The sequence below is a fragment of the Pseudomonas sp. SZ57 genome (genome assembly GCF_009495975.1).
Lineage (GTDB): Bacteria > Pseudomonadota > Gammaproteobacteria > Pseudomonadales > Pseudomonadaceae > Aquipseudomonas > Aquipseudomonas syringae.
Genome location: NZ_WIBD01000002.1, coordinates 459,676 through 517,346, shown reverse-complemented (window position 1 = coordinate 517,346; position 57,671 = coordinate 459,676). Strand labels below are relative to the sequence as shown.

At 58.9% G+C, this 57,671-nt stretch carries 51 protein-coding genes and 1 pseudogene (2 of these 52 only partly in view); 19 read left to right on the top strand and 33 right to left on the bottom strand.

The window, feature by feature from the left end:
* Both GE543_RS02385 and mexE read right to left on the bottom strand, forming a co-directional pair.
* A protein-coding gene (locus tag GE543_RS02385) for an efflux RND transporter permease subunit (protein WP_024665043.1) crosses the window boundary here: on the bottom strand, window positions 1-2,079 show its 5' portion. The gene continues 1,113 nt to the left of window position 1, outside the view; the window shows 2,079 of its 3,192 coding nt (coding positions 1-2,079); its start codon is at window positions 2,077-2,079; the stop codon falls past the left edge of the window.
* A 12-nt stretch (window positions 2,080-2,091) separates the two neighbouring features.
* Complete coding sequence (gene mexE / locus GE543_RS02380) at window positions 2,092-3,333, bottom strand: multidrug efflux RND transporter periplasmic adaptor subunit MexE (RefSeq protein WP_003411228.1); 1,242 nt, start codon at window positions 3,331-3,333, stop codon at window positions 2,092-2,094.
* Window positions 3,334-3,541: 208 nt separating this feature from the next.
* On the opposite strand from mexE, the pseudogene GE543_RS27730 reads away from it, so the two are divergent.
* Together GE543_RS27730 and GE543_RS27725 are read left to right on the top strand one after the other, a co-directional pair.
* A pseudogene (locus tag GE543_RS27730) lies at window positions 3,542-4,672 on the top strand (methyl-accepting chemotaxis protein); the annotation flags it as partial.
* A 33-nt stretch (window positions 4,673-4,705) separates the two neighbouring features.
* Entirely contained in the window at window positions 4,706-5,578 is an 873-nt protein-coding gene (locus GE543_RS27725) for a methyl-accepting chemotaxis protein (RefSeq protein ID WP_371927084.1), read from the top strand.
* 67 nt (window positions 5,579-5,645) lie between these two features.
* Here GE543_RS27725 and GE543_RS02370 read toward each other — a convergent pair whose 3' ends face one another.
* The 14 genes from GE543_RS02370 to GE543_RS02305 form a co-directional block, all read right to left on the bottom strand.
* On the bottom strand, window positions 5,646-6,443 hold the full coding sequence (locus GE543_RS02370) for an amino acid ABC transporter ATP-binding protein (RefSeq protein WP_153220504.1): 798 nt from the start codon (window positions 6,441-6,443) through the stop codon (window positions 5,646-5,648).
* Complete coding sequence (gene ehuD, locus GE543_RS02365) at window positions 6,436-7,086, bottom strand: ectoine/hydroxyectoine ABC transporter permease subunit EhuD (RefSeq protein WP_103688633.1); 651 nt, start codon at window positions 7,084-7,086, stop codon at window positions 6,436-6,438. Before ehuD ends, GE543_RS02370 begins: the two co-directional genes overlap by 8 nt.
* A gap of 3 nt (window positions 7,087-7,089) precedes the next feature.
* Window positions 7,090-7,767: an ectoine/hydroxyectoine ABC transporter permease subunit EhuC gene (gene ehuC / locus GE543_RS02360; RefSeq protein WP_003417258.1), complete on the bottom strand. Its 678-nt coding sequence runs from the start codon at window positions 7,765-7,767 to the stop codon at window positions 7,090-7,092.
* A gap of 57 nt (window positions 7,768-7,824) precedes the next feature.
* The gene (ehuB, locus tag GE543_RS02355; RefSeq protein ID WP_103688632.1) at window positions 7,825-8,697 is read right to left on the bottom strand and encodes an ectoine/hydroxyectoine ABC transporter substrate-binding protein EhuB; all 873 of its coding nucleotides are present in this window, start codon (window positions 8,695-8,697) and stop codon (window positions 7,825-7,827) included.
* 242 nt (window positions 8,698-8,939) lie between these two features.
* Complete coding sequence (locus tag GE543_RS02350; protein WP_153220502.1) at window positions 8,940-10,583, bottom strand: ABC transporter ATP-binding protein; 1,644 nt, start codon at window positions 10,581-10,583, stop codon at window positions 8,940-8,942.
* Window positions 10,580-11,512, bottom strand: coding sequence for an ABC transporter permease (locus GE543_RS02345; RefSeq protein ID WP_153220500.1), 933 nt, complete (start codon window positions 11,510-11,512; stop codon window positions 10,580-10,582). The genes GE543_RS02350 and GE543_RS02345 overlap by 4 nt, the downstream gene beginning before the upstream one ends.
* Before the next feature lie 4 nt (window positions 11,513-11,516).
* Entirely contained in the window at window positions 11,517-12,467 is a 951-nt protein-coding gene (locus tag GE543_RS02340; RefSeq protein WP_153220498.1) for an ABC transporter permease, read from the bottom strand.
* Window positions 12,464-14,095, bottom strand: coding sequence for an ABC transporter substrate-binding protein (locus GE543_RS02335; RefSeq protein WP_153220762.1), 1,632 nt, complete (start codon window positions 14,093-14,095; stop codon window positions 12,464-12,466). Before GE543_RS02335 ends, GE543_RS02340 begins: the two co-directional genes overlap by 4 nt.
* Window positions 14,096-14,468: 373 nt before the next feature.
* Complete coding sequence (gfa, locus tag GE543_RS02330; protein WP_003400750.1) at window positions 14,469-15,047, bottom strand: S-(hydroxymethyl)glutathione synthase; 579 nt, start codon at window positions 15,045-15,047, stop codon at window positions 14,469-14,471.
* Window positions 15,048-15,117: 70 nt separating this feature from the next.
* On the bottom strand, window positions 15,118-16,227 hold the full coding sequence (locus tag GE543_RS02325; RefSeq protein ID WP_153220496.1) for an S-(hydroxymethyl)glutathione dehydrogenase/class III alcohol dehydrogenase: 1,110 nt from the start codon (window positions 16,225-16,227) through the stop codon (window positions 15,118-15,120).
* Between the two features lie 71 nt (window positions 16,228-16,298).
* Window positions 16,299-16,700, bottom strand: a complete 402-nt coding sequence (locus tag GE543_RS02320) for a DoxX family protein (protein ID WP_046235266.1) — start codon at window positions 16,698-16,700, stop codon at window positions 16,299-16,301.
* 33 nt (window positions 16,701-16,733) lie between these two features.
* Complete coding sequence (locus GE543_RS02315) at window positions 16,734-17,405, bottom strand: alpha/beta hydrolase (protein WP_153220494.1); 672 nt, start codon at window positions 17,403-17,405, stop codon at window positions 16,734-16,736.
* A 4-nt stretch (window positions 17,406-17,409) separates the two neighbouring features.
* Window positions 17,410-18,243: a class III extradiol ring-cleavage dioxygenase gene (locus tag GE543_RS02310; protein WP_046235264.1), complete on the bottom strand. Its 834-nt coding sequence runs from the start codon at window positions 18,241-18,243 to the stop codon at window positions 17,410-17,412.
* A 30-nt stretch (window positions 18,244-18,273) separates the two neighbouring features.
* Window positions 18,274-18,903 (bottom strand): NADPH-dependent F420 reductase, encoded by a 630-nt coding sequence (locus GE543_RS02305; protein WP_046235263.1) that lies wholly within the window; start codon window positions 18,901-18,903, stop codon window positions 18,274-18,276.
* A 110-nt stretch (window positions 18,904-19,013) separates the two neighbouring features.
* On the opposite strand from GE543_RS02305, the gene GE543_RS02300 reads away from it, so the two are divergent.
* Window positions 19,014-19,913: a LysR family transcriptional regulator gene (locus GE543_RS02300; protein ID WP_003400765.1), complete on the top strand. Its 900-nt coding sequence runs from the start codon at window positions 19,014-19,016 to the stop codon at window positions 19,911-19,913.
* A gap of 125 nt (window positions 19,914-20,038) precedes the next feature.
* On the opposite strand, the gene GE543_RS02295 is transcribed toward GE543_RS02300, so the two are convergent.
* The 5 genes from GE543_RS02295 to GE543_RS02275 form a co-directional block, all read right to left on the bottom strand.
* A complete protein-coding gene (locus GE543_RS02295; RefSeq protein ID WP_046235262.1) occupies window positions 20,039-20,986 on the bottom strand; it encodes an alpha/beta fold hydrolase in 948 nt (315 codons plus the stop codon).
* A gap of 198 nt (window positions 20,987-21,184) precedes the next feature.
* Window positions 21,185-21,769 (bottom strand): carboxymuconolactone decarboxylase family protein, encoded by a 585-nt coding sequence (locus tag GE543_RS02290; RefSeq protein WP_153220492.1) that lies wholly within the window; start codon window positions 21,767-21,769, stop codon window positions 21,185-21,187.
* A gap of 85 nt (window positions 21,770-21,854) precedes the next feature.
* Complete coding sequence (locus GE543_RS02285) at window positions 21,855-22,469, bottom strand: nitroreductase family protein (RefSeq protein WP_024639536.1); 615 nt, start codon at window positions 22,467-22,469, stop codon at window positions 21,855-21,857.
* A gap of 76 nt (window positions 22,470-22,545) precedes the next feature.
* Complete coding sequence (locus tag GE543_RS02280; RefSeq protein WP_003400769.1) at window positions 22,546-22,899, bottom strand: putative quinol monooxygenase; 354 nt, start codon at window positions 22,897-22,899, stop codon at window positions 22,546-22,548.
* An 86-nt stretch (window positions 22,900-22,985) separates the two neighbouring features.
* On the bottom strand, window positions 22,986-23,183 hold the full coding sequence (locus GE543_RS02275) for a 4-oxalocrotonate tautomerase family protein (RefSeq protein ID WP_003400770.1): 198 nt from the start codon (window positions 23,181-23,183) through the stop codon (window positions 22,986-22,988).
* A gap of 142 nt (window positions 23,184-23,325) precedes the next feature.
* Between GE543_RS02275 and GE543_RS02270 the strand changes: the two genes are divergently transcribed.
* The 7 genes from GE543_RS02270 to GE543_RS02240 all read left to right on the top strand — a co-directional run bounded on the left by GE543_RS02270 (window position 23,326) and on the right by GE543_RS02240 (window position 33,001).
* Window positions 23,326-24,228, top strand: coding sequence for a LysR family transcriptional regulator (locus GE543_RS02270; RefSeq protein WP_046235260.1), 903 nt, complete (start codon window positions 23,326-23,328; stop codon window positions 24,226-24,228).
* Between the two features lie 307 nt (window positions 24,229-24,535).
* Window positions 24,536-25,201 (top strand): amino acid ABC transporter permease, encoded by a 666-nt coding sequence (locus tag GE543_RS02265; RefSeq protein WP_046235259.1) that lies wholly within the window; start codon window positions 24,536-24,538, stop codon window positions 25,199-25,201.
* Window positions 25,182-25,841, top strand: a complete 660-nt coding sequence (locus GE543_RS02260) for an amino acid ABC transporter permease (RefSeq protein ID WP_011268106.1) — start codon at window positions 25,182-25,184, stop codon at window positions 25,839-25,841. Before GE543_RS02265 ends, GE543_RS02260 begins: the two co-directional genes overlap by 20 nt.
* Complete coding sequence (locus GE543_RS02255; protein WP_046235258.1) at window positions 25,838-26,599, top strand: amino acid ABC transporter ATP-binding protein; 762 nt, start codon at window positions 25,838-25,840, stop codon at window positions 26,597-26,599. Before GE543_RS02260 ends, GE543_RS02255 begins: the two co-directional genes overlap by 4 nt.
* Complete coding sequence (locus GE543_RS02250; RefSeq protein ID WP_046269682.1) at window positions 26,596-27,468, top strand: transporter substrate-binding domain-containing protein; 873 nt, start codon at window positions 26,596-26,598, stop codon at window positions 27,466-27,468. The genes GE543_RS02255 and GE543_RS02250 overlap by 4 nt, the downstream gene beginning before the upstream one ends.
* A 496-nt stretch (window positions 27,469-27,964) precedes the next feature.
* The gene (locus tag GE543_RS02245) at window positions 27,965-32,026 is read left to right on the top strand and encodes a CHASE domain-containing protein (protein ID WP_153220490.1); all 4,062 of its coding nucleotides are present in this window, start codon (window positions 27,965-27,967) and stop codon (window positions 32,024-32,026) included.
* An 18-nt stretch (window positions 32,027-32,044) separates the two neighbouring features.
* Window positions 32,045-33,001, top strand: coding sequence for a diguanylate cyclase (locus GE543_RS02240; RefSeq protein WP_153220489.1), 957 nt, complete (start codon window positions 32,045-32,047; stop codon window positions 32,999-33,001).
* Window positions 33,002-33,027: 26 nt separating this feature from the next.
* Here GE543_RS02240 and GE543_RS02235 read toward each other — a convergent pair whose 3' ends face one another.
* Entirely contained in the window at window positions 33,028-33,912 is an 885-nt protein-coding gene (locus tag GE543_RS02235) for a LysR family transcriptional regulator (RefSeq protein WP_249721698.1), read from the bottom strand.
* Between the two features lie 139 nt (window positions 33,913-34,051).
* Between GE543_RS02235 and GE543_RS02230 the strand changes: the two genes are divergently transcribed.
* From GE543_RS02230 to GE543_RS02215, 4 genes are all read left to right on the top strand, one after another.
* Window positions 34,052-35,164 carry an NADH:flavin oxidoreductase gene (locus tag GE543_RS02230; protein WP_153220486.1) on the top strand — a complete coding sequence of 371 codons (1,113 nt, stop codon included), beginning with the start codon at window positions 34,052-34,054 and terminating at the stop codon, window positions 35,162-35,164.
* A 113-nt stretch (window positions 35,165-35,277) separates the two neighbouring features.
* Window positions 35,278-35,571 (top strand): metal-sensing transcriptional repressor, encoded by a 294-nt coding sequence (locus GE543_RS02225; protein WP_003318923.1) that lies wholly within the window; start codon window positions 35,278-35,280, stop codon window positions 35,569-35,571.
* Between the two features lie 7 nt (window positions 35,572-35,578).
* On the top strand, window positions 35,579-36,448 hold the full coding sequence (locus GE543_RS02220) for a nickel/cobalt efflux protein RcnA (RefSeq protein WP_153220484.1): 870 nt from the start codon (window positions 35,579-35,581) through the stop codon (window positions 36,446-36,448).
* A gap of 178 nt (window positions 36,449-36,626) precedes the next feature.
* Window positions 36,627-37,052: a VOC family protein gene (locus GE543_RS02215; RefSeq protein ID WP_153220483.1), complete on the top strand. Its 426-nt coding sequence runs from the start codon at window positions 36,627-36,629 to the stop codon at window positions 37,050-37,052.
* Between the two features lie 54 nt (window positions 37,053-37,106).
* Here the strand turns inward: GE543_RS02215 and GE543_RS02210 are convergent, their stop codons facing one another.
* From GE543_RS02210 to GE543_RS02200, 3 genes are all read right to left on the bottom strand, one after another.
* The gene (locus tag GE543_RS02210; protein WP_153220481.1) at window positions 37,107-37,979 is read right to left on the bottom strand and encodes a LysR family transcriptional regulator; all 873 of its coding nucleotides are present in this window, start codon (window positions 37,977-37,979) and stop codon (window positions 37,107-37,109) included.
* A 58-nt stretch (window positions 37,980-38,037) separates the two neighbouring features.
* Window positions 38,038-39,891: an ABC transporter ATP-binding protein gene (locus tag GE543_RS02205; RefSeq protein ID WP_153220480.1), complete on the bottom strand. Its 1,854-nt coding sequence runs from the start codon at window positions 39,889-39,891 to the stop codon at window positions 38,038-38,040.
* 79 nt (window positions 39,892-39,970) lie between these two features.
* On the bottom strand, window positions 39,971-40,597 hold the full coding sequence (locus GE543_RS02200) for a TetR/AcrR family transcriptional regulator (RefSeq protein ID WP_153220478.1): 627 nt from the start codon (window positions 40,595-40,597) through the stop codon (window positions 39,971-39,973).
* 110 nt (window positions 40,598-40,707) lie between these two features.
* Between GE543_RS02200 and GE543_RS02195 the strand changes: the two genes are divergently transcribed.
* From GE543_RS02195 to GE543_RS02185, 3 genes are all read left to right on the top strand, one after another.
* Entirely contained in the window at window positions 40,708-41,913 is a 1,206-nt protein-coding gene (locus GE543_RS02195; RefSeq protein WP_046269677.1) for an MFS transporter, read from the top strand.
* Between the two features lie 103 nt (window positions 41,914-42,016).
* Entirely contained in the window at window positions 42,017-42,334 is a 318-nt protein-coding gene (locus tag GE543_RS02190) for a helix-turn-helix domain-containing protein (protein WP_003411168.1), read from the top strand.
* Window positions 42,327-43,616: a type II toxin-antitoxin system HipA family toxin gene (locus GE543_RS02185; RefSeq protein ID WP_153220476.1), complete on the top strand. Its 1,290-nt coding sequence runs from the start codon at window positions 42,327-42,329 to the stop codon at window positions 43,614-43,616. The genes GE543_RS02190 and GE543_RS02185 overlap by 8 nt, the downstream gene beginning before the upstream one ends.
* A 117-nt stretch (window positions 43,617-43,733) precedes the next feature.
* Here GE543_RS02185 and GE543_RS02180 read toward each other — a convergent pair whose 3' ends face one another.
* From GE543_RS02180 to GE543_RS02145, 8 genes are all read right to left on the bottom strand, one after another.
* The gene (locus tag GE543_RS02180; RefSeq protein ID WP_153220474.1) at window positions 43,734-44,660 is read right to left on the bottom strand and encodes a PfkB family carbohydrate kinase; all 927 of its coding nucleotides are present in this window, start codon (window positions 44,658-44,660) and stop codon (window positions 43,734-43,736) included.
* A complete protein-coding gene (locus GE543_RS02175; RefSeq protein WP_153220472.1) occupies window positions 44,650-46,119 on the bottom strand; it encodes a cytosine permease in 1,470 nt (489 codons plus the stop codon). The genes GE543_RS02180 and GE543_RS02175 overlap by 11 nt, the downstream gene beginning before the upstream one ends.
* A gap of 160 nt (window positions 46,120-46,279) precedes the next feature.
* A complete protein-coding gene (locus tag GE543_RS02170) occupies window positions 46,280-47,293 on the bottom strand; it encodes an ADP-ribosylglycohydrolase family protein (protein WP_153220470.1) in 1,014 nt (337 codons plus the stop codon).
* Window positions 47,290-48,009 (bottom strand): GntR family transcriptional regulator, encoded by a 720-nt coding sequence (locus tag GE543_RS02165; protein ID WP_046235244.1) that lies wholly within the window; start codon window positions 48,007-48,009, stop codon window positions 47,290-47,292. Before GE543_RS02165 ends, GE543_RS02170 begins: the two co-directional genes overlap by 4 nt.
* A gap of 188 nt (window positions 48,010-48,197) precedes the next feature.
* The gene (locus GE543_RS02160) at window positions 48,198-48,674 is read right to left on the bottom strand and encodes a thioesterase family protein (RefSeq protein ID WP_065349720.1); all 477 of its coding nucleotides are present in this window, start codon (window positions 48,672-48,674) and stop codon (window positions 48,198-48,200) included.
* A 107-nt stretch (window positions 48,675-48,781) separates the two neighbouring features.
* Window positions 48,782-49,747 carry an L-carnitine dehydrogenase gene (locus GE543_RS02155; RefSeq protein ID WP_153220468.1) on the bottom strand — a complete coding sequence of 322 codons (966 nt, stop codon included), beginning with the start codon at window positions 49,745-49,747 and terminating at the stop codon, window positions 48,782-48,784.
* A gap of 57 nt (window positions 49,748-49,804) precedes the next feature.
* Entirely contained in the window at window positions 49,805-50,692 is an 888-nt protein-coding gene (locus GE543_RS02150) for a 3-keto-5-aminohexanoate cleavage protein (RefSeq protein ID WP_153220466.1), read from the bottom strand.
* A 73-nt stretch (window positions 50,693-50,765) separates the two neighbouring features.
* Window positions 50,766-51,710: a choline ABC transporter substrate-binding protein gene (locus GE543_RS02145; protein ID WP_153220464.1), complete on the bottom strand. Its 945-nt coding sequence runs from the start codon at window positions 51,708-51,710 to the stop codon at window positions 50,766-50,768.
* A 193-nt stretch (window positions 51,711-51,903) separates the two neighbouring features.
* On the opposite strand from GE543_RS02145, the gene GE543_RS02140 reads away from it, so the two are divergent.
* On the top strand, window positions 51,904-52,848 hold the full coding sequence (locus GE543_RS02140) for a GlxA family transcriptional regulator (protein WP_153220462.1): 945 nt from the start codon (window positions 51,904-51,906) through the stop codon (window positions 52,846-52,848).
* A gap of 749 nt (window positions 52,849-53,597) precedes the next feature.
* Window positions 53,598-57,671, top strand: partial view of a RecQ family ATP-dependent DNA helicase gene (locus tag GE543_RS02135; RefSeq protein WP_153220460.1) — the 5' portion only. The gene runs 1,065 nt beyond the window's last position; the window shows 4,074 of its 5,139 coding nt (coding positions 1-4,074); its start codon is at window positions 53,598-53,600; its stop codon lies beyond the right edge, outside the window.

The window sequence follows — 57,671 nt, the reverse complement described above, 5'->3', positions numbered from 1 at the left end:
GATTTGCAGGCGGAAGCCGCCGATGGTGCCCAGGCCTTGTACCGGTGGTGGCGGGAAGATCGCCATGTAGGCTTCCTGAATCGAGGCGAACTGGCCGTTCAGCGCGCCGGCAATCGCGTTGGCCGAGAGGCTCGGGTCCTTGCGCTCGTCGAACGGCTTGAGGGTCACGAACACCACGCCGTTATTCGGGCTGTTGGTGAAGCCGTTGATCGACAGGCCCGGGAAGGCAATGGCGTCTTGTACGCCAGGCTGCTTGAGGGCCAGCTCCGACATGCGTTTGATGACATCTTCGGTACGGTCCAGGCTCGCGGCGTCCGGCAGTTGGGCAAATGCAACCAGGTATTGTTTGTCCTGGCTCGGGACGAAACCGGTCGGCGTGCTGGCGAAACCCATCCAGGTCAAAACCATCAGGCCCGCATAGACCAGCAAGGCAATGCCGCTGCTGCGAATGACCCTGGCGACCGTGCCGACATAGCCGTGGCTGGCTTTCTCGAAGAAGCGGTTGAACGGGCGGAACAGCCAGCTGCCGAGCATTCTGTCGAGGAAGCGCGAGAAGCGATCCTTGGGCGCGTCGTGACCTTTGAGCAACACCGCCGCCAGTGCAGGCGACAGGGTCAGCGAGTTGAAGGCGGAAATGACCGTCGAGATGGCGATGGTCAGCGCGAACTGCTTATAGAACTGCCCGCTAAGCCCGGAAATGAATGCCGCTGGCACGAACACGGCGCACAGCACCAGCGCCGTCGCGATGATCGGCCCCGTCACTTCGGCCATGGCCTTGTGCGTGGCGGCGACCGGTTCCAGGCCCAGTTCGATGTTCCGTTCGACGTTCTCCACCACCACGATGGCGTCGTCGACCACGATACCGATCGCCAGCACCAGGCCGAACAAGGACAGCGCGTTCAGCGAGAAACCGAACATGTGCATGACCGCAAAGGTGCCGATCAGCGAGACCGGTACGGCCACCAACGGGATGATCGATGCGCGCCATGTCTGCAGGAACAGGATCACCACCAGCACCACCAGGATCAGTGCTTCGAACAGCGTGTGAATCACTGCCTCGATGGAGCCGCGGACGAAGATCGTCGGGTCATAGACGATGCTGTAGTCCATGCCTTCCGGGAAGCTTTTCTTGAGCTCGGCCATCCGTGCGCGTACATCGTTGGAGATGTCGATGGCGTTGGAGCCGGGACGCTGGAAGATCGGGATGGCTACCGCAGGCTGATTATTGAGCAACGAGCGCAACGCGTACTGGCTGGAGCCCAGTTCGATGCGGGCAATGTCCTTGAGGCGAGTGATTTCGCCATCGGCACCGGCGCGCACGACCACGTTTTCGAACTCTTCCTCACTGACCAGGCGGCCCTGAGTGTTGATCGACATCTGAAAGCTGGTGGCATTCGGGGAGGGCGGTGAACCCAGCTGGCCAGCGGCTACCTGACGGTTCTGCTCGCGAATCGCATTGACCACATCAGTGGCGGTCAGGTTGCGTGAGGCGGTCTTGTTCGGATCGAGCCAGACCCGCAGCGAATAATCGCCCATGCCGAACAGCTGCACATCACCGACGCCGCCCAGTCGCGCCAGCTCATCCTTGATGTTGAGCACGGCGTAGTTGGACAGGTACAGCATGTCGTAGCGTTTGTCCGGTGAGGTCAAGTGCACGACCATGGTCAGGTCGGGGGAGGCCTTGTCCACGGTGATGCCGATGCGTGTCACTTCTTCAGGCAGCTTCGGCTCGCTGCGGGTCACGCGGTTCTGCACCTGCACCTGCGCGTTGTCCAGGTCGGTCCCCAGTGCGAAGGTGATGGTGAGGGTCAGCTTGCCATCGGCGGTAGCCTGCGAGGACATGTAGAGCATGCCTTCGACACCGGTAATCGCCTGTTCCAGTGGCGAGGCCACGGTTTCGCCGATCACCTTGGGGTTGGCGCCGGGGAAGTTGGCGCGTACCACCACGGTTGGCGGCACGACTTCCGGGTATTCACTGATCGGCAGCTGGAACAGCGAGATGGCACCGGCGATCAGGATCAGCAGCGACAGCACTGCGGCGAAGATCGGCCGTGAAATAAAGAATTTGGAGAAGTTCATCGGACGAGTCCCTTAGCCGCGCGGCGCGGCAGCGCTGGCGATTTTGACGGCCGCTTTGGGCGCCACTTGTGGCAGGTTGCTGGCTTCGAGGGCCTGGCGTTGTTTGAGCAGTGCGGCGAGGGTGTCGGCGCTGGCCATCGGAGTGACTTCAGGGTCCACAGGCTGGCCGGGACGTACGCGCTGCAAGCCTTTGACGACGATGGTGTCATCCTTGGCCAGACCATTGCGCACAATGCGCAGTCCTTCGATTTTCGGCCCCAGCTCGACAGCCCGGTAGGCGGGCTTGTTGTCCTTGTCCATGACCAGCACAAACTTCTTGCCCAAGTCGGTGCCCACTGCTTCGTCATTGATCAGCACGGCCGAGTAAGTGCCGCTGCCCACCAGTTTCAGGCGCGCATACAGGCCGGGGGTAAACGCACCGTCGGCGTTATCGAACACGGCGCGGCCACGAATGGTGCCGGTCCTCGGGTTGACCTGGTTGTCGACAAAGTTCATCTGGCCCAGGTGCGGGTTGCCAGGTTCGTTGGACAGCCCCAGGTACACCGGCGTGGTCTGCCCGCGCTGACCTTTGCGGGCCAGCTCGGTGTACTTGAGGAACACGCGTTCGTCTGCGTCGAAGTAGGCGTAGACCTTGTCGGTGGAGACCACGCTGGTCAGGGCGGTGACATCGGCGGTAACAATGTTGCCGGCGGTGATTTCGGCACGGCTCACGCGGCCTGAAATCGGCGCGGTAACACGGGTGAAACTGAGGTTCAGTCGAGCCAGGTCCAGTTGCGCCTGAATGGCCGCGACACCGGCCTTGGCTTCCTGCGCCGAGGTGGTCCGCGATTCGGCCAGCTCGGCGGAAATCGCATTGTTGCTGCGCAGACGCTCACCACGCTGGGCTTCGCTGTCACTGCGCGAAGCGACTGCGCGGGCTTGTTGCAACTGGGCTTCGAGACGGCGGACTTCCGACTGGAAAGGGCGCGGATCGATCTGGAACAGCAGGTCGCCTTTCTTGACCAGCGCGCCGTCGGTGAAGGCTACCTGATCGATCTGACCGGAGACCCTCGGGCGCACCTCGACGGTTTCAGGTGCTTCGAGACGACCGGTGAATTCATCCCACTCGTTGACTGGCTGCTCCAGTACTTTGGCCACACTGACCTTGGCTGCGCCAGGCGCACTGGTGGCTTCCGGCGCACGGCCGCAGGCACTGATGACGATCAAGGCGAGGGCGGTGAGAGGGTAGCGCAGATGGCTGATTGTCTGGTGCATGGGAAGTTCCGCCAATAGTGAAGAATGGGGCGGATTCTGTTGCGCACGGGGTGTTATTAACGAATCGAATAAACCGAAGGTTACTATCACCGACAATGATGAGTAGCTATAGGTCTGTGAAACTCCCTGACCGAGTGACCCTGAAGGCGGACTTTGGCCAGGTATTCGGGGCTGCAAGTGCTGCCCTGACGGTGTGCCAAAAAAGCTCATGTCATATTGCTATCTCTTCGATCAATCTTTGCAATCGCCGCGACTATTAAGTTGTTCCGCGAACAGTCGATCCTTGGGTATCACGATAAATCCCCAGGAAAAATTTATGAAGTCGACATGGCTGGACAATTTGAAGGTCAGCAAAAAGCTGAGTGTAGGCTTCGGTCTGATACTGCTGGGCGTGCTGACGGTCACCGCAATCGGTTACCTCAGCACCAACCTGCTGATCGAACGGCTGGGTAAGGCAGCCAGGGTTTCTGAGGTGAAGGCCGATGCGCTGAGCCTCAGAATTGCTGCGCAGACCTACACCGCCAAGCCTGACGCGAGCAATTCGCAGGGCTACACGGCCGCCCTCGACAACCTGGGCAAGACCATCGAGGAAGGCCTGAAGATTCTGACCGTTCCGGCCAACGCCGATATCCTCAGAGGTATTCGCGATCAGGCGGGAGTATTGAGACAAACGTTCAGCCAATTGGTCGATAACAATCGGCAAATTGATCAGGCCATGCAGCCGCTGATTACCATTTCCGAGCAGGTCAGCGGAAGTTTCGAGACGCTGCTGCAAAAGACTTTTGACGACGTTTCCCGTTCGCTGGATCAGAGCGGTATCGATCAAGTGAAGATTGCCGGCGACCTGCGCAATGGCATGACCAACTTTCGCCTGGTGTTTCGCCGTTATATCAGTATCCCGACCGCTGAAAACAGGCAGATTACCTTCGACGCTGCCGACTCGCTGATCGCTCAGGTAAGCAGCGCGCGCAATCAATTGCCGAACAAGGCAGCCCCGGCAGTAGATGAGGCGCTTGCGGCGCTGCAACAGTACAAGTCGTTGATGGTCTCCATCTCGCAACTGATGCAACAGAGTGATCAGATTCGTGACAGCCTTCGCCAGCAGTCAGTGGACATTGTCACCAGTACCGAAAAGCTGATGGCGGGTCAGGTGGTCAGTGCCAATAAAGAAAAAGACAGTGCAGTAACCCAGTTGCTCACGGTGGCGGTGATCGTATTGCTGCTGGGCATCTTCGCGGCGATCCTGATTACCCGTCAGATCACCCGTCCGCTCGATTCGACTGTGATCGCGGCGCGTAGGATTGCCGACGGCGATCTGACCAACGACCTCAGCACCACTCGCCAGGATGAACTGGGCCTGCTGCAAAACACCATGCAACACATGACCGTATCGCTGCGGAACCTGATTGGCGGTATCAGCAATGGCGTGACACAAATTGCCACGGCGGCCGAGGAGCTTTCAGCGGTCAGCGAGCAGACCAGCGCGGGTGTCACTCAGCAGAAACTGGAAGTCGACCAAGTGGCGACCGCCATGAACCAGATGGCGTCCACTGTCCAGGAAGTAGCGCAGAACACTGAAGATGCATCGCAGGCCGCCAGACAGGCCAGTGATCGTGCAGCCCACGGCAGCAGCGTGGTGCAACACGCCACGCGTGAAATCAGCCAGCTTGCCGGTGAAGTGGGGCAACTGGGCGAGGCCATGCAGCGCCTGATTCAGGACAGTGACAAGATTGGCGGCGTCATCGATGTGATCAAGGCGGTGGCAGAACAAACCAACCTGCTGGCCCTCAATGCCGCGATCGAAGCTGCACGTGCCGGTGAGCAGGGCCGTGGCTTTGCCGTGGTGGCCGATGAGGTGCGCTCGCTGGCTCAGCGTACACAGTCATCCACGACTGAAATCGAGGCGCTGATAAAGTCCTTGCAGGATGGCACTGGCGCGGCATCGGAGCTGATGAATGCCAGCCGTCAACGTACTGAAGGCACCGTGGCGCTGGCGCGCCAGGCCGAAGAATCGCTTCTTGAAATCACTCATTCGATCGTGACCATCGAGCAGATGAGTCAACAGATCTCTGCTGCCGCTGAAGAGCAGAGCGCCGTGACCGACGAAATCAATCGCAGTGTCATCAGCGTACGCGATATTGCCGATCAGTCGGCCACGGCCACTGAGCAGAGCGCGGCGTCTACCGTGGAACTGGCGCGCCTGGGCAGCAACCTGCAGGACATGGTTGCGCGCTTCCGGATCTGATGGTCGCCACTTTCAAATCGTTGCGAAGTTCAAACGTCTCACCCTGCAAAAAGAGCGGCGCTGGCAATCAGCGCTGCTCCACCCGCTGCAGAAACCTTCGGGTCCGCTCGTTTTGCGGATTCAGCAGAATTTCGCTCGGGGTGCCGTCCGCCACGATGCGGCCTCCCTCCATGAACAGCACCCGGTCAGCGATGTCCTGAGCGAATTTCATCTCGTGGGTCACCAGTAGCATGGTCATCTGAAATTCGTGGGCAATCGAGCGAATCACCGCCAGTACCTCGCCGACCAGCTCGGGGTCGAGCGCCGACGTGACTTCATCGAACAACATGACCTGCGGACGCATGGCCAGCGCTCTGGCAATCGCTACGCGTTGTTGCTGACCACCGGAAAGCTGGCTCGGATAGGCATCGGCCTTGTGAGCAAGCCCGACCAGCCCGAGGTATTGATGCGCGCGCTCAAGGGCCTCTTCGCGAGTCAGTCTGAGTACCCGTAACGGCGCTTCGGTGACATTTTCCTGCACGGTGAGGTGCGGGAACAGGTTGAACTGCTGGAACACCATGCCTACCCGATGCTCCACCGGAGCCTTGCGTGCGCCAGGCCAGCGCCATCCGGATGTGCGCGCGGGCACTGCTTCGCCTGCGACTTCTATGCTGCCTTGCTGGTAGTTTTCCAGGCCCTTGATAAGGCGCAATACCGTTGATTTGCCCGAGCCACTTGGGCCGATCAAGGCGACTTTCTGACCTTGAGGAATGCTCAGGTCCAGATGGTCGATGATCCGGTTGCGGCCGAAGTCCTTGACCACGTGTTTCAGCTGTATCTGCGCAGTGGTGACGGACGGGATTGCGGTGTGTGCGAGATCAGACATGGCTGCGCCTTTCCAGGTATTTGAACAGCAACGAGGTCGGCACACTGATCGCCAGAAACATCAGCGCCATCACTGTGTACGGTTCGTTGTAACGATAGGTCATGCCGGCGATCTGTTTGGCCGCCTGAAACAGTTCAGGGATGGTAATCACCGCCAGAAGCGGCGTTTCCTTGAACATGCCGATCAGGTAATTGCCGAGCACCGGCAGCATGGGTTTCAACGCCTGCGGCAGGATGATGCGCCGCCAGGTGTCGCCACGAGTGAAATCCAGGGCGCGTGCGGCTTCCCACTGTCCGGACGGGATGTCGTCAATGGCACCGCGATACGCTTCGGCAATATAGGCCGCGTAATAGCAGCCAAGGCCGATCACACCGGTGGTGATCGCCGGAAAGGTGATGCCCGCCAGCGGCAGCGCGAAGAACAGTACATACAACTGGACCATCAGCGGCGTATTGCGGAAAAAGCTCAGGTAGCCTTTGCTCAGGCGATGCACGACGGTTATCTGCGAGCGCAGTGTCAGGGCCAGGATCAGACCGAGCAACACCGCGAGCAGGAAGCCAAGCACCACGACCTGCACGGTCACTAGCAAGCCTTGAAACAGCTCCGGCAGAATCGACCAGGCGAATGCGGTATCAAACTCCATCGTTCATCCCCTGGCCGTGCGCCACGCGGTGGCGTGCTGCTCATAACGCTTGACCAGCCAGCTCAGTGGCCAGGCCATCGCGAAATAGCACACCAGCACGATGCTCCAGATCAGCGTTTGCTGGCCCAGCGTGGTGATCAATTGACTGCCGGTAAAGGTCAGGTCGGTGAGGGTGATGAGCGAGACCAGTGACGTGGTTTTCAGCAGCTCGACCAATTGATTACCCATCGGCGGGATCATGAACGGCAGGGCCTGCGGCAGAATGATTCGCCGAAATGCGCTTATCGGCCCGAAGTCCAGCGCACGCACAGCGTCACGTTGACCCTGGCTGACGTTGATCAGTGCCGAGCGAATGATTTCCGCGCCATACGCCGAAAACGTCAGGCCCAGCCCCAGCACGCCCGTAGTCATGGGTGACAGACGAATGCCGAACAGCGGCAGAATGAAGAACAGATAAAACAGCAGCACCAATGCCGAGATGCCACGCAGCACCTCTACATACACAGTGGCGAACCAGCGTAACGCCCGGAACGGCGACAGGCGCATCAGGGCGATTACAAACGAGAGCACCAGCACCAACAGTTCGGCAAGCACAGTGATCTGCAGGGTGATCCAGGCGCCGTGGGCCAGTTGTCTGGCAATGAAACCTGCGGTTTCCAGTGTTGCAGCATCAACAGGCATGGCCGTACTCGTGTGGGTCAGGGCCGTTTACTGCGCGCCCTTGCGGGGCGGGGCAGGTCATGGGTTGCAGCGTTGGGCGGCGGTGATAGCCGGGTCAGCCAGTTCGTTTTCGGTGTAGCCGTACTTCTGCAGAATTTTCAGCAGATCGCCCGACGCCCGGAGTTTGGCCAGTTGTTCGTTGAAAGCCTGTTCAAAAGCCGGATCGTTTTTTGGCAGGCCGTAGGCGTGGTAATTCCAGCCCGGTTTGCCACTGGCGTCCGGAATCTGCTCGAAAGGCAAGGCGCGCTCGATGTCCGGACTGTTGGCTTTTTTGACCAGACTGATGACTTCGGCGTCCGGAAAGTACACCACGTCCACGCGCCCCGCCTGCAAGGCGGCCAATGCCTCGGTGTCCTTGTCGAACAACACCACGTTGCTGTTGGCGATACCGCTGTCTTTGGCTTCCTGAACCTGATTGCTGCCAGGTTGCGTGGCCAGGCGCACCTTGGCGTTGCTGGCGACGTCCTTGAGGCTGTGCAGGTTCAACGGGTTGCCGGTTTTGACAATGAACGCACCGCCGGAGCGTGTCACCGGGTTGGAGAACGCGATGACTTTGCAGCGATTAGGGTTGATGAACAGGCCTGCACCGATCAAGTCGAAACGACCGGCTGCAAGGCCGGGCACCAGCGAACCGAAGTCAGTGATAGGCGTCTCGATCTGCTTGATGCCCAGCGGTTCGAGAATCGCCCGCAGTATCTCGACGTTGGCCCCGGTGGCTTTGCCATCGGGGCCGATGTAGGCATAGGGCTGTTCATTGGCGATGCCAGCGGTCAGGCCGTCAGCGCGACCTTTTTCCAGCAGTCCGGCCAGGGCAGGGAATGAAATGACGGCATTCAGCAGCAGCGCTGAACCCATCAGGGCTGGGAACGACAGGGGGTTGATGCCTTTCATTGCGGGTGCTCGAAGTGGGGGAATAGGGCTTCTTGCTGATGCGGCCTGAACATGCGGGTCAGGTGCGCAAGTTAGCTGGGTCTTGCCTGCGTCCTGCTTCGGCAACATTTGCTGCATAAGATGCAACTCTATAGCTATTAAAAAAATAATTTAAATATCGATAAGGAATATGCATATACGCAGTCGCCGCCGTTATGGATGCCAAGCGTCGTGCGACCTATTGATGCAAGACCAGGTATTTGTCAGTGCGTCCCTGTTCGCAACTCCAGACGCCGGCCAGGTATCGCGGCAATCAACTCCTGGGTGTAGGCCGCTTCAGGTCTGGCAAAAACATCCTCGGCCAGCCCGTACTCGACGGTCTTGCCATGCTTGAGCACCAGCACCTGATGAGCAACGCTGGCGACCACTGCAAGGTCGTGAGAGACCAGCACGTAGGCGATGCCCGATTCAGCCTGCAGCTCGACCAGCAGGTCGAGAATCTGTGCCTGCACTGACACGTCCAGTGCCGAGACCGGCTCATCGAGCAGTAGCAGATCGGGCTGCAGAGCCAGCGCTCTGGCAATGGCAACCCGCTGACGCTGTCCACCGGAAAGCTCGCGCGGCAGGCGGTCCAGATAGGCCACGGGCAACTGCACTCGCTCTATCAACCGGCGTGCGATCTGTTCCAGTTCGCGGCCTTTGAACAGGCCGAACGAGACCAGGGGTTCGACGATGCTTTCAAATAACGTGAAGCGTGGGTCAAGGGCCGCGAACGGGTTTTGCTGCACTAACTGGATACGCCGTCGCAGCGGTCTGAATTCGCGCCAGCCCAGGTCGGTGACATCCTGGTCGTCCAGTAAAACTCGTCCGTGGGTGGGCTTCTCCAGACCCAACGCAATGCGCAGTGCGGTGCTTTTACCCGAGCCGGACTCGCCGACGATGGCCAGTGTCTGACCGGGATACACCTTGAAATTGACGTCCTGCAGCGCCTGGAAGTCTGTGTCTTCGCCTTTTACGTAGGGCAGGCGATAGGTCTTGCCGATGTTGTTCAAGGTCAGCAGTGGCCTGGCGCTGCTCGCTACCGGGCGCGGTGTTGCCGGGCTCTTGCGTTGCCCGAACGCCGGTGCTGCTGCGATCAGCGCACGTGTGTAGGCATGGCGAGGCGCGATGAGTATCTGTTGCGGGGGGCCTTGTTCGACCAGCTCGCCCTTGTTCATCACCAGCACTCGATCGGCCCGGTCGGCCGCCACGCCCAGATCATGCGTGATGATCAGCAGGGAAATACCACGCTCGGCCACCAAACGTTGCAGATGATCGAGGATCTTGCGTTGTACCGTCACGTCCAGAGCGCTGGTGGGCTCGTCGGCGATGATCAGGCGTGGATTGCCTGCCAGGGCGATGGCAATCAACACGCGCTGGCGCATGCCGCCGGACAGTTCGTGCGGGTACTGACGAGCACGCAATACCGGCTTGTCCAGACCGACCTGCTGCAGCAATTCCAGCACATCGGCATCCACTGCCGGATAACGTCGGCCGTGGGCCAGAATCAGTGCTTCGGCGATTTGCCGGCCAATGCGCAGGGTAGGGTTGAGGCTGACCATCGGGTCCTGCGGTACAAGGCCAATGGTGCCGCCGCGAATTCGCCGCTTCTCGCGTTCGCCGGCATGGCCAAGATCATGGCCATCGACGTGCAGCTCGCCGCTGGTTATGGACGCGTTGTCCGGCAGCAGGCCGAGTATGGCGTTGGCCATCGTCGACTTGCCGGACCCGGATTCGCCGACAATCGCCACGGTTTCACCTCGGGCGACCTGGAAGGATACGTTGCGCACGGCCTGATTGATCTGGCCATCGAAGCGGTAGGCGACACTCAGATGACGAATGTCGATCAGTTGAGCAGTGTCGGTCATCGTTGAGTCTCCTCCAGCGTGCGAGCAATGTGGTTGAAGCTGAACACCACGCCGACCACGAACAGCCCCGGCAACAGCGACACCCAGGGTGCAGTCATCAGAAAATGACGACCGTTGGCAATCAGCGTGCCCCATTCGGCGGCCGGTGGTTCGGCGCCGAAACCCAGAAAACTCAGCCCGGCAGTGGCCAGAATCGCCGCGCCGAAGTCCAGCGTGGCAAGCACCGCCACTGGCCCCCAGGCGTTCGGCAGGATGTGGCGCAGCAGGGTTCGCGTCCAGCTTGCACCGCCCAGACGCGCGGCTTCGACGTAAGGCAGGGTCTTGACGCGCAATACTTCGGCGCGGGTGGTGCGTGCGAAGCCGGGGATGATTCCCACACCGACCGCAATGGCCACCGGAAGGGTGCCGAACCCGATGGCTGTGACAATCGCCAGCGCCAGTAACAGACCGGGCAGGGCCAGCAATACATCGATCAGGCGCATGATCACCGCATCGATGCGCCCGCCTGCGAAACCGGAAATCACCCCCAGACTCAGGCCGCCGGCCATGGCGATGCCAACCGCCAGCAATGCCGCCTGTACCGAGAGGCTGGAGCCATGCACCACGCGGGTATAAAGATCACGGCCCAGCTCGTCGGTGCCGAACCAGTGCGCGGCATTGGGCGCGGTGAGCTTGTCGGCAGGCGAGGTGGCATAAGGTGCGTAGCTGCTCAGCAGGTTGGGTGCCAGCGCGGCCAGCAGCGCAAAGGCGACGATTGCCACGGCCAGCAGAAAACCCGGGCGCCGCAACAACGGCCTGGCTGCTTGCATGGTCCGACTCAGTCTGCTGCGCCGCCGCCACTGCACGGCAGGTGCGGTTTTACCCGCAATGGTTTCACTGGAAGCGACCAGGCGAGCCAGGCGCGCAAGGCGGTTGTCGAAAATAGTCATGGCTTCAGGAGACCTTTGGCGTATGGGCGATGCGCGGATCCAGCGCGGGATACAGCAGGTCAACGATCAGATTGACCACGACGAACGCAGCTGCGGAGACCGCAACGATGGCCAGTACCACCGGGATGTCCTGGCGCAGCACGGCTTCCTGGGCAAGTCGACCGACCCCGGCGCGCGCGAAAATGGTCTCCACCAGCACCGCGCCGGACACTGTGTTGCCGACCTGCAGGCCGATCAGTGTCAGCAGCGGCAGGGCAGCATTCTTGAACGCATGGCGGGCCTGAACCTGCCCGCGGGTCAGGCCCTTGGCGTAAGCGGTGATGATGTAGGGCTCTTTCCAGACGCCCTGAAAGCCGCGTTGCAGGACCTGGGCATACACCGCAGCGCTGGGGATCGCCAGCGTGACGGCGGGCAGTATCAGGCTTGAGAAACCCTGATTGCCGGTCGCCGGGAACCAGCCAAGTGTGAACGCGAACAGTTGAATGAACAGCAGGCCCATCCAGAAGACCGGCACCGAGAAGCCCAGCGACGGCAGGCGTGACAAGGCGACTTTCAAGGGCTGCCAGCGTACGTAGGCAGTGAGATACGCCAGACCGATCCCGCCGATCAGTGACAGAACAATGGCCAGCCCCGCGAGGCTCAGGGTTTGAGGCAGGCGTTCGATCAGCAATTCCGACACCGGGCGATTGAGCGTCAGCGAGTTGCCGAAGTCGCCATGTATCGCTCCCCACAGCAAATCGACGTATTGCTCGAAGATGCCCCGGTCCAGTCCGTAATAGAGCTTGGCCTTGGCGAGGTCCTGCGCGGACAGGGAGTCGATTTCGACACCCGAGGCGCTGAGCATGATCGACAGGGTGTCGCCGGGCAGCAGGTACAGAATGAAATAGGTGACGCTGTAGGCACCCCAAAGTACCAGCAGCGCTTGCGCGATGCGACTGAGGACATAGCGGCTCATGGCGTTGCCAACTCGATGTCGTTGAACAGCGCAAAGCCTTCCGCCGTCCAGTGGAAATTGCGTACGTTTTTCGCTGTGGCGGCTTGCCAGACCCGCTCGTAGACCGGGAACGCAGAGCCTTCGTCGATCAGCAGGTCCTGCAACTCGCCATAGGCCCGGGCGCGCTGTTCGCTTTGCGTCGCGGTCAGCCCGGCGTCGAACAACGCGAGGGCTTTGGGCAGTGTTTCCGGCGCGTAAAGGTTGGTCGCCAGTGTCGAGCTATTGGCGCTGCGCGGGTCGATGATGGTCTGCAGGATGATCGGGTCGGCACGGGTCATGTAGGTGGACGTCAGGTCATAATTGCCTGCCGCATTGGCCGCAGCCCATTCGGCGGTGGTCACTACGTTGAGCTTGAGCTCGATACCCACCTTGCGCAGCTGATCCTGAATCAGCACATCGCCAGCGGTTTCGGTGGGTGACAGGTTGTAGGCCAGCTTCAGTCGCTTGCCTTCTTTATAACGATAGCCGTCGGCGTTTTTCTGCCAGCCCGCAGCGTCGAGCAGGCGCTCTGCACCTTGAGGGTCGTAGGCCAGTTTGTCGGCCTGGCTTTTATAAAACGGCGTGGTGACGTCGTAGATGCCGGAGACCACCGGGAATTGCGGGTTGTAAACGGTGGCTGCGTAGGTCTTGCGATCGATTGCCTTCTGCAGGGCCAGGCGTACGTTGCGTTCGGCAAGAATGCGATTGCCACGCGTGTTGGGGTACAGGTTCAGCGCAGGCCCTGGCAGCGAACGGCTCTGAATGGTCGCGCCCCTGGACTTGAACAGGTTGAGGTCCACCTCGGAGAACGGATTGCGCGGCCAGAGGATATCGACCTGCCCCTGAACGAATTGGCCGTTACGTACGCTTTCTTCCGGCACGTAGCTGACCTCAACCGCGTCCAGATGCGCCTCGCCCTTGTTCTGCGCATTGGCCGACGCCCAGGCATAGCCCTTGCGCTTGATCAGGCGCAAACCGCTTTCCGGCGTGTAGCGCTCCAGCACGAATGGCCCGGTGCCAATGATCGCGCCCAACGAACGCTCCTTGACGCTGAGCGCGTAGGACTCTGGAGCCAGGATGGCGAGATTGGTGGTGGAGGTGGCTTGCAGAAAGCCCGCATTGGGTTGGGCCAGCACCAGTTTGATGGTGAAGTCGTCCAGCACCTCGGCATGGTCGTAACCTTTGAGGTAAGTGGCGCCGAAGGTGGCTGGCAATTGTGCGGCGAACGACTTGTCCGCGTCGTAGGCCGTCTTCACCGCTTGAGCGTCGAAACGTGTGCCGTTGCTGAAGGTCACGTCCTTGCGCAAGTGAAAGGTGTACTCCAGCGCGTTGTCACTGATTTCCCAGCGCTCCGCCAGCCAGGGAATGATCTTGCCGGTCTGCGGGTCCTGATCGGTCAGGGACTCGGCAATATTGCGCAGCACCACCCGATGCTCCAGCCAGTAAACCTGAAAGGGATCAAGGCTGACCAGCGTGGTGTTGTCTCTGAAGAACGCCACTTTGAGGGTTTTGGCTGCCTGGCCGTCCTGGCCGGAAGGTGAGCAGCCGAGCAGGGTAATGGCTGTGACGGCGGTAAACAGCAGGCGCGAGAGGAGCGGGCGCCGGGTCATCGCATTGTGCTCCGAGTCACGAATCCATCTGAGAAAGTCGAAGGTGGTGTACGGCGCATGGAAGGTCCTCTTCAAGTCGAGCACAGTGCTTCAGCACTGATTTCTTAAGACCGTATTCTTATGGTTATGCGCTGTAAAATTCTTTTTTGTTCTAAGCTAATATAGGTTTTTATGATTTATAAAGTTATTAATTATGCTCTATTGGTATTTTATGGTGCATGGCCAATTTCTGTAACGGGTCTGCAGCGCGCCCCGGAAACGACAAAGCCCTCGAGTCAGGAGGGCTTTGTGAGTGCTGTATGGTTCAGTGCATGCGTTCCGGATAAGCCATCACCACGCTTGGTAAGGTGGGTGATGCCCGCCAGGGATTATCTCAGCTCGCCTGAAGAACGCCATTTTGCTTCGCTACGTGTGCTGCCAAGGCATCCATCAGTGCCGGGGAAAGACAGTCGTAGGTTGGCAAACCCATCGTGTTGAAACGTTCGCGAATGCCGTCCATTTCAGCTGGCGGCGTACCCGTTTCAATGACCGACGAGACGAACGCGGCAAAGCCGGGCGCAGCCCAGCCTGTCTGAGGAGACAGTTCGGTGTGCACGAAATCCAGACCGTGGAACGCGTGGTTCTGGTTTTCGATGCGACCATACATGTGGGCACCACATTCTTTGCAGGCGTGACGCTGGATGGTAGCGCTTGCATCAATGATGGTCAGTTTGGCTGCGTTGACGGTAACGCTGACTTTGTCGCGATTGACTACCGCGATGACGGCAAACCTGGCGCCCGCTGGTTTCCAGCATTTACTGCAACCGCAGGCGTGGTTATGCAGTGTTTGAGCATCGACTTTGACCTCAACCTTGTCGGTCGGGCAAAGGCACTGCAGAGTGCCGCCTGCAAAGTCGGTAGCAGCGGATTTGATGCCGTTATCCAGCGCAGGGTGAAGTTTTACATCGCTCACAGTGTACCTCCAGCTATAGGGGTGACTTGGAACAGGTTCTATGGCAACTGCCCCGGAACAGTGGACGACATCAGTATTTGATGACGGTGCGGATCGACTTGCCTTCGTGCATCAAGTCAAACGCTTCATTGATGCGCTCCAGGCCCATGGTGTGAGTGACAAAAGGTGCCAGCTCGATCTCGCCTTTCATCGCGTCTTCAACCATCTTCGGCAGTTGGCTGCGGCCTTTTACGCCGCCAAACGCTGAGCCTTTCCAGGTACGGCCGGTGACCAGCTGGAAGGGACGTGTCGAGATTTCCTGACCGGCACCGGCGACACCAATGACGATCGATTGGCCCCAGCCGCGGTGGGCACATTCGAGCGCAGCGCGCATCACATGCACGTTACCGATACATTCGAAGGAGTGGTCGACACCCCAGCCAGTCATCTCAATGATCACCTGCTGGATCGGCTGTTCGTGATCTTTTGGATTCACACAGTCGGTAGCGCCAAACGAACGGGCCAGTTCGAACTTGGCAGGGTTGGTGTCGATAGCGATGATGCGTCCTGCCTTGGCCTGACGCGCACCCTGAATCGCCGCCAGACCGATGCCGCCCAGGCCAAATACCGCGACTGTGTCGCCAGGCTGGACTTTGGCCGTGTTGTGCACCGCGCCAATGCCGGTAGTCACGCCGCAGCCGAGCAGGCAGACGTGCTCGGGGTTGGCGTCTGGATTGATCTTCGCGACAGAAACTTCAGCGACAACAGTGTACTCGCTGAAGGTCGAGCAACCCATGTAGTGGTACAGGGTTTGGCCGTTGTAGGAGAAGCGTGAAGTGCCGTCCGGCATCACGCCTTTGCCCTGAGTGGCGCGCACAGCGGTGCACAGGTTGGTTTTGCCCGATTTACAGAACAGGCACTCGCCGCATTCGGCGGTGTACAGCGGAATGACGTGGTCACCGACTTTCACGCTGGTCACGCCTTCGCCTACTTCGATGACGATGCCGGCGCCTTCATGGCCCAGTACTACCGGGAACAGGCCTTCCGGATCATCGCCCGAAAGTGTGAAAGCCTCCGTATGGCATACACCGGTATCAGTGATCTTGATCAGCACTTCGCCCTTGCGTGGCGGCTCGACGTCGATCTCGACGATCTGGAGCGGCTTGCCAGGTTCAAATGCAACTGCAGCACGAGACTTCATGTGATTTTCTCCAATTGATGATGCTCGACCCTTGGATCGTTGTCTTTGGGCCGAGCATCGAGAGGTGCCTGTCACTGCGTTCTGGAAGATTTCACAGCAAAAGCACCATCACCCAGCAGAGCGAGGACCAGCGCTGTGACGGACAGATAGATCGGATATTCCCAGCCACCGTTAGCATTGGTGAAGCTCCAGCCGTTGCCGAAATGCACGGTGGCGGCGGCAAACAGTTGAACAACAGCGATTGCAGCAACCCAGCGGGCGTAGACCCCCAGTACCAGCATCAAACCGCCGATCACTTCGAAGGCCATAACCGGATAGGCAAGGAAGCCTGGAAAGCCAATGGATTCGAAAAAGCCAGCAGTACCTGCCGGAGTAAAGACCAATACTTTGGTCAGGCCGTGGGCGATGAACATGAGGCCCAGTGCCAGACGCAATACAAAAGCGGCGTAAGGTGCGGTGCGTGAATCGATCATGGAAAATTCCTTGTGTTAAATAAGCAGTGGGGTTCAGTTGGAAAGCAAAAGTGTCCGATCCAGCCATTGCGAGAAGTCAGCCAGTTCATGCGGAATGATCTCGTGGGCCATGTCGTAAAAATGAGTCTGGTGCTGCACACCGATCCGGCTGAGCCAGGCGTCAGCTTCATGTGCCCAGTCAATCGGCAGTACGTTGTCCTGCTGGCCGTGAGCAATGAAGGCTGAGACGCCTTGCAACTGATCACGTGGCGCAATCTTTGGCTCGATTTCTCGCAGCATCCGCCCGCTCAGCAGCGCAAAACCTGCCACTAGCTCAGGTCTTGTGACGCCGACGCTTGAGCTCATGATGCCGCCCTGGCTGAACCCGGCGATCACAGTGGGCAGCGGGGGAAGCGCCTGAATAAACCGGATCAATAACTGGCGGCTGGACTCAGCCTGCTCCTGGTTGAAAGAAGGTCCATCGCTGGTGAAGTTGACCTGGTACCAGGCGAAGCCTTGAGGACCCAATTGCTGCGGGCCGCGGAGCAACAGAATTTCGATCTCTTCGGGCAGCGACGCGGCCAGACTGGCGAGATTGGCTTCGTTCGATCCTACTCCGTGAAGCAGTAGCAACCGTGCCTTTGGGTTGACAGTGCTACATGCCTTACGGAAGAAAATACCCGACTCGGACTCGCGTGCGGGTTCAGAGAAGTTGATGTTTTGCATGAGGTTATTTCACACCTTGAACGGTTTGAGCTGACTCGAATCGTTCGCTATCAATTGAGATAAACAGGTAGCTGTCCATCGCCAGAACGCCGTGGGTAATACCGCCGTCCATTACCTGTGTCTGATAACCGTGACCAGCTGCCCCGAGCGCAATAAACAGCGGCAGGAAATGCTCATCGGTCGGATGTGCACGTTCGGCTGAAGGTGCGTACTGCTTGTAGTCGAGCAACTGATCAATGTTTCCTGCCTGCAGGGTCAGGGCGGTCCATGCTGCGAACTGTTTGACGTAGTCGGCGCCGTGGCTTGTTGCGCCGCGGAACTCGTACAGGTTGTGGGTGAGGCTGCCTGACGCCACGATCAATACGTTCATCTCACGCAGTGGCTTGAGTGCTGCGCCGAGCTGCCAGGCGCTGCGTGTATCAAGCGTGGCGGGCATGGACACCTGAACGACCGGTATGTCTGCGTCGGGTGCCAGATACATAAGTGGTATCCAGGCACCGTGATCCAGGCCGCGGGCGGAATCGAGCCGCGATTGCCAGCCCGCCGTCTGCAGCAGATCAACAATATGACTCGCTAACGCTGGTGCGCCCGGAGCCGGGTAGGACAACGTATACAAAGCGCCCGGAAAACCACCAAAGTCATGAATGGTTTCAGGTGCTGTGCTTGACGTAACCCTGACTTCGCCACGGGTCATCCAGTGCGGCGAGACAACCACGATGGCATCAGGTTTTGGCAGCTCACGACCGAGCCTGGCCAGTCTCGGGCCTGCCAGGCCGGGCTCGATGGCGAACGTGGGAGCACCATGAGACACAAACAGCAGGGGGAATGAAGTGTTCATGGTGACTGCTCCTGATTGATGATGTATTGCTTACTTGCTCAGCCAGACCGGAGCGACCGAAGTGCCCAGACCCGCGCCGTAACCGAGGTAGATGTTGAAACCCGCCAGTGGCTCCAGATAGCGAGCGTTAACCAGGCCGCCAGCGTCCACGGTGTTCCAGCCCAGGCTGCGAGCCAGCGCGATAGCGGTTTGCTTGGCGCGCTCACTGTCGCTGGCGACAAATACGCTGCCGGTCTGGTCGTTGGCGAACTTCGGACCATCGGCGAGCACTTGAGCGAACAGGGTGTTGAACGCTTTCACAACGTTGGCTTGCGGCACAGCCCTGGCGATTTCTTCCGAGGCGCTGGTGACGTGGCCGACGGTCAATGACATGTAGTCGGCGCTCAGCGGGTTGGTGATATCGATCACCACTTTACCGGTCAGGTCACCCAGGCTTTGCAGTGCAGCGGTCGCATCGGCATAGGCGGTGGCCACCACGATCACTTCGCTGTCACCCAACGCGTCGGACGCTACATAAGCGCTGACATTCGCGTGCTGGTCGGCCAGGGCCTGCGCATTGCTGATGTCACGGCCAGTGATGCGGACGCTGTGCCCTGCGGCAGAAAGCTGTTTCGCAAAGGCTGAGCCCATGTTGCCGGTACCGATTACTGTGATTTTCATGACTGCCTCTCTCTGAGTTGAGTTGCGTTTCGATGGGCCCAGTTTATAGATTGCCAGGCAGGGATAAATCGGGCTGAATGTGATGAATAGTTCCACTAAGTGAGCCAATCATGGATCGTGCACTGGAAATGCAGGTCTTCTGCACCGTTGTTGATAAGGGCAGTTTTGTCGGGGCAGCCGAGCCACTCGGCATGTCCAAGGCAGCCATCTCGCGTTACGTGAGCACGCTGGAGGAGCGTCTCGGCGCGCGGTTGTTGCACCGCACGACTCGGCGGCTTTCCTTGACGGATGAGGGGCGTCAGTTCTATCACCAGGCCCGTGAGGTGCTGGCCATGATGGATGAGGCAGAGAAGGCTGTATCGTCTGCTTCGCCGGAGGCCAGCGGAGTGCTTCGAGTCAACGCCCCGGTCAGTTTTGGCGTGCTGCACCTGGCTCCGATCTGGGCCGATTTCATGAGCGCCTACCCCAAGGTCGAGCTGGAAATCAGCTTGAGCGATCGTCTGGTGGATCTGGTTGACGAAGGTATTGATGCAGCGGTGCGTATCGCACGCATGGATAATTCGTCGTTGGTGGGCAGACGCCTGGCCAGTACCCGGATGTGCCTGTGTGCGTCGCCTGCGTATCTGGCCAGCCACGCACCCATTGAAAAACTATCGGATGTGGCAGAGCACGGGGTAGTGGCCTACAGCAACTTTGCCAGCGGTACTGAATGGCAATTCGAGGGGCCCGAAGGCAGTGAAAGCGTGCACACGCGCTCGGTGGTTCGATGTAATAACGGGGATACCTGCCGCGCCATCACATTGGCCGGTGGTGGCATTTCGTTGCAGCCGAGTTTTATGGTGGCGCAGGATCTACGCCGAGGCGATCTGGTCGAAATACTTCCCGAGTATCAATCGGTCGAGTTGGGGATCTACGTGGTGTATCCAACCCGTAAACATTTACCCGCGAAGGTAAGATCGCTGATCAACTTTCTGGTTGAGCGATTCGCCCATCCAGTATGGGAGCGGTGACAGACCTTTGGAAAAACCGGCTGATATAAGGGGCAGTGAAGGTATCAGCCGGATAAAAGGAGCGCTGTATCAGGAGCGTCCGTATACGCAGAAACCCGGAAGTACGGCCAACCATCGAATCGCCGTTACTGCAAAAAGCTGCGCAGGTCTGCCGCAAATTTCACTGGATTCTTGAACGCCAGGAAGTGATCGCCTTGCTCGGCTTTGGTGTACACATGAAGCACCGAGTCCCGGATAACCGAGCTCATCCAGTGCTGACTCTCCAGCCAGTCGCTGTACTCACCGGTGAAGATTGCGGTCGGCACATTGATCTTTGACCGAATGACGTCTCGCCAGTCGTTGGTTGTGTGATCGAAAAGCACCTGCCTGGTAAATGCCATGTCATCTTTAATCACCTCTTGCACGAGGCTGATGACGTTATGGAAGTAGGGCGAGTCCATCGCCATCGCTCGCTCGACAACCCGGCTTGCGGAAACCAGCCTGTTGGTGGCGATGCCTTGCGCATAGGATGCAATCATTCGCTCGGGCGACGTGGTGAACGCCCCGGCCTCGAGCCGTTCTTGCTCCGTCCAGTCGGCGTGGCAATAAATCGAGGGTGCCTGGTCAATGATGCTCAGGGTGCGAATGCCTTGCGTGCCAAACAGATCGATGTAGGCCCACATCACCGATGCGCCCATGGACCAGCCGCAGTAGTCGGCCTGCGAAACGCCCAAATGGCCGGCGAACTCCTTCACGTCCATAGCGTACCGTGAAATGCGATTACCGAAGTCGACGCGCTCGGAAAGGCCCTGATTTCTCACGTCCAGCACATACACATGGTAGTGCTCGCTCAGGATGTGCATCAGGTGAAAGTACATTGCGCCGTTGGCCGACCAGCCGGGGATGAAGATCAACGGTTGCCCGGCGCCGGCTTCCCAATAGCCGAGATTAACGCCGTCGCTGGTGGTGAAGCTGCTTATCTTCAGATCAGTAAAGTCTGAGGTACGAAAGGGCTGACCAATGATCTCATGGGGAAAGTAGAAATCTTCATCAAGCAATGCGTTGAGCGCTATGGCTTTTAATGGGTATTTCAAGAAGGAACACCTGCAATTAAAAAGGGTGATGGACAGGTCCTGGCATCGCCCCAGGCCTTTGGCAGGCCGTACGGGTTGATCGTTGCCCACGCAGACCAGGCTCGATCATTCAGCGTGCCGCGACCGTTGAAAGGAGGAGGTGAGTCGATGGCGGTACAGCCATCGATCCATGCTTCAGGAAGCAGGCATGCGTCGGTATCAGCCTTTGATCCAGTTGCCATTCGACTGGGCATCAACGGCGATATCGAAGGTCTGAATGTAGCCTGACAACATCCGATAAAAACCAATGACGAGAATGGCATCGCTCAGCTCCTGGAGCGAGAAGTGCTGCAAGGTATGCTTGAACAGCACACCCGGGGCCTTGCCTTTGTCGATAATGGCCTGGCCAAACCGAAGCAGGACGCGCTCGTCCTCTTTGAACGCTGTGGCATCCTCCAGGCAGCCTTCTGCGATGGCGACGAACTGATCAGGACGAACCCCCGCAACTTGAGCGATGGAAACATGCTGCTCCCACTCATAGGCGACGTTCTCATGCGCAGCCAGCAGCAATACCATCATCTCCTTATGATAGTCGGAGAGGGTGAGGTCCCTGAATATTGCGTTGGTCAGGTCGATGACAGGAATAAATGCTCCGGGGCTGTAACCCAGCATTCGAAAGAAGTTGACCTTCGTTGGAAGCTTCTCGAATTTTTCCCGTACCTGATCAGGCAGTTTTGTAAAATCGGGATACTCGATTTCAACTTTGGAACTGATGTTGTCATGCGGGCCGGTCGGGTTGGCCATGGGACGCTCCTTCAGAGTGATCTGGTCGTCGTGATGTCGGGTTTGACAGGGTTGCTTAAGCGATGCGTCGTCCGCACTTTGTGTGCTAAATAAACTCAAGCACTTCGCGAACGGCTTTACGCGGCTTTTGCGGCCAGTTGCTCTCGCCTGGATAACCGACGGTCACCAGCATCACGGGGATTTCAGTAGCTGAAAGATTGAATGCTTCTGCAACCGCCGCTGGGTCGAAGCCGATCATGGGGGTTGAATCAAGGCCTTGGCCTTTAGCTGCAAGCATCAGCGTCATGGCGGCCAGCGAGCCTGAACGGATGGCTTCATCGCGCTGCAGTTGTGGATTTTCAGCGTACATACCCTGAACGGCGCCCACCCACATGTCATAAATGGCCTTGTCGATGACCCCGGCATCCATCGAAGGCTTCAGCGATGCTGCAATCGTTTGATGCGGATTCAGGGTGCCACACACAATAAATGTCACGGCTGAATCCACCACCTTCTTTTGTCCATAGGCCAACGGCAGCAAACGTGCTTTTGCTTCTTCACTGCGTATGGCTACGAAACGCCAGTTTTGAAGGTTGAAGGCGGACGGCGCATGGGTGGCCAGATCAATCAGATCAGTGATCGCTTGATCTGAGAGTTTGCGCTCAGTGTCGTAGTTGTTGGCGGAAATTCGGGACTTGATGAGGTCAGCGATAATAGACATGGTGCTCTCTATGCCGTAAGGGGGAAACAAGTGCAGCCCCGGTTTTTTGCAGTCGAGTCTGCGCAGATCAAATCGGTTAGCGGCTGAAGCCGTCGAACGGCGTCATGTACACAGCACCGAACGGATCCAAGCGTTTACGGATCTCGGCATCTGGTGTGCCGTACACAACCAGACTGGTGATGGTGCACAGTTCGAGGAAGCGCTTGCCGAATGGGGCGAAGGTGATGTCTACGTGGCTGACAACGGATTCGACGTTATAGCGCTCAAGGATATGCGCAACGCTTTGATCTTCATTCACGCTGTACTCGTAAACCAGGGTGCCGGGCTCTTTCCGGGTGGCGGCAACGACCTGGGCGATCAGCGCTTTGAACTCGGCAAAGTCGCCGGGTTTGATTGCAAGCGAGAATAAGCAGGAAATATGTGGATGCATGGTGATCTCTTCCACGGTCGGCCCCCAAGGGGGGCAGGTGAGGATGCAACGCTGATCCAGTCGTTGCATCTATGCAGTGTGCAGGTTCAGGGCGTGGCGGGAGTTTCACCGAACAATTTGCCCGCACCTGCCCAATCCGACGGTGCTACGTCTTCGAAAATGACGTAGATGTATTCGGCGGGAGTCCCCGTGTTTTTGACGATGCTTTCGGTGATTTCAGCAGCTACGGCGGCTTTCTGAGCATGCTCTTTACCTTCGAACCAGCTGACGCGTACGACGGGCATGATGTATTCCTGTTTGGGATTGAAAACTCGGTCTGATGTGATCAGCCAGAGACATACCGCCATGCTAGGGTAGAAGTGTCTGGCGATAAACTGCCTGAAACTCTAAAGTGGGTAGAGTTATTGTCTACTTTTCAGGGCGGTTATGATTCCCATAGACTCGTTCCAAGGCGTCATCACCTTTGTGGTGGCAGCGCGTTCGAATAGCTTTACCGAGGCAGCCGGGCGACTGGGTATTTCGAAATCGGCCGTCGGCAAATCCATAGCCCGCCTGGAAGGGCGACTGGGCGTCCAGCTGTTTCATCGCTCTACCCGTCGAATATCTCTGACTGCTGATGGCGATGCCTATTTCATCGCCTGCTCGAACGCGCTCGAAGAAATCGGTGCGGCTGAAAGCGGATTGGCTCCGGGAACCCGCGAACCGTCCGGACGATTGCGCATCGATATACCCGTGGCATTCGGGCGCCGGGTTGTCGCCCCGTTGTTATTTGAGATCGCTAACAAGTATCCCGCGCTGCAGTTGAATATGACTTTTTCTGACCACTTGGTCGATCCGATTGAAGAGGGGATCGACCTGCTGGTTCGTTTTGGAAAACTCAAGGATACCAGCGGCCTTGTTGCTCGCCGGCTTGCGCGACAACGCTGGGCTATTTGCGCCGCGCCGAGTTATCTGGCCCGTTTTGGCGTACCTGACACCCTGGAAGATATGAATCGTCACCATTGCATCGTCGGCCATCGACGGGGCCAACCACTCTCCTGGCGAGTCAATGAAGGTCAGGAAACCGTTCGCTACGCGCCACCTTCCGCACATCAGATCGGCGATGGCGAGGCCATGATCCTGGCAGCCGTCGCCGGCGCCGGCCTGTGCCAGATGCCGCGCTGCCTGTTCAAGGACGACATTGACGCGGGCCGACTGGTTGAGGTGCTTGCAGGCTATGAACCAGAGCCCGTTGAAGTACATGCCGTATGGCCCAGGGTTTCTCACTTGCGGCCCAAGGTGAGGTATGTGGTTGATGAGCTGGTGCGGTTGTGTGAGCACTGGCAGTAGCGTCATCGCGAAGACATTCCAGCCAGGCAGACGCCCTGCATCACCTCAGACCAATCCGGTTTTGCAGAACCCGCTACCGCCAATTCATGGAGCCCCACACATACTGATTGGGCAAGTGTTCATTCCACTTGATACTGGCACGTGACGCGTATGGGGCGCCCAGGCAGGCACCTTTTTCGCGCTATGCTTATGCTAAAAAGGTATTAATTTTATGTAAAACAGAAGGTTAAGCTATATATCAATACGTAAGTTCAAGGCCCCGCCTGATGTGTTTTCTGTCCGTTTATCCCGATGTGGAAGGCCAGCAATGACCTTCGATTACGCATTTGCCATTTCCACGCTGCCTGCTTTCCTCAAAGCCATTGGTGTCACCCTCCAGGTGGGGCTGATTGCAATTCTGACCTCACTGATGGTGGCGGTTGTCAACGCGGCGATTGCTACATTCAAGGTGCCGGTCCTGCACCGTCTGGTGCCGGTTTATGTTGAGTTGGCACGCAACACGCCGTTGCTTATTCAACTGTTCTTCATCTATTTCGCCTTGCCGACGCTGGGGATTCGCGTGTCGGGTTTCGCGTCGGCAGTGATTGCCATGACCTTTCTCGGCGGTGCTTACCTGACCGAGATTCTGCGCGCCGGCATAGAGGCCGTGCCCAAGACACAGATCGAGTCGGGGTTGTCCATCGGCCTGTCCCGCTGGCAGTTACTGCGCCACGTGATTCTGCCGCAGGCGGGCATCCTCAGCCTGCCGGCACTGTTCGCCAATTTCGTCTTTCTGCTCAAGGAAACCACCGTGGTCTCGGCTGTCGCGGTGCCGGAAATTCTCTACACCACCAAGAGCTACATTGCCCTGTATTACAAAACCTACGAGATGCTCGCGGTGATGACCGGTCTGTGTGTGTTGCTGTTCCTGCCGTTGTCTTTGTTGCTCGGTCTTCTGGAAAGGAGGCTCCAGCATGGCCAGTTCGGGTCTTGAGTTGTTGTGGGTGTCTGCGCCGCAGTTGATCACGGGGGCAGGGCGCACATTAGGGATTTCACTGTTGGCAATTGTCTTCAGCAGTATTGGCGGCGTGGGTTACGGCGTGCTGCGCAGCCTTGGCAAACGCTGGCTGGAGGTGCCGTTGCGGATCTATCTGGAGCTGTTCCGGGCGATTCCGGTACTGGTCTGGCTGTACTTGTTCTTCTTCGGGTTGCCGATTTTCCTTGGCGTGAGTATTCCAGCGTTCTGGTGCGCAGTGCTGGTGCTTTCTTTGTGGGGGGCCAGCGAGGTCGGTGAGGTGGTGCGCGGCGGGTTGCGTTCGATTCCTCGCGGGCAACGCGAAGCAGGCCTGGCAATCGGCCTTGGTCTCGGCCAGTTGTATGGTCGCGTGCTGCTGCCACAGGCACTCAAGCGACTGACGCCGCCGGTGATCAATGTCTATACGCGGCTGATCAAGACCAGCTCGCTCGCCGTCCTGATCGGAGTCGTGGACGTGACCAAGGTCGGCCAGCAGATCATCGAGCGCACGTACGAGTCGGTGCTGATCTACGGCTTTCTGTTTCTATTCTTTTTTATCGTCTGTTATCCGCTGTCGGCCGCCTCGCGTGTGCTTGAACGGCGCTGGAATCACGCATGAGCACATTGATCGAACTGTCCGGCTTCAGCAAAAACTTTGGTGACACCGCGGTGCTCCGAGACATCGACCTGAGCGTGAAAGAGGGCGAAGTCGTGGTGATTCTCGGCCCCAGCGGGTGTGGCAAGAGCACCTTGCTGCGCTGCCTCAACGGCCTCGAGCTCGGTCATGCCGGCAGCCTGCACTTTGCCGGCAAGGCGCTGCCCGCCAACGCCGACTGGCGGCTGGTCAGGCAACAAATCGGCATGGTTTTTCAGAGCTATCACCTGTTTCCGCACATGACCGTACTCGACAACATTCTGCTCGGCCCGTTGCGCGTGCAAAAACGAAGTGCAGCCGGGGCTCGTCAGCAGGCCGAGGCGTTACTGCAGCGGGTGGGCCTGACGGACAAGCGTGACGCCTATCCGCGCGAGCTGTCCGGTGGCCAGCAGCAGCGTATCGCTATCGTGCGCGCGCTGTGCATGAACCCAAAAGTCATGCTGTTCGATGAAGTGACCGCAGCCCTCGATCCGGAGATGGTCAAGGAAGTGCTGGAAGTGATCCTCGACCTCGCCCAAGGCGGCATGACCATGCTCATCGTCACTCATGAAATGGCCTTCGCCCGAGCGGTGGCCGACCGAATCCTGTTCATGGACCGCGGCCGGATCGCGGAACAGAACGACCCCGAAACTTTCTTCAGCGCCCCGCAGACCGCACGCGCGCAGCAGTTCCTGGAGAGGTTCTCCTACGTGGAAAACATGCCAAAAAGGAAAGCATCGTGAGCTTCAAGACTGCCCTCGTATTACCGTTGATTGCCTTCACCCTGCTGGCCGGTTGCGACAAGCCTGCCGAACAGAAGCCCGTGGCCAAGGCTGCCCCTTCACCGTCCAGCAGCTACCTGGAAACCATCAAGGCCCGTGACAAGCTGATTGTCGGCGTGTTCAGCGATAAACCGCCTTTTGGCTTCGTCAACGAGCAGGGCCAGTACGTCGGTTTCGACACTGACCTGGGCAAGCGTTTCGCCAAGGACCTGCTGGGCGACGAGAAGAAGGTCGAGTTCGTGGTGGTCGAACCCGCCAGCCGCATACCGTTTCTGCAGAGCGACAAGGTAGATTTGATTCTGGCCAACATGACCGTCACGCCGGAACGTCGGGAGGCGGTGGATTTCACCCATCCGAATCTGCGTGTTGCAGTCCAGGCGTTGGTGCCGCAAGCCAGCCCGGTCAAGACCCTGGACGATCTGGCGAGCAAGACCACCATCGTCACCACCGGCACCACCGCTGATATCTGGCTGACGAAAAATCACCCTGACTGGAAAGTGCTGAAGTTCGAGAAAAACTCCGAGTCGCTGCAGGCGCTGGCCAATGGTCGTGGCGATGCCTATGCGCAGGACAATCTGGTGCTGTTCAGCTGGGCGAAGAAAAACCCCGGCTACCGCGTGCTGGAGCAGAAACTCGGTGACGAAGCGCCAATCGCCCCTGCAGTCAAAAAAGGCAATATCGAGCTGCGCGACTGGGTCAATACCGAACTGGCCAGACTGGGCGAAGAGAAATACCTGCTCAAGCTCTACGACCAGTATGTACGCCCGGAACTGGCCGAGGGCACAGACCCCAACGCGGTCATCGTCGAAGGCGGAAGCTGGAAGCCTTGATGGCAGAGGCCTGACGGTATTGACCGAATGGCGAACCGGCTCAATGCCGGTTCGTTTTACTGCATGAGCGGCAATCGCACTGGCTACGCTGAACAAGCTTACGATTCAAGCTGAAACCGCAGGGCTGGCCAGCATGACCGGGCCCGATCAACTTCCTTCCTTCGTCGTACACCGCAACCTGTCGAACACACCCGCATAAATAAGGCACTGATGGCTTGTCAAGTCGTGCCTGTGCTCAGTCGATAAAGGCGCTAAGGTTTCCTTAAGAAAAGGATAACTATCATTTAGCCATCTGCTGGGTCGATTCCATGAGTTGCAGGTGGCTGCTGACAGATGCCGTGCGGCCGCGCGCGCGATAAACCGGCAGCCATGGCGACGTCACTGGCGCTTGGTCGAAGACAATCTACGCTTGAGGTCGCAGAGACGCGCCAGGGCAGGCGGATGGTGTCCTCTGGTCACCTCACAGTATTCAGGATTGAAAACGAGTGTCTGATCGATGAAGAAAAGCTCTCTCACGTGGCTCGTTGGTTGGATGGCTGTGGTGCTGTTGGCCGGGCTTAGCGTCAGCTTTATCGCCAGCCATGAACAGCGCAGGTCGATTGATGCACGCATAGGCCAGGCTCTCAAAGAGGCCGGTGAGGGGATCGGCGATAACTTGCAGGCACGGCTCAGGGTCTATGAGTACCGCCTTCGAGGTCTGCGCGGTGCGGTTCACATGCTGGACCTCGAGCATGTCAATAGCAGCCAGATGAGTCGTTACAGCAAAGGGCGCGATATCGAGAAGGAGTACCCGGGCGCGCGCGGATTCGGTTTTATCCGCCGCGTTGCGGCCAGCGATGAGGCCGAGTTCGTAAGGCGTGTCAGGGCGGATGGCAGGCCGGACTTCAGTCTCAGTCGATTGAGTGGGCCGGGCACCCGGCAGGGAGACCGTTTCATCATTCAATTCATCGACCCGCTGGACCGCAATGTCCAGGCACTGGGGCTGGACATCGCCTCTGAGGAGCATCGTCGTGATGCAGCCCTTCAGGCCATGCGCAGCGGCGCTGCAACCTTGTCGGCGCCTATTACCCTGCTGCAGGACAACGATGATCACATGCGCGCGTTTCTGTTCCTGTTACCGGTTTACAGCACCCCTGAAACCCCCAACGATATCGCCCAGCGAGAAACATCCCTGGTCGGCTGGACCTATGCGCCGTTGGCCATGCGTGAGGTGATGAGCAATCTGGACCCTCTGAACCACAGGCTGCACTTGAAGCTTTATGACGTCAGTGAAGGCAGGCAACTGATCTACCAGACTCCGGAAAACGATCATGAGCAGGAGGTCTTGCAGACTTACGCCTTCGAGCGAGAAATCTACGGGCGTGTATGGCGCATGGAGGTAGGTGCTCACCCGGCATTTATCGCGGCTCTCGATCCGGTTCCGGCGGGCAGGGTGTTCATCATCGGCACGCTGGTCAGCCTGATGTTGACGGTGCTGGTCGGCACGCTGCTACTGTCCCGTCAGCGCAAACAGCAGGTGGTTGCCGGTCAGGCCAGGCTGGCAACCATCGTCGAAAACTCCAGCGACGCGATCATCGGTGAAGCCCTGGACGGTCGAATCATCACCTGGAACCGGGCTGCCGAGCAGATGTTCGGCTATGACGAGCACGAAGTGCTGGGCTGCCCGTTGGCGCCACTGCTGGTTCCGCCAGAGCTGGTTCATGAAGACGAACAGCTGTTGGAAAGGGTGGCCCGCGGTGAGCGCGGCCCGACGCTGGAAACCCGGCGGCTGCACAAGAACGGCCAGTTGATCGATGTGACCATTACCTGCAGTTTCATCCGCGAGACTGACGGCACCATACTCGGCGCGGCGAAAATGATGCACGACATCACCGATCGCAAACGCGTCGAACGCTATCTCATGGAGTTCAACGCACAGCTTGAACAGCAGGTCAGCGAGCGCACTGCAGAGCTGTCCAGAGTGGCGGGTTTGCTGCAGGGGGTACTGGACGCCTCTTCGGAAGTTTCGATCATCGCTACCGATACGCAGGGGCAGATCTTTGTGTTCAATCGGGGCGCCGAATTGCTGCTGGGCTATAGCAATGCGGAAATGCTCAGTGGCAACGGTCCAGGCGTGTTTCATCTTCCTGAAGAAGTGGCCGCACGCTCCGCTGAGCTGAGTCGTGAATACGGCACCCTGATCGAAGGCATTGACGTCTTTTGCTACAAGGCGTCCCGCGAAGGTTCGGAAACCCGGCAATGGACCTACGTGCGCAAGGACGGCTCGACGGTGCCTGTGCTGATGATCATCACCCCGATCCGCACCGCCGATGGAGAACTCATCGGTCATCTGGGTATTGCTCAGGACATCACCGAACGGCTGCACCACAGCGCCGAGTTGCACGCGGCCAAGTCCAGCGCCGAGGCTGCCAATGCGGCCAAGAGTCTGTTTCTGGCCAACATGAGCCATGAAATCCGTACGCCCATGAATGCCGTGATCGGCATCTCCCATCTGCTGCACAACACCGCTTTGAACGACCAGCAGCGTCAGTTGCTGACCAAGCTGCAGATTGCGGGCCGGACCTTGTTGGGCATCATCAACGATATCCTCGACATCGCCAAGATCGAGGCGGGAGAGATGCGCCTGGAACATAACCCCTTCAGCCCGCGGCAACTGCTCGACGAACTGGGCGAGTTGTTCACGCCCCAGGCTCAGGAAAAAGGCCTGCGCTTTTCTATCAACGTTGTAACGCCGCTGTCTGGCCAGTTGATAGGTGACGCTTTGCGGGTCAACCAGATCCTCATGAATCTGGTCGGCAATGCGCTCAAGTTCACCACCGTGGGTGGTGTCGATGTGACGGTGAGTCGTAAAGACGATCACGCCGATACCTGCTGGTTGCGCTTCGCTGTGCAGGACACTGGCTGCGGCATACCGGGCGATGTGCTCGGCCAGTTGTTTTCGCCGTTCACGCAGGCGGATGCCTCTACCACGCGGCGGTTTGGCGGCACCGGACTGGGTTTGTCGGTCGTGCGCGGGCTGGCCGAGCAGATGGGCGGCCGGATAGGGGTGGAGAGCGAACTCGGCACAGGCAGCGAGTTCTGGGTGGAGTTGCCGTTTCAGATCAGCCATAGCGACCTTGAGCCGTCCGGCACTGGAAGCAGTCTGGAGGTCATGCTGCTCAGCGACGACGCACAATCGTCCATGGCCCTGCAGCGGCTGTGTCGCGGCCTGGGATGGCGAGTGGCAAGTCTGATCGGCGAACATACCCTGCACGCAGCCTTGCGCGAGCGCAATCACGTCAACGCGGCATTGCCGGACGTACTGTTGGTGGACTGGCAGCAGCCGCAGGTTGATGAGCTGCAGCAACTGATCGAGGCGACGCCGCTGCCGATCATTCTGGTGACACCGACCGAGGTCCAGGCAGAACTGTACCCTCTGGTCGACAAGGTATTGCTCAAGCCGCTGGATAGCTCGTCCTTGTTCAACGCGGTCAACGCTTGCATCGCCAGGTATCAGGGCAGTACCGAAAGGGTCATTCAGGCCACGCGGATGGATACCTCCATGACGCTCTGGCTGAGTGGATTGCACCTGCTGCTGGTGGACGACAGCGAGATCAACCTTGAGGTCGCCAGCCTGTTGTTGCAGCAACAGGGCGCAGTGGTCCAGACCTGCAGCAATGGTCTGCTGGCCCTTGAACGACTGCGTCAGACGCCGGATTTCTTCGACGCGGTGCTGATGGATGTGCAGATGCCGGAAATGGATGGCTATGAGGCCACGCGGCGCTTGCGCAACGAACTGGGCCTGACACGCCTCCCCGTGCTGGCGCTGACTGCAGGCGCTCTGGCAGAAGAGCGGCGGCAGGCCGAACTCGCGGGTATGGATGATTTCCTCACCAAGCCTCTGGACCCCGCGGCCCTGATCCGGGCGGTACGGCGTGCCGTCGAGCGTGTTCGAGGCGCTCCGCTGGCGGTCGGCACCTTGCTGCAGGAAGCATCGACAGGCTCTGCATGGCCGGTGATCGAAGGTATCGATACCCAGGAGGTCGCCGCTCGGCTAGGCAATGATGTGCCTTTGTTTCTCTCTTCGCTGCGGCGCTTCTTCAGTGAATTTGTCGCGTTTGGCGAGAGCGAAAACGTTCTGATGCGGGCGCGACAGAACCGCGATCAAACAATGGCTGACCTGCACAAGTTGCGCGGCTCTGCACTGCTGTTTGGCGCCACGCAAGTGGGCCTGCATGCCGGGCAGGCGGAAACCCTGCTGCGCGACGGTGCGGACCCGGAGCAGGCGTTACGAGCCCTGAGTGCCGCTTTCCGGGCATTGCAGGAGCGCACGCCGGTACTTGAGGAAAGGCCGCTGGCCCCGCGTATCGATGCGGACCTCGATGCGTCCCGGCAGGGGTTGTCGACCTTGCGTGAATTGCTTGAAAACCGTGATATCGCCGCGCTGGATCAGTTTCCGCTGGCTGCTGTGGCTCTTCAGGCGCTGGCCGGACAGGCACTGGTCGAACAGCTCTGGCAGACCATTGAAGGGCTCGAGTTCGAGCAGGCACTGCACCTGCTCGAACGTGCGGAATTATAAAAAGGAGCGTCACCCACCATGCAACCTGTACCTAGCCTGCTGATTGTCGATGATGATATTTCCGCCATTCGCGTGTTGAGCAAAATTCTGAACGGCCTGGGGCAGATTCGTTTCGCCACGGGTGGCGCCCAGGCTTTGAAGATGGTCCGGGAAATGCGTCCTGACCTTATCCTTCTCGACGCCGAGATGCCCGGAATGAGCGGGTTTGAAGTCTGCGAGACGCTAAAGGCCGATCAATTGCTGGAAGACGTCCCCGTCATCTTCATCACCAGCCATACCGAAACCCGTATCGAGGAAGCCGGACTGGCGCTGGGGGCCGTGGATTTCATCGGCAAGCCTATTCAGCCTTTGATCGTCACGGCGCGAGTAAAGACCCACCTGCGCCTGAAAATGGCGATGGACCAGCTCAACCTGCTGGCCCAGACCGATGGGCTGACGGGGCTGGCCAACCGGCGTTTTCTCGACGAGAGTATCGCGCGCGAATGGCTGCGCGTGCGGCGCAACCAAGGGGCGTTTTCGCTGCTGTTGCTCGATATCGATTTCTTCAAGCGTTACAACGATCACTATGGCCATTTGCAAGGCGATGAGTGCCTGATTGCCATTGCCCATGCCTTGAAAAAGTCCGTGCACAGGTCTACCGATCTGGTGGCCCGTTATGGTGGCGAAGAGTTTGCCGTGCTGTTGCCAGATACAGGGGCAGAGGGGGCCTGTCGGCTGGCGGACGAAATCGTGCAGCACATTCAAGGCCTCAACAAGCGCCATGAAACCAGTGACTTCGGCCTGGTGACCGTGTCAGTGGGGGTAGCAAGTCTGGAGGTTGGTGCGCTACCCATTCCGCGCTCGGACTTTGCGCCCGGCACTGCGCCGGACTCGATTGCAATAGCATTGCTGGCGGAAGCCGACCGGGCCTTGTACCGGGCCAAGCATGAAGGACGAAACTGCAGCCGGTTTGAGCCGATACAGATTGCTCCTTGAGTCTGCCATACCGATGGCATCTTGCTTCAAACCGCATTCTTCTTGAGCTCTGCCTCAAGACGGTCAACGAACAGGCGTACCCGGTGAGGGACGCGCTGGCGGGTCGGTAATACGGCCGTGACAGACAACTGCTCGGGGATGACGTCTTCGAACTGTATCTGTTGCAGGCTGCCTTCACGGATTTCCTGCTGAACGTCCCAATAGGTCAGCATGGCCAGCCCCAGGCCCTGTTTGCATGCCGTGCGCACCGCTTCGACGCTATTGGCCGAGAACGCCCCCTGCGCGCGAATGGCCACCGGTTCGCCCTCTCTGATGAATGGCCAGTAAGGCATCGCATGCAAGGTGATGCACGGGTGTTGACGGAGTTCGTCCAGTAACGATGGCTGGCCGCGCCGCGCCAGGTAGTCGGGGCTTGCACACACGACCCGGGGGTTGGGCGCCAGCGATCTGGCCACCAGCGCGGAGTCACGTATCGTGGCGATCCGAATGGCGACATCGATGCCCAGCCCGGCGATGTCCACGATGCTGTCCGACAGCGTCAGGTCGATACTCAGTGCCGGATTCTCCTGCATCAACGCAGGCAGCAGCGGCATGATGACGGTCTGACCAAACACGCTGGGCGCTGTGACCCGCAATACGCCACTGGCCGTGCCGGCATCGGCTTTCAGCGTTGCACGGGCGGTTTCGCTGGCGTGCAGCATGGTTTTGGCGTGCGGCAGAAACACTTCGCCCTCAGGCGTCAGTGATACCGAGCGGGTGGTGCGGTGCACCAGCCTGACGCCCAGGTCGTTTTCCAGCGCAGCCAGACGTCTGGAGATTGCCATTGGCGACAAGCCGAGTCGACGCGCCGCTTCCGACAGGCTCCTGCTGGAGGCAATGGCGGCGAACACCTCTATGTCAGATATTTGCACGGATTCTATCCATTTTCGTTAAAGCGCCTTATCTGCACGGCCGGGTTCCAATGGGCTGCGCCAGCCCTTACCGTTGCTGCAGGTTCTGTCAATGACTGCGGGCAATTCGCAGCCGGTCTGCACAGTGAGGATTTGCAGTATGAGCGAGACAAACAAACACGTTACAGCGCCGTTCGATAGAGGTCATCTGAAACTGAAGAACAGGTTTGCGGTAGCGCCCATGACACGCGTGAGCGCGGACGAGCAGGGCAGTGCAACGCAGACCATGGCGCGCTACTACGAGCGGTTCGCCAAGGGCGGTTTTGGCCTGATCATCACCGAGGGCAACTACACCGATCGCAGTTCTTCCCAAGGCTACCGCTTCCAGCCCGGGCTCACTGATGACGAGCAAGCTCAGGCCTGGCGTGCCACGACCGATGCTGTGCACCGGCATGGCAGTGTCATGATTGCGCAGCTCATGCACGCCGGTGCGCTCAGTCAGGCCAATCGCTTCGTCAGCGAGTCGGCGGGTCCTTCGGCCATTCGTCCCAAGGGCGAACAGATGGCGTTCTATTACGGCGCGGGCAGCTACCGGATTCCGCGGGCGATGAGTGACAAGGATATTGCCGAGGCCATTGACGGGTTCGCTCGCGCTGCGCAACTGGCTATCGGCACTGCAGGCTTTGACGGTGTCGAGATACATGGTGCGAACGGCTACCTGCTGGATCAGTTTCTGACCGACTACAGCAATCAGCGCACCGATCAATGGGGCGGTGAGGTCGGACAGCGCCTGCGACTGATGCTCGAGGTCATCGCCGCAGTGAAAAAAGTCGCCGGGCAGGCACCGGTGGGCGTGCGTCTCTCACAAGGCAAGGTCAACGACTTTCAGCACAAATGGGCAGGGGGCGAACGCGATGCCGAAGTCATTTTCGCTGCGCTGGCCGATGCCGGCGTCGATTACATCCATGTGACCGAACACGAAGCATGGCAGCCGGCATTTGCTCAGGGTGAAGCCAGCCTGGTCGAACTGGCCCGTCGTTGCGCGCCGGATGTTGCGCTGATCGCCAATGGCGGCCTGCATGATCCACAAAAAGCCGAACAGGTGCTTCGCGACGGTGCCGACATCATCGCGGTGGGCAAGGGCGCGCTGGCCAATCCGGACCTGCCAGAGTTGTTGCGTCAGGGCGCGCCACTCCGCGACTTCGATCCAGCCATTCTCGGGCCGATTGCCAACATCAAGGACAGCGAGCTGGCAGTCAACGGGATGAGTTGAACAGGTTTTCACCGGTGGGCTCGCTTCCGGTTCCAATCCTGCATTACCTTTGACTCTATCCCCCCTGGGGGGATAGAGTGCCGGTCTGAATCACCCAGACTGGAGCTCGATCCATGAGTGAACACGACCATCCCCACGGCCATACGCACCAGTCCCACGAAGCTGTCATCAAGCGCCTGAAACGGGCTGACGGTCATTTGCGCGGCATCATCACCATGATCGAAGAAGGGCGCGAGTGCGTGGACATCGCCCAGCAACTGCACGCGGTCGAGAAAGCGGTGTGCCAGGCCAAGCGCACGTTGATTCAGGATCATATCGATCACTGCCTCGAAGACACGCTCGGTTCACTCGCCAGGGGCGAGCGGGCACCGCTGGAAGCCTTCAAGCAAATCACCAAATACCTTTAGGTCTCGCATGCCCAACTTCGTTGAGTTGTTGCAGCAAGGTGGTTCGCATGCCTGGCTGTATTTCCCCAGTGCCATTTTGCTGGGCGCGTTGCACGGGCTGGAACCCGGGCATTCGAAAACCATGATGGCGGCGTTCATTGTGGCCATTCGTGGCTCTGTTAAAGAGGCCGTGATGCTCGGTGTCGCCGCCACCGTTTCGCACACCGCCGTTGTCTGGCTGGTGGCCATCGGCGGCATGTATCTGGGCCAGGGGCTGGATGCTGAAACCACGGAGCCTCACTTTCAGCTCGCGTCATCTGCCGTGATCATCGCCATTGCCTTGTGGATGCTATGGCGCACCTGGCGTGGCGAGCAGCTGTATCAGTTCGAAAGTGCCCGGCTGAGTCACGGGCATGCAGGCCATGGCCATGAGCACGACGTGGACTCCCATGAGCACGGTCACAGCCATAGCCATGACCACAGCGATCTGGACGGCTTGAACCTGAGCGCCGAAGGCTATCAGGACGCCCATGAAAAGGCCCATGTCGAGGACATCCGCAAGCGCTTCACCCATCGAGAGGTCAGCAATGGCCAGATCCTGATGTTCGGCTTGACCGGGGGCCTTATCCCTTGCCCGGCGGCCATCACCGTGCTGCTGCTGTGTCTGCAGGTGCAGCAGGTCACCCTGGGCGCGATGATGGTGATCTGTTTCAGCGTGGGGCTCGCCATTACGCTGGTCACTGTTGGCGCTGCCGCCGCCATCGGTGCGCGAAAAGCCTCGAATCGTTTCCCCTGGCTCAGTGCAGCCGCTCGACGCGCACCTTACCTGTCCAGCGTCCTGATTATCTGTGTCGGGATGTATGTAGGGATCAACGGCTGGATAAGCCTGCATTCGTGAGCTGGACTGGTGCTTGAGCGAAGCAGCTATCACAAAAATAATTTGTGCATCTTAAAAATATATATTGATTTTTATTGGTGTCGTCCGGCCTTAGCATGAGTGGAACTCGAAGAAGTCGCCGGACAGCGAGCGCGTCGTCCGACTTCACCCGCCACCAAGAGCTGCAATCGGAGTCCTGATGAGTCTTTCTCCTTTCCACCTTGCAATCCCGGTTTATGACCTGGCCGCGACACGTGCCTTCTACGGTGAAGTGTTCGATCTTTCCGAAGGGCGCTCCAGCGACCAGTGGGTCGACTTCGATTTCTACGGGCACCAGTTGGTGATTCATGAACACCCGAAAACCGCCTCTCAAGAGAGCGTGCACAGCAACCCGGTAGACGGCCACGACGTGCCGGTTCCGCATTTCGGCATCATTCTGGAATGGGCCCAGTGGGAAGCTCTGGCCGAGCGCTTGAAATCCTTCGGCACCGAGTTCGTCATCGAACCCTACATTCGCTTCAAAGGGCAGGTGGGTGAACAGGCCACCATGTTTCTTTTCGATCCCTGCGGTAATGCGCTTGAGTTCAAGGCGTTCAAGGACATGAGTCAGCTGTTCGCAAAATAGTAAAAAGCCTGGCGCACATCATGTTGCGCCAGGCCTGCTTGAGCGGGCGCAGCGCTAACGAGTCAGAGCGTGGTCGTTAATCAGTTGCACCAGCGCGCTCACCGGCTCGGTCAGGCTGCGGCGAGCGCGATGTACCAGCCCGATGTCGCGATGGAACGTATGCGCTTTCAAGTCGATAGAGCGCACGCCGGCGTGCCATGTCTGCAGGGTTGCCGTTTCCGGAACCAATGCGACGCCGACGCCATTGGCGACCAGTTTGATGATCGCATCCAGTTCATCGAGCTCGCAGACTTCGCGCAGCGAGACATGGGTCTGGCGCAGGAACCGGTCGACCTGTCGACCACCAAACGACGATCGATCGTAACGAATGAAGGGATGAGCCGAAACCAGCTCGGCCCAGTCATCCCCCGGTATGTCGGCAGGCACGATAAGGCGGTAGGGCTCACGGACCAGCGTCGTCCAGCGCAGGTCGCTTTGCAGTGAGAAGGGCGGGCGGATGATCGCTGCCATGTCGATCTCGCCAGCGTCCACCTGATTGACAAGATCCATGGACAGGCCGGGAATGACGCGCGTCCTGCACGCTGGGAATTGCTGATGAAACCGAGCGAGCGCTTCCGGCAGAAAGGAGCGTTGCACAGAGGCAATTGCGCCGATGGTCACCAGCACGCTGGCGGGCAATCCGACCGTAGTAGTGCCCAGGCTGCTGAACTGGCGCACCAGATCCTGACCTTGTAGCAACACTTGCTGCCCCATGCGGTTGAGCTGGGCTGAACGTCCTTTTCGGTCGAACAGCTCGACGCCCAGTTCAGCTTCAAGGCGCTGCATCTGCGCACTGACAGCGGCCTGGGTGAGCCCGATCTTGCTGCCCGCCGCAGCGAACGTGCCTTCTCTCGCCACGGCAATAAACGTTTTCAGTTCTTTGATCATGGGCAAAGAATAATTGTATTTTTACTGAAAGCACATTTGTTTATTTTGTTGTTGCTGCCTATCCCATGTCCTCGGCCACACCCTGATCCTCACCGAGAAACCCGCCGCTCTGGTGCTGCCACAGCCGCGCATAGGTTCCGTTTTTGCCCAGCAGTTCGGCGTGGGTGCCTTGTTCGATGATGCGCCCGTCATCCATGACAATCAGCCGGTCCATGGCGGCAATCGTGGACAGACGGTGGGCGATGGCGATCACCGTCTTGCCCTGCATCATTTCATCGAGGCTTTCCTGGATTGCCACTTCGACTTCCGAGTCCAGCGCACTGGTGGCTTCGTCGAGCAGCAGGATCGGGGCGTTCTTGAGCATCACCCGGGCGATGGCGACGCGTTGGCGCTGGCCGCCCGACAGCTTGATACCGCGCTCACCCACCAGCGTGTCGTAGCCACTGTGGCCTTGCTTGTCGCTCAGCTGGCTGATGAACCCGTCGGCTTGCGCACTCGCCGCAGCGCTACGGATTTGCTCATCGGTCGCATCGGGACGTCCGTAGGCGATATTGTCGCGAATGGAGCGGTGCAGCAGCGAGGTATCCTGCGTGACCATGCCGATGGCGCTACGCAAGCTGTCCTGAGTAACGTGCGCAATGTCTTGCCCATCAATACTGATCGAGCCCTTGTCCACGTCATAAAAGCGCAGCAGCAGGTTGATGAGCGTGGACTTCCCGGCGCCGGAGCGACCCACCAGGCCGATTTTTTCACCTGGACGAATGCTCAGGCTCAGGGCATCCAGTACCTGGCGTTCGCCGTTGTAATTGAAGCTCACGTTATCGAAGGTGACCGCGCCGCCTCGGGTGACCAAAGCCTTCGCGTCCGGCGCATCCTGAACCTTGGGACCGCGAGTCAAGGTTTGCATGCCGTCCTGGACGGTGCCGATGTTCTCGAATAACGAGGTCATCTGCCACATGATCCAGTGCGACATACCGTTGATGCGCAACGCCATGGCGGTGATCGCCGCAACCGCACCGGTGCCGACCTGGCCCTGGTGCCACAGCCACAGGGCGTAACCGCCAGCACCCATGATCAGCGCGACCACCAGTGCCTGATTGACGATCTCGAACTGGCTGACCAGACGCATCTGGGCAAGGCCGGTGAGCTTGAAGTCCTCCATCGCTGCGCGCGCGAAATGCGCTTCACGCTTGGAGTGGGAGAACAGCTTTACCGTGGTGATGTTGGTGTACGCGTCCGAGACACGTCCGGTCATCGATGAGCGTGCGTTGGCCTGCTCCTGGCCGACTTTGCCCAGGCGCGGCACGAAGTACAGCATGGCCAGGCCGAACAGCATCAGCCAGCCAAGGAAAGGCAGCATCAGTTTCAGGTCGAAGCCGCCGGCCAGGGCGATGATCGCGATGAAATAGACGCCGATACCGAGGACGATTTCGACGATGGTGAACAGCACCTCGCGCACTGACAGCGCTGTCTGCATCACCTTGGTGGTGACGCGGCCGGAGAACTCATCGGAGAAGAAAGACAGGCTTTGCCGCAACATCAATCGATGGAAGTCCCAACGCAGCCGCAGGGGCAGGTTGATCGCCAATACCTGGTGCTGCACCATTGTGCGCAACGCCACCAGCACGATGCTGCTCAGCAATACCAGGCCAATGCCCCAAAGCACGTTACTTTCCTGCGCGGCCGTATCGCCGCCAGCCTTCCACGTGGACAGCAGGTCCACGACCTGCCCGAGGAAGGAAAACAGCCAGGCTTCGTAAATCGACACACCGGCACACAGCAGCGCAAACGCAAGGATGTAACCGCGTGCCCCTCGCGTGCAGGCCCAGAGAAACCGTGCCAGGCCGTCAGGTGGCGGCGGCACTTCGTCAGGCGGGAAGGGGTCAAGCCATTTTTCAAACGCGCGAAGCATGGTGTTCTCCAAAAAAATCGGTGCAAAGAGTCTGGCGTCCTCGACGCCTCCCGAACCTCATCCAGATTGAGTTTCAGGGTCAACGATTGTCGGCAACACTGCCCAGGCTGTCCCACAGCCTCATCACCTGGGTCACTGCAGCGTCCAGTGTGGCATGTGGGACACCGTCGCGCGCCAGTGTAGACAAGCCCAGAAGAAAACTGTCAAACACGGCCGCGAGCGTTTCCGGTATTACCGTTGCGGGCAACTCGCCTGCCGCAACAGCGCGCTGAATACAGGCCACGATACCTGTACGGTTCAGATTCCTGGCCCGCGCAAGAGGTTCGGAAATGGCCTTGCTCTCGTCCGAGCAGGCGCTCATCAGCCCTAACGCCACCAGGCACCCCGTGGGATGCCCTGGCTCGCACTGCATTTTCGCAGAGCGGCGAAGGGTGAGTTCAATTGCGTCTTTGGGCCGCAGGGTCGTATCGAACAGGCTGTCGGTGACCCGGCCGTAGGTGTCGAGGTAACGCTCCATCACTTCATTGAACAGGGCCTGTTTAGAGCCAAACGCTGCGTAGAAGCTCGGTGCCGTGATGCCGCCACCGATGGTTGCCTTGAGCTGGCTGAGGGAGGTTGCATCGTAGCCGTGCTCCCAAAACAGATGCAGCGCCTGAGTGATCGCTACATCACGGTCAAATGTACGCGGACGCCCCAGCTGTGCCATATCGAGTCTCCTTCGGAATTAATTAAATACTAATCGATACATAAGTCGTTGACCACCCGACTCCATCTGCCTATATTTGTACCGATCAGTATGTTAGTGAGGTTTTTTAAATGACTACAGATGAAAAGCAGGGCGAAACACTACCGCTGGGGGCGTTGCTGGCGCTGGCAATGACGGGTTTCATCTGCATTGTCACCGAGACTTTGCCGGCAGGTTTGTTGCCGCAGATCGCCGACGGGCTGGAAGTGTCCGCATCGTTTGCCGGGCAGATGGTGACTGTTTATGCGTTGGGTTCATTGCTGGCCGCCATTCCACTGACGATCGCCACGCAAAGCTGGCGGCGCAGAACGGTATTGCTGGTGACGATTATCGGCTTTCTGGTGTTCAACAGCGTCACTGCGCTGTCTTCCAGTTACGGACTGACCCTGATCGCAAGGTTTTTCGCAGGCGTCTCGGCGGGCCTGGCGTGGAGCCTCATCGCCGGTTACGCACGGCGCATGGTGGTCCCGCAACTGCAAGGGCGCGCATTGGCCGTGGCGATGGTCGGCACGCCTATCGCCTTGTCGCTGGGCGTGCCTCTGGGCACCTGGCTTGGCGGGTTCATGGGCTGGCGCATGGCGTTTGGCCTGATGTCCGGGATGACCGTGCTGTTGATCATCTGGGTGCTGGTCAAAGTGCCGGACTATCCCGGCAAGTCCTCCTCACAGCGCATGGCGTTACGTCAGGTCTTTTTCACGCCCGGCGTACGCTCGGTGCTGGGCGTGGTTTTCACCTGGATGCTGGCTCATAACCTGCTTTACACCTACGTCGCTCCCTTCGTTTCCGCGGCGGGGCTGGCGAATGATGTGGACCTGGTATTGCTGGCATTCGGGGTCGCCGCACTGGCTGGCATCTGGGTTACGGGACGGTTGGTTGATCGCCATCTGCGCAAGACAGTGCTTGCCAGCCTGGCAACCTTCGCAGCGGTGTCAGTGTTCTTCGGCGTGTTTTCTGGCTCTGCAACGGCCATTTACATCGGCGCTTTCATCTGGGGGCTGACCTTCGGCGGTGCCGCCACACTGCTGCAAACCGCGCTCGCCGATTCGGCAGGTGAGGGCGCAGATGTCGCGCTTTCGATGAACGTCGTGGTCTGGAACAGCGCCATCGCAGGTGGTGGGTTACTGGGCGGTGTGTTGCTTGGCCACTGGGGAGCAGGTTCCTTTCCCTGGGTCTTGTTGATGCTTTTGCTGCTGAGCCTGTTGATCGCACTGCGCGCAGGTGCTCATGGATTTGCACGGGGCAGCCGGCTGGACCGGGAATGTGGTCTGGCAGGGTGATCCGATCAAGAACCGGAATATGGACATTAAGCTGCTTGCTGATACAGGAGGTTAATTCTATAATTTTGTGAATTAAATGGCTGAATCGGGCTTTATACACATTATGTTGGATTTAAGCTTCAGCAAGCCCGGTGAGATCGTTAAGCGCCTTTGTGACCGCCTGCGCACAGAGCGTCTGGCGCTGAATATGACACAAGCCGACCTCGCCGGGCGTGCCGGCATCGGCACAAATACGGTCTCCAACCTCGAAGCCGGACGCAATGTCGGATTCGAGAACGTCGTTCGGGTGGCTATGGCTCTTGGCCGAACCAAGGAACTCGAAGGCCTGTTTCTGCCAAAGCTGGACAGCATCGAAGACATTCGACGCTACGAATACAGCGCCAATCGTCTCCGTACAAAGAGGAAGCCCGGCGATGCTTGAGCAGGTTAACGTCTTCTACGAGGGCTGGGGTGAGCGATGGCAGTGGGGCACGCTGGTCTCGACGACCGCTTTGACCGGTCGCCCGCTGATCGTGTTCGAATACAGCAATGAAGCCAGGCAAAGAGGCCTGGAACTGTCCTCCTATACGCTGCCCCTGGAGGGGGGCAGGTTGCGCCGAGACTTCCCGGACCATCAGCTGTACTTGCCAGGGCCTGTTTACGACTCGTTGCCGGATGGATGGGGCATGTTGTTGATGGACCGTCTTTTCAGGCGCCGCGGGCTCACCACCGCGCGCATCGGCCCTCTGGAACGGCTGGCCTACATCGGTAGCAGCGCAATGGGCGCCATGACGTTTGAGCCCGTGGCCCCCGAAGGGCAGGAATCTGACGTCCACATCCCGCTGGAACAGCTCGCCGCCGATGTGAAGCAAGTACTGCGTGGAAACGGTGGCGAGTTCCTGCAGGCATTGCTGCTGGTGGGTGGCTCGCCTCAAGGTGCAAGGCCCAAGGCTCTCGTCTATCGCGATCCTGAAACTGGCGGGTTTACCACTGCGGCTACGCCGGGCTTTGAAGCATGGTTGATCAAGTTTCCGGCCAAAGAAGAACACGCAGAAGTGTGCGCCATCGAAATGGTCTACGCCGAGTGCCTGCGCATGTGCGGTATCGAGACCCCTGACACCCAGTACTTCAATCTGCCTAATGGCCTGGCAGCGTTTGCCAGTAAGCGATTTGACCGTCGCGATGGTCTACGGATACCCATGCAAAGCCTGGCCGCCTTTACGGGGGCAAATTACCAGTCTCCGGGTGTGTTGGACTACGTCAACTTTTTGCGGGCAACACAAATGTGTACCAACGATGTGCGAGAGATGGCACGCGCGTTCGAACGTGCCGTTTTCAACGTTGCGTTCAACAACCGAGACGATCATCCCAAGAACTTCGCCTACATCATGGCGCAGGACGGTCAGTGGAAACTGTCGCCGGCTTACGACGTAACCTTCTGCGAGGGGCCAAGCGGATACCATCAGATGGACGTGATGGGAGAGGCGCTGGAGATTTCCCGTGCGCAAATGCTTCGGCTTGCCGAGGAAGCCGAGATGTCCCCGGACGCTGCAACTGGAGTGATTGACGGCATGTGTGATGTAGCGAGCCGGTTTACAGCCATCGCCGAGAACCTGTGCCCGCAGGTTATTACTCGAGACACCCTGCGCATGATCCAAAGCCGCATTGATCAGAACGTAGCCCGGTTACACCACAGTCAGGCCGACGGCGGTCGGCACGGGTGACTCTAATAAACGATGCTGCCGTATGCTTCGAGCGCTCAGGGCCGTGTGGAAGACTTTGAGCATCCGCAAACTTGCCTGTCATTGTCTCCATCACGGTGCAGCGCGGCTCAAGCCAGCCTAGTAATCGGCCCCCACCAGCGCATCTACCTCCTCACGGCCAGGCGCCGTCGCGGGCCCCCGGCGTGTGACCGCAATCGCTGCTGCCGCATTGGCGCGCCGCGCCGCGCGGTCGACACTGCTGCCTCTGGCCAACTCGGCCAGCAGCACACCCGCGTGGGCGTCGCCGGCTCCATTGGTGTCGATTGCCGTGACGGCAAAGCCGGGTATGAGCCGCGTCTGTCCAGCATGGTGGATCCAGCAGCCTGCGGGGCCATCACGAATCACTATGAGCGCATCTTCGCGCAGAATGGATGCCAGCCTGTGGAGCGCGTCGGCGGGCGTCCGGGTTTGCGTGAAGTGCAGGGCTTCTTCGCAGTTGCTGGACCATAAGCTGATCAGCGGAAGTACGGCGCGCATCTCGACGCCATGAAGCGCATCAACCAATGGGCCTGGGTCGAATACCACGGCAGTGCCGCCGGGCAATCCGTCCAGCCAGGTGAGCAGGGCCGTGACCTTGTTTTTGTGTGCCAGGCTGTAGCCGCTGACAAATACGTAGTCTTCGGCGCTGACTTGAACGCCATGCAGGTCATCGGCAGACAAACCACCTTCAGCGCCCACATAGGAGATGAACGAGCGCTCGGCCGAGGCTTCCACCAGGGCAACAGCCAGGCCGGTGTCCTCACCGGGAACAGGCATCGTAGCAATCTCCACACCTTCGTCGCGCATGGCCTGACGAGCAATATCGCCGAAGCGGCCCTGGCCATGGCGACCCAGGTAAACGGTGCGCAACCCATTGCGGCAGGCAGCGGCCATGACATTGAAGCCGCCTCCGGCCTCGAACGTAGCGCTGGTAGCCAACACGTCTCCGCCCGACGGCGGCAGGCGGTCGATGGCCATGACCAGGTCAACCACGACCTGGCCGGTGTAGAGCAATTTAGCGGGCATGGGCAGCCTCTTCGGTAACGACACGGCGATCACGCGCCCCGCCGAGCAGCGCATACAGGCCACCGGCGACAATGAAGGTCACGATCCAGCCCAGGCCGTTATGGCCCAGCCAGGAATCGGCAAGGAAGCCCTTGAACAGCACATGCTCCGGGGTGGTGGCCACGGTGGTGAAGCTGAAGCCAAGCACGATAGCCAATGCCCACGAGCCCAACGCGCGCCATTCGATGCCGCCGCAATACCAGTAGGCGCTGCGTGGGGTCTGGTCCAGCAGGTCTTTTGGGGAGTAGATGTGGCGGTGCAGCAGGTCGACGACAAAGATGCCGACCCACGCGGTAATGGGCACCGCCAACATCGAGATGAACGTAATGAAGGGGCCGTAGAAGCTGTCGGCGATCAGCATGAAATAGATCGAGCCGGCAAAGATCGCGATGATATCGACGATGACTGCGTGTACTCGCTTGACCTTCAGGCCGAGGGTCAAGGTGGTCAGGCCAGCCGAGTAGACCGACAGGTTATTGGACAACAGCAGGCCGCCGAACGCAGTGATCAGATAGGGCACGGCCATCCAGGTGGGCAACATTTCGCGAATGGCGATGATCGGGTCGGTGGCTGACGCCAGATGATCGTTGCCCACCGACAGCAAGCCGCCGAGGGTGATCAGCAAAACCAGAGGGATCCCTGCGCCAAATGCCGCCGAGGCCACCAGTCGAGTGGCCTTCACGCTGGCGTGCTGATAGCGCGACATGTCGGCGCCCGCGTTGGCCCAGCCGATACCCGTGCCGGCGGCCATGGTGCCGACGCCAATGATCATGGCACTCAGTGGCGCTGCCGGCGCGTCGAAGACCAGGCTCCAGTCGATGTGGGTGAGCAGAAAGCCACCGACCACCAGGTTCAGCGCGCCGAACAGGTAAGTCGCCCATTTCTGGATGACCAGCAGAGTGGCATGGCCCAGGCCCGAGACGGTCAGCGTCAGCAGCACGAACAAGGCGATGAACAGCAGGGTCAGGCCAGGCGAGTTTTTCGCCTCCACGGGGGTGCCGAAAAGGATCGCGAACAGTGACAGCAGGACAAACGCGGCGGTGGTGGTGTTGACCGTTTCCCAGCCCAGGCGCGACATCAGTGAAACCAGCGTGGGCCCGATATTGCCTCGCACCCCGAAGATGGCCCGGGACAGCGTCAGGCTCGGTGCCCGCCCGCGGCGCCCGGCAATGGAGATAACGCCCACCACGGCGAACGAGCCGGCGGCACCGAGGATGGCGACGATGATTGCCTGCCAGATGGCCAGCCCCTGAAACGCTACCAGGGTGGCACCCAGCGGCAAGCCCAGGATGCTGATGTTGGCGGCGAACCAGACCCAGAACAGTTGCAGCGGGTGGCCGTTGCACTCGTTTTCAGGAACCGGCTCGATACCGCGGGTTTCCAGCTGACCCGCACCTTGAGAGGCGGACGATGTCGTCATTTGCGTTGCTCCTATTGCCTTTATTGTGGTTGTGGCAGTACGTCAGCAGGTGCAATCCAGTGCAAATTGGCTATTCCGAAATCGGGTCAGCCAGATCGCCGCTCGGAAGGCTGAGGGCGAGGGTGATCTCGTTCACAGTGAGCGAGCACAACCCGGTCTATCAACCGGTGCGCAGGACCAGCAGTTGTTCGACCAAGGGCGCGAGATCGAGCGCGTTGACCGCATCAATTTGCTCGATCAACGCCGCCGGCCAGGCTTGCATGCCATTGCAGGCACCCAGCATGGCGCCGAGAATGGCGGCAATCGTGTCGGTGTCACCGCCCAGGCTGGCCGCCATGCACACTGCATCGAACGGACTGAGCTGGCTGCTCGCCACGCGGTGGGCGAGGGTGAAGGCAGCGACCACTGATTCCTGTGAGGCGACCGAGGTACCAATCACATCGTGCACCCGGTCGGCCAGTTGTTCGTCTGTGCAGTCAGCGCACAGTGCCTTGGCCCATTGAATGCGCGCGGCGATACGCCCACCCGCAACCCAATGACCATGGCGTTCGGCACTCAGGGCTACCTCAGTACCTATCTCCAGAGCTTCGGCCAGGGGCGTGCCATTGATCCCGGCGGACACCACGGCCGCGACGGCTGCCGCGCTGGAGATGCCCAGCGTGGTGTTATGGGTCACCTGACAGGCTTGCACCACCAGCGCCATGAAGGCCTCGCGGTTGCTCACGTCGGCTGCGATGCCCACCGGGGTAATACGCATTGCCGCGCCATTGGTGGTGCCGAAGCGGCCGGCCTCTTCAGGGCTGTGGCCGTCAAGGATCATTTCAATCGCGCGCTTGGTCGATGGCCCCAGCAGGTCGTAGGAGCCTTTGGCTTTCATCGCGGCTTCCCACTCGATCAGGCTGTGGGCCAGGGCTGTCGGGTCGATACTGCCGCCGCCGGTCACCAGCAACTGTGCCACCAGGATGGCCTGCTCGGTGTCATCGGTGATAGCGCCGGCCGGCATGTTCGGTGCGATCGGCTGGTCGGCATCGGCGCCAATCAGCGTACTGATACGGCCATAGCGTTGCAGGATCAACGCGCGCGGCAGCGACTGCGTCGGCATGCCCAAGGCGTCGCCCAAGGCCAGGCCATAAAAGGCGCCAAGGCCTCGGTCTTGCAGAAAGGTTGCGCTCATGTGGACGATCCGAAGGCGAGATGAAGGCGAAAATGCACGGGGTCCAACAGGCTCTCCACGTGCTCCATAAAACGTTCACGGCGGTCAAAGGTCGTGCGCACGGCCTTGAGAAACACCGTGCCGGGCTCGCGTGCCAGCAGCACGGCGTCATCACGGTTCAAAGGCCCTGCGCCGATCCACTGATCGCCCTTGTCGCCAATGAAGCCGTGTGCGGCCATGGTTACCGTCAGTGACTGCTCCAACAGGCCGTTTTGCGGCAGGTTTTCCAGGCCATCGACCGCCGGGATCAATGCACGCTCGAGGGAAACGATACTGCCATCGGCGGCGATACGTCGGCGGTCCAAGGCCACCAGGCTGGAAGTGCCCAGGCGCACTTCCAGGTCGGGCCGTTGCACCGCTACCAGGCGCAGGATTTCGGTGCGCACGCCAGCACCCGTGTCGGCCAGGGCTTGGGCCCAGCCGGCACGTTGGTCCAGGCTGAAGCCGTCGTAGGTGACGATCGAACCCACACCGGTCTGGGTGGCAATGAAGTTACGCCGCTTGAGCTCGGACAACGCTTCGCGCAGCGTGCCGCGGCTGACGCTGAATTCCTGGGCCAGGAGATTTTCCCCGGGGAGCAGGGCGCCGGAGCTCATCTGGCCGCTTTCGATGCGGCGGATCAGCTCATTGATCACCTGGGTTTTTTTGTCGAATCGAACCTGTCTAGTCATGTACATTTTATAGTTGCATGTTGGGTTGGAGTGCAAGCTGTTTTTGTGCGTAAATTGAAATGCGAAGCACCAATGTTCAACGGGTTACGCGAATGATGCTCGCAGTTCGACAAGTCACCTAGCGGTCACACGCTCTCCAGTACCATTCAAGGCAGTCCGATGCCGGCCAAAACCTTGGCAGTAGGGCTTTTCGATTATTTTCCTGTGTGCAACCCGATCACTCGGCCGAGGAGTTTGGGCCTCGGCAGATCGGACTGCCCGGCGCTTATAGCGTCAAGTCTTTCCTTTGTTGCCTCGGTAAACATCGTTGCATGCGGGCCGCTCAGGTCGACGTGCAACAGCATTTGCTCATTGCCGGCCAGTTCCATGTCATCACCTGCCAAATGCAGGCTGTGATAGAGATGCACGCGCTTGGCGTCATGGGCGATCAGTTGGGTATGCACCTCGACCTGGGCGCCGAGTTTCACTTCGTGCAGGTAGTTGAGGTGCAGTTCCAGGGTGAACAGCGAGTGGCCGCTGGCTTCGCGGTTATCGCTATCCAGTCCCAGGGCGTCCATCAGCCCGTCAGTGGCGTAGCTGAAGATCAGCAGGTAGAACGCGTCACGAAGGTGGCCGTTGTAGTCGACCCAGTCGGGTTGGACTCGGGTGGTATAGGTGGTCAGTGCAGGCATGTCGGAGGATTCCGGGTCAGTTCTGATCAAATGAGGTAACTGGCGTGCTTTGCAGGGTGATGGAAGACTCACAGCCACCCACCGGAGGCAAGCCAGCTACCGTAGGTTCATTCCGCGAAGCTCATGCCATGCCTGGCCTTGGTAGTCTTTACCGCCTCCAGCACGGCGAGCAAGCAATCGTCACGGTAGCGCTCCAATGCCGAAATACTGTGTTTACCCAACTGGTCAGTGGTGCCGTCGACCACATCGTCGATCAGTTTTTCGGTCAGTTCCGGGGCCGGCAGGTAGGTCCACGGCAACTGCAACGCCGGGCCGAACTGAGTCATGAAGTGGCGCATGCCTGCATCGCCACCCGCCAATGTGTAGGTGAGAAAGGTGCCCATGAACGACCAGCGCAGTCCGGCGCCGAAGCGAACCGCATCATCGATTTCACCGGTGGTCGCCACGCCGTCATTGACCAGGTGCAGCGCCTCGCGCCATAGCGCTTCGAGCAAGCGGTCAGCGATAAAGCCGGGGACTTCCTTGCGCACATGCAGCGGGCGCATACCGAGTGATTCATAGACCTTGATTGCCGCCTGTATGGCCGCCGGAGCGGTATTTTTGCCGCCCACCACTTCGACCAACGGCAGCAGGTACACCGGATTGAACGGGTGACCGACCACGCAGCGTTCCGGGTGCGCGGAGCTTTCGTAGAAGGCACTTGGCAACAGGCCGGACGTACTTGAACCAATTAACACATTCGGCCTGGCCGCCGCGCTGATTCTGCTGTGCAGATCCAGTTTCAGTTCCAGGCGTTCCGGGGCGCTTTCCTGAATGAAGTCGGCGTCTCTCACACATTCTTCGACAGTGGCCACAAAGCGCAGGCGGTTCTGGGATGCACCGGGTACCAGACCCTGTTGTTCCTGCGCACCCCAGCAATTGGCGACACGGTTACGCAACGCTGCTTCGGCGCCGGGCGCGGGGTCCCAGGCGACCACATCCAGTCCATGGGCGAGGGCGCGGGATACCCATCCACTGCCGATGACGCCGCTGCCAAGAGCGGCGAAGGTTTTGATTTCAGTGATAAAGCTCATGGCGACGCTCCTGAAGAGTGCGGTGATTCAATCACAGGGTTTTATGTCCTGAAGGCATTAGCCGCGCTTGGCAAGGCCCATCTTGATGCGGCCTTCTGCCGGGGTCATGACTCGTGCGCCCAGGCGGCTGAGAATTTCACTGGCGCGTTCCACCAATTGACCGTTGGTGGCGAGCACGCCCTTGTCCAGCCACAGGTTGTCCTCCAGACCGACACGGACGTTGCCGCCCAGCAACACCGCTTGCGCGGCCATCGGCATCTGCATGCGGCCAATACCAAAGCCCGCCCACACCGCATCGGCGGGCAGGTTATCGACCATGGCTTTCATGGTGGTGGTGTCGGCTGGTGCGCCCCATGGAATACCCAGGCACAGCTGGAACAGCGGGTTGTCGAGCAGACCTTCCTTGATCATCTGTTTGGCGAACCACAGGTGGCCGGTGTCGAAGATTTCCAGCTCGGCCTTTACGCCCAGCGCCTGGATACGTCTGGCGCCGGCGCGCAGTTGCGACGGGGTGGACACGTAAATAGTGTCACCGTCGCCAAAGTTCAGGGTGCCGCAGTCGAGGGTGCAGATTTCCGGCAGCAGTTCCTCGACATGGGCCAGACGTGTCATTGGGCCGACCAGGTCGGTATTGGCACCAAACTCCATCGGGTGCTCACCGTCGCCAATCTCCAGATCGCCACCCATGCCAGCAGTGAGGTTGACGATGATGTCGATGTCGGCCTCCCGAATGCGCTCCATCACTTCGCGGTACAGCGCCACGTCGCGGCTGAACTTACCGGTGTGTGGGTCGCGCACATGACAGTGCACCACGGTGGCACCGGCTTTGGCCGCCTCAACCGCGGCGGCCGCGATTTGCTTGGGCGTGACCGGTACGTGAGGGCTTCGGGCGGTCGTGTCGCCAGCACCGGTGAGTGCGCAGGTGATGATGACGTCGTGGTTCATGGGTGGCTCCTTACAGGCGTGAGGACGCCGTTCGCGACCCTGGAGGATCGCGAAACGGCCGTTCAAAATCAGGTTATTGGCTGCTCAATTGAAGGTTTGCCGCAGCCGGTTTGCCGTCGAAGGTGGTGACGCCTTCAAGCCAGCGCGCCTGGTCTTGCGGATGGTCTTTGAGCCATTGTCTGGCGGACTCGAGAGCATCCTTGTGATCCAGTAACGGCTGCATCATCCGGCTCTCGTCGGCGGCGGTGAATGTCAGGTTAGTCAGCAATTTGTGCACGTTGGGGCACTGTTCGGCATAAGTCGGCGAAGTGACCGTCCACACCGTAGCCATGCCCTCGTTCGGGCCCAGGGCGTCGTCGCTGCCGTTGAGGTAAGTCATCGCCACGTTGACGTTCATCGGGTGCGGCGTCCAGCCGAAAAACACCACGGCTTCCTTGCGGCGTACGGCACGGTCCACGGCGGCGAGCATGCCGGCTTCGCTGGACTCCACCAGCTGGAACCTGCCCAGGCCGAACTGGTTTTTGGCGATCATTGCCTTGATCTGGGTATTGGCGCCTGAACCAGGCTCGATGCCGTAGATTTTGCCGCCCAGTTCCTTCTCGAACCTGGCGATATCGGCAAAGGACTTCAGGCCCTTGTCCGCCAGGTAAGTCGGCACGGCGAGGGTGGCGCGAGCGTCTTCCAGGCTAGGTTTGTCGAGCACTTTGACCTTCCGGGCTTCGACAAACGGCGTGATGGTCTGGGTCATCAGCGGGTTCCAGTAGCCCAGAAAGAGATCCAGGCGCTGGTCGCGGATGCCGGCGAAAATGATCTGCTGGGAAGCGCTGGTCTGTTTGGTCTTGTAACCCAGGCCGTCGAGCAACACTTGGGTCATGGCGCTGGTTGCGATCACGTCGGTCCAGTTCACCACACCCATGCGCACGTTCTGGCATGAAGCGGCATCAGCCGCCATTACATTGCTGCTCAAGAGAGCGCTGGCGCTGAGTACAAGCACGCTGCAACTAATCAGTCGGTTCATGGTGTGGCCCTCGGCAGATCGTTATTGTGGGGTGTCGGCGTCTTTGTGCACCGTGGAAACAAATTACCCTGCCTGGAGGGCGGCCAAGCGCACTGCAGCGACCCGCTTTTGCACTGCGGCGACCTGCCCCTTGAATGCGCCCATGAACGGGAGTATCAACGTGCCACGCTGCAGGTCCGAGGAGAGCGTTACCATGGCCCAGGATTTCTATTTTTTGCTGATGCCGGGGTTCTCGGCCATCGGCTTTATCTCCGCGCTAGAGCCCTTGCGGGTTGCCAACCGCTTTGGTGGCGAGCTGTACCGCTGGCACGTCCTGAGCGCCGACGGCGGCGCGGTACAGGCGAGCAACGGCATGTCGGTCAACGCCGACGCGGCGCTTGAGTCTCTGAAAAAAGGCGCGACCCTGCTGGTAGTGGCCGGCTTTGAACCGCTGCAGTTCGCCACGCCGTCCCTGCAGCAATGGCTGCGTCGCCTTGATCATGAAGGCGTGACCCTGGGCGCCATCGACACTGGCGCCTGCGTGCTCGCTGAAACCGGCTTGCTCGATGGCCATCGCCTGACCCTGCATTGGGAAGCCATCGAAGCGTTCAAGGAGTCCTACCCACAGCTCACCGTGACCCAGGAACTGTTCGAGATCGACCGCCGCCGCATCACCTGCGCAGGGGGCACAGCGTCCATCGAGCTGATGCTCGACCTGATCGCCCAGGCGCACGGCCCCGAGTTGGCGATTCAAGTGTCCGAACAATTCGTACTGGGCCGCATCCGCACGCGCAAGGACCACCAACGCATGCAGATCGCTACGCGCTATGGCATCGCCAACAAGAAGTTGGTGCACGTGATCGGAGAGATGGAACAGCAAACCGAACGCCCCCTCAGCACGCTGGCCCTTGCCGAAGCGATCAACGTCACCCGGCGCCAGTTGGAACGCTTGTTTCGCCTGCACCTGAACGACACGCCGAGCAACTTCTATCTGGGCCTGCGTCTGGAAAAAGCCCGGCAACTGCTGCGGCAAAGCGGTCTGAGTGTGCTGGAAGTGAGCATCGCCTGCGGGTTCGAATCGCCGTCGTATTTCACCCGCAGCTATCGAGCGCGGTTTGCGAAATGCCCGAGGGAGGATCGGCGGCGGGAGGGGGGTTGAGCTTTACTTTCAGGGGGCGAGATTGGGCTTTGCGTAGGCAGGTTTTGGTGTTGGTTATAGCTGTACTCTTCGACTAGTGTTGGTAGCAATAGAAGCAGGAGCGCCGATTTGAGTGATTATGTTTGCGCGTTTAGCGGGCGGCCTGTAGAGGTGTAGGCGATGGGGAGATAATTCGTTTAGAGGCTATCCGGATTTCCCCAAAAACATTTTTACTGGGCTCTGGGCCGGTAGTTTCAGTTTGAAAAAATCTTCATATGCCCTCAATTTTTCCCCCAGTCAGACGGCATACATGAACGATCATGAATGGCGATTCAAGATACGGTCTGAGATCTTCCAGGTTGTGTGGGAGCTTCTGATGAAAGACAATGCCGAAATAAGTCGTCACACGGGTGAAGCACATATGTAGGAACCGCTCGAACAGCGTCTGCTTTGCTTCGACGAGCTCGTCCAGCCCGATGAGGAACACCGCATCGAACTAGAGCACTTTGATATGTTGAACATCGAACACCCGGATATCGTAATGATTACCCAATGACTGGCCATCGACACAGGGGACTGGGAGAAAATTTCTGCTCTCTAGCTTCTCGGTAAACGCTTCTGAGACGGGTTCGCTTGCTTCATAAAACCCAATCCTCGACACCACCTGCCCATGTTGGAACTTCACCGCAATCTCGCGTACCTATCCGCACTGTGCCAGTTGAAGTTAAAATGCCAGTATGCGAGAGGTTTATTACAAGGATGCTGTTCAAATGGTTTTACCGGATCAACCTAAAAGCCTGATTTTTGACCTGGAAGTCGTCCCCGGCAAACCCAATCAAACTGACCGCATATTTATGGTTGGTGCGATGCGTCCTGATAAGGACGAGGAGCTTGAGCATAAGGTCAACAAGGACTTGCCTGCAGTGCTTGAGGCCCTTGATCGCTTAGGGCAGGGCGCTAGCTTTGTACTTGGCCATAACGTTATCGACCATGATTTACCCATACTTCTAGAGCAAGCTGCGCATCTGGCATTACACCAGCTGCCGGTGATAGACACCCTACGCCTATCGCCTTTAGCCTTTCCACAAAACCCGTATCACCGGCTGGTCAAAGATTATAAACTCGTTCGTGACAGCCTCAACTCACCACTGTCCGATTGCCGCTCAACCTTGACACTGTTCAATGATCAGCGGCGAGCATTCAAAGATCTGAGTATTAATCTGCAATCAGAACTGCTCTGCTACCAAGCGCTGCTCGCTCCAATGCCAGATAGCGACCTGGGGGCGTTCTTTACCTCGATAACTGGTCAGGCGCCTAGATCCCTCAAAGAAATTCGTCACCTGATCCCAGAGCTACTTAGGGAAACTGACCCAACGTTGACGCGCACTTCCAAGGTTTGCAGTAAACGACTGAACCAGTTGTTGCAAAGCGACCTCATGGACGACAGCCAGCGTTGGCCACTTGCTTATGCGCTGGCCTGGCTGCGCGTGTCAGGCGGCAACTCGGTTCTGGCACCTTGGGTACGCCATCAATTTCCTGCAACAGGTAAATTGATTGCTGAACTGCGTGATATTCCCTGCGGGGAGAGCCACTGCGACTATTGCACCACCACTCATGATCCTCGCCACGAGCTCAGGCGCTACTTCGCTCCTATTCAGGACTTTCGGACCGAACCAGACGGACGCTCCTTACAGCATGACGTGGTGCTGGCAGGCATGCAGGGCAAGCACGTGCTCGCGATTCTTGCGACAGGGGGCGGAAAATCCTTGTGCTACCAGTTACCGGCGCTGAACCGCTTTCACCGCAACGGCAGCTTGACGATCATCATCTCGCCGCTGCAGTCGCTGATGAAAGATCAGGTCGACGGCCTACTGGCTCGTAACGTCCAATGCGCTGCAACTTTGAATGGTCTGTTGACCATGCCCGAGCGGGCCGAGGTGCTGGAGAAGATCCAATTAGGCGATGTGGGCATTTTGCTGGTATCCCCCGAGCAGTTTCGCAATATGGCTTTTCGCCGCGCGATCTCCCAGCGTCAGGTCGGCGCCTGGATCTTCGATGAGGCGCATTGTTTGTCCAAATGGGGCGCAGATTTTCGCCCGGATTACCTCTATGTATCGCGCTTCATCAAGCAGTTCTCTGGGGACGGTCCGCTCGCGGCGATTGGCTGCTTTACGGCTACGGCCAAACCTGATGTGCTTGAGGACATCGAACAGCATTTCAAAGAGCAGTTGGGCATAACCTTCAAGCACTTTATCGGTACCCACGAGCGTACCAATCTGCACTTCGAGGTCCTGCCGTGTTCTCGCTCAGAAAAGCGCCACCATGCTCAGACGTTAATTGAGGAAGAGCTAGGCACCAGCGAGGGTGGCGCGGTGATATTCGTTTCAAGCCGAAAAGGCGCTGAAGAGCTTGCAGACTTTTTGATCGGCCACGGATGGGCTTGCAAGTACTTCCACGCTGGGCTGGAGCCACATGAAAAAAAAGATATTCAGGACGCCTTCAAGGGCGGTGAACTGAAGATTATCGTGGCCACCAACGCTTTTGGCATGGGCGTCGACAAACCCGATATTCGCTTGGTGATACATGCTGATATTCCGGGGTCGCTGGAGAACTACTTACAAGAGGCCGGTCGCGCCGGTCGCGATCAAGGGCAGGCTCGGTGCGTACTTCTGTATGACGCTCAGGACATCGAAAACCAGTTCGGGATGTGCGAAGGTTCGAAACTGACCCTGCGTGATATCCAGCAAATCCTGCGCAAGTTGCGCAAGGAGAGCGACCGACGCAAGGGCAGCAGGCTCGTCATCACTGCCGGTGAGGTGCTGATGGATGAGCATGTTGATACTAGTTTTGAAGCCGGAGAACGTGATGCTGAAACCAAGGTAGCCACGGCAGTGTCCTGGCTTGAGCGAGGGCAGTTTTTAAAACGGGAGGAGAACCAGACCCAAATCTTTCCGGCAAGCCTGAAGCTGACTAAGGAGGAGGCCGATAAGCGTCTGGCCACCGTTAATTTATCGGCCAGGCGACTCGAAGAATTCAGGGCTATCTTGAGTTATCTGTACGAGGCTAATGTCGACGAGCGAATCAACACCGACGCCTTGATGGCTCTGACTAGCCTCACGTCCGAAGAAGTCACTGCGACACTGCGTCAGATGGAGGACTTGGGGCTTTTGGTTAACGACTCTAAGCTGACCTTATACGTCCGACATGGTGTCGTGTTCCCTTCCACTCAACGTCTGCAAGCCACCTTACAGCTCGAGTCTGCCTTGTTCGACCTGCTGCAGGAACTGGCGCCTGAGGCCGAGAGTGGGGAATGGCAGGACCTGAACGTGCCACTGTTGACCTCTACGCTCAAAACAGCTTCTGGTAACAAGGACCTGATACCGCTTCACGTGTTGCGACTGCTGCGCAGCCTGGCCCAAGATCACGACAGCAATAGCCAGCAGCGCAGCAGTTTCGAACTGCGCCAGATCACTCAGGATTTCCTCAAGTTGCGCATCCGCGGCGGACACAACTGGAGAGCTATTCAAGGGCTGGGAGAGCGTCGACGTGCTTTGGCCGCTGTCGTCCTCACGTTTTTGATTGGCAAATTACCGCCGGGTTCACGCAACAAAGACCTGTTGGTGGATACTACGTTCGGCGAACTTATGGGCCTGATTGATCTGGATCTTGAGCTGCGCACTAGAATCCCAGAGTCGCAGCGCCGCAAGGCCGTTGAGCACGTACTGCTGTACCTGCATAAGCAAGAAGTGATTACGCTGAACCACGGCATGACAGTCATGCGTCGGGCTATGACGATTGAAGTCGAGGGGGGAAAGCGCACCGGATTCCTGAAAGATGATTATCAGCGTCTTGATGAGCACTACCGAGAAAAACGTATTCAGGTTCACGTCATGCGCGAGTATGCCGAGGTTGGGCTTGGCTCGATGGGCTATGCCCTGGATCTCGTTCAGCACTATTTCACACTAGCCAAACAGGAGTTCATTCGCCGCTACTTCGTAGATCGCGAGGAGGTACTTAAGCTAGCCACGAGTGAGGAATCTTGGCGTAGCATTGTCGAGAAGCTTAGTGCTGCCCAGCGGATTATCGTGTCCGATGATGATGATGTGAATCGCCTGATTCTGGCTGGGCCCGGCTCCGGCAAAACGCGTGTGATCGTGCATCGAATCGCTTACCTGTTGCGAGTTCGTCGCGTTCCGGCGCGCTGTATCGTGGCTTTGACGTTCAACCGGCACGCAGCAAATGAGATCAAGCAGCGCCTGATCAAGTTGGTTGGCGCTGATGCCTTTGGGGTCAACGTGATGACGTATCATCGCATGGCCATGCGCCTGACGGGCACTCGCTTCGAGCGAGGTGAAACGCTTGAAGAAGGGCGATTAGCCCAGGTGATGGGAGAGGCTGTTGAGTTGCTTGAAGGCAAGCGTCAGGTAGAAGGGGAGGACGATCTGCGCGAGCAATTGATGCGAGGCTACCGCTACATCCTCGTTGATGAGTACCAGGACATTGATGACCTGCAGTATCGGCTCGTAAGTGCGCTGGCCGGGCGTAAGTCTGAAGAAGAAGGGCGCTTGTGCATTTTGGCAGTCGGTGACGATGATCAGAACATCTACGCCTGGCGGGATACGAATAACCGCTATATAGAGCGCTTTCGCGAAGAGTATTCGGCTACAAAGAACTATCTGGTCGACAACTACCGTTCCAGCGGTCGCATCATTGATGCGGCTAACCGGGTTATTGGTCGTAACCCAGATCGCCTGAAAAAGGACCATCCGATTCAGATTGATACTGTTCGTCGCGCAATGCCGAAAGGCGGTGACTGGGAAACCCTCGACATTGAGCGGGAGGGG

Bases quoted from the DNA above. Each gene is read 5' to 3' on its own strand.
- GE543_RS02220 (WP_153220484.1), top strand. From the start codon at position 35,579: ATGCCCAACTTCGTTGAGTTGTTGCAGCAAGGTGGTTCGCATGCCTGG.
- GE543_RS02210 (WP_153220481.1), bottom strand. From the start codon at position 37,979: ATGATCAAAGAACTGAAAACGTTTATTGCCGTGGCGAGAGAAGGCACG.
- GE543_RS02270 (WP_046235260.1), top strand. From the start codon at position 23,326: ATGATTCCCATAGACTCGTTCCAAGGCGTCATCACCTTTGTGGTGGCA.
- GE543_RS02185 (WP_153220476.1), top strand. From the start codon at position 42,327: ATGCTTGAGCAGGTTAACGTCTTCTACGAGGGCTGGGGTGAGCGATGG.
- GE543_RS02265 (WP_046235259.1), top strand. From the start codon at position 24,536: ATGACCTTCGATTACGCATTTGCCATTTCCACGCTGCCTGCTTTCCTC.
- GE543_RS27725 (WP_371927084.1), top strand. From the start codon at position 4,706: ATGCAACACATGACCGTATCGCTGCGGAACCTGATTGGCGGTATCAGC.
- GE543_RS02275 (WP_003400770.1), bottom strand. From the start codon at position 23,183: ATGCCCGTCGTACGCGTCAGCTGGTTCGAAGGTAAAGAGCATGCTCAG.
- GE543_RS02255 (WP_046235258.1), top strand. From the start codon at position 25,838: ATGAGCACATTGATCGAACTGTCCGGCTTCAGCAAAAACTTTGGTGAC.
- GE543_RS02200 (WP_153220478.1), bottom strand. From the start codon at position 40,597: ATGGCACAGCTGGGGCGTCCGCGTACATTTGACCGTGATGTAGCGATC.
- GE543_RS02340 (WP_153220498.1), bottom strand. From the start codon at position 12,467: ATGAGCCGCTATGTCCTCAGTCGCATCGCGCAAGCGCTGCTGGTACTT.
- GE543_RS02370 (WP_153220504.1), bottom strand. From the start codon at position 6,443: ATGTCTGATCTCGCACACACCGCAATCCCGTCCGTCACCACTGCGCAG.
- GE543_RS02245 (WP_153220490.1), top strand. From the start codon at position 27,965: ATGAAGAAAAGCTCTCTCACGTGGCTCGTTGGTTGGATGGCTGTGGTG.
- GE543_RS02350 (WP_153220502.1), bottom strand. From the start codon at position 10,583: ATGACCGACACTGCTCAACTGATCGACATTCGTCATCTGAGTGTCGCC.
- GE543_RS02345 (WP_153220500.1), bottom strand. From the start codon at position 11,512: ATGACTATTTTCGACAACCGCCTTGCGCGCCTGGCTCGCCTGGTCGCT.
- GE543_RS02290 (WP_153220492.1), bottom strand. From the start codon at position 21,769: ATGGCCAACCCGACCGGCCCGCATGACAACATCAGTTCCAAAGTTGAA.
- GE543_RS02150 (WP_153220466.1), bottom strand. From the start codon at position 50,692: ATGAACCACGACGTCATCATCACCTGCGCACTCACCGGTGCTGGCGAC.
- GE543_RS02320 (WP_046235266.1), bottom strand. From the start codon at position 16,700: ATGATCGATTCACGCACCGCACCTTACGCCGCTTTTGTATTGCGTCTG.
- ehuD (WP_103688633.1), bottom strand. From the start codon at position 7,086: ATGGAGTTTGATACCGCATTCGCCTGGTCGATTCTGCCGGAGCTGTTT.
- GE543_RS02190 (WP_003411168.1), top strand. From the start codon at position 42,017: ATGTTGGATTTAAGCTTCAGCAAGCCCGGTGAGATCGTTAAGCGCCTT.
- GE543_RS02160 (WP_065349720.1), bottom strand. From the start codon at position 48,674: ATGCCTGCACTGACCACCTATACCACCCGAGTCCAACCCGACTGGGTC.
- GE543_RS02170 (WP_153220470.1), bottom strand. From the start codon at position 47,293: ATGAGCGCAACCTTTCTGCAAGACCGAGGCCTTGGCGCCTTTTATGGC.
- GE543_RS02300 (WP_003400765.1), top strand. From the start codon at position 19,014: ATGGATCGTGCACTGGAAATGCAGGTCTTCTGCACCGTTGTTGATAAG.
- GE543_RS02335 (WP_153220762.1), bottom strand. From the start codon at position 14,095: ATGACCCGGCGCCCGCTCCTCTCGCGCCTGCTGTTTACCGCCGTCACA.
- GE543_RS02155 (WP_153220468.1), bottom strand. From the start codon at position 49,747: ATGAGCTTTATCACTGAAATCAAAACCTTCGCCGCTCTTGGCAGCGGC.
- GE543_RS02165 (WP_046235244.1), bottom strand. From the start codon at position 48,009: ATGTACATGACTAGACAGGTTCGATTCGACAAAAAAACCCAGGTGATC.
- GE543_RS02180 (WP_153220474.1), bottom strand. From the start codon at position 44,660: ATGCCCGCTAAATTGCTCTACACCGGCCAGGTCGTGGTTGACCTGGTC.
- GE543_RS02280 (WP_003400769.1), bottom strand. From the start codon at position 22,899: ATGCATCCACATATTTCCTGCTTATTCTCGCTTGCAATCAAACCCGGC.
- GE543_RS02230 (WP_153220486.1), top strand. From the start codon at position 34,052: ATGAGCGAGACAAACAAACACGTTACAGCGCCGTTCGATAGAGGTCAT.
- GE543_RS02215 (WP_153220483.1), top strand. From the start codon at position 36,627: ATGAGTCTTTCTCCTTTCCACCTTGCAATCCCGGTTTATGACCTGGCC.
- GE543_RS02225 (WP_003318923.1), top strand. From the start codon at position 35,278: ATGAGTGAACACGACCATCCCCACGGCCATACGCACCAGTCCCACGAA.
- GE543_RS02315 (WP_153220494.1), bottom strand. From the start codon at position 17,405: ATGCAAAACATCAACTTCTCTGAACCCGCACGCGAGTCCGAGTCGGGT.
- GE543_RS02260 (WP_011268106.1), top strand. From the start codon at position 25,182: ATGGCCAGTTCGGGTCTTGAGTTGTTGTGGGTGTCTGCGCCGCAGTTG.
- GE543_RS02305 (WP_046235263.1), bottom strand. From the start codon at position 18,903: ATGAAAATCACAGTAATCGGTACCGGCAACATGGGCTCAGCCTTTGCG.
- GE543_RS02140 (WP_153220462.1), top strand. From the start codon at position 51,904: ATGGCCCAGGATTTCTATTTTTTGCTGATGCCGGGGTTCTCGGCCATC.
- GE543_RS02285 (WP_024639536.1), bottom strand. From the start codon at position 22,469: ATGTCTATTATCGCTGACCTCATCAAGTCCCGAATTTCCGCCAACAAC.
- GE543_RS02310 (WP_046235264.1), bottom strand. From the start codon at position 18,243: ATGAACACTTCATTCCCCCTGCTGTTTGTGTCTCATGGTGCTCCCACG.
- mexE (WP_003411228.1), bottom strand. From the start codon at position 3,333: ATGCACCAGACAATCAGCCATCTGCGCTACCCTCTCACCGCCCTCGCC.
- GE543_RS02205 (WP_153220480.1), bottom strand. From the start codon at position 39,891: ATGCTTCGCGCGTTTGAAAAATGGCTTGACCCCTTCCCGCCTGACGAA.
- GE543_RS02195 (WP_046269677.1), top strand. From the start codon at position 40,708: ATGACTACAGATGAAAAGCAGGGCGAAACACTACCGCTGGGGGCGTTG.
- GE543_RS02325 (WP_153220496.1), bottom strand. From the start codon at position 16,227: ATGAAGTCTCGTGCTGCAGTTGCATTTGAACCTGGCAAGCCGCTCCAG.
- ehuC (WP_003417258.1), bottom strand. From the start codon at position 7,767: ATGCCTGTTGATGCTGCAACACTGGAAACCGCAGGTTTCATTGCCAGA.
- GE543_RS02145 (WP_153220464.1), bottom strand. From the start codon at position 51,710: ATGAACCGACTGATTAGTTGCAGCGTGCTTGTACTCAGCGCCAGCGCT.
- GE543_RS02175 (WP_153220472.1), bottom strand. From the start codon at position 46,119: ATGACGACATCGTCCGCCTCTCAAGGTGCGGGTCAGCTGGAAACCCGC.
- ehuB (WP_103688632.1), bottom strand. From the start codon at position 8,697: ATGAAAGGCATCAACCCCCTGTCGTTCCCAGCCCTGATGGGTTCAGCG.
- GE543_RS02240 (WP_153220489.1), top strand. From the start codon at position 32,045: ATGCAACCTGTACCTAGCCTGCTGATTGTCGATGATGATATTTCCGCC.